This window comes from Azospirillum sp. TSH100 (genome assembly GCF_004923295.1).
In the GTDB taxonomy this organism is placed as follows: domain Bacteria; phylum Pseudomonadota; class Alphaproteobacteria; order Azospirillales; family Azospirillaceae; genus Azospirillum.
Map to the genome: position 1 here is coordinate 1330001 of NZ_CP039634.1, position 56410 is coordinate 1386410.

Here is a 56410-nt window from a genome sequence, read left to right on the forward strand (position 1 = left end):
TACAGCTTTGCAGTGGTGCTAGGGACTTCATGTGTAGGATAGGTGGGAGGCTTGGAAGCCTGGGCGCCAGCCCGGGTGGAGCCAACCTTGAAATACCACCCTTGAAGTCTCTGGCATCTAACCGTGGCCCGTTATCCGGGTCCGGGACCCTGCATGGCGGGTAGTTTGACTGGGGCGGTCGCCTCCCAAAGTGTAACGGAGGCGCGCGATGGTGGGCTCAGAGCGGTCGGAAATCGCTCGTCGAGTGCAATGGCATAAGCCCGCCTGACTGCAAGACTGACAAGTCGAGCAGAGACGAAAGTCGGCCATAGTGATCCGGTGGCTCCACGTGGACGGGCCATCGCTCAACGGATAAAAGGTACGCCGGGGATAACAGGCTGATGACTCCCAAGAGTCCATATCGACGGAGTCGTTTGGCACCTCGATGTCGGCTCATCACATCCTGGGGCTGGAGCAGGTCCCAAGGGTTCGGCTGTTCGCCGATTAAAGTGGTACGTGAGCTGGGTTTAGAACGTCGTGAGACAGTTCGGTCCCTATCTGCCGTGGGTGTCGGAGTTTTGCGAGGATCTGTCCCTAGTACGAGAGGACCGGGATGGACATACCTCTGGTGCACCGGTTGTCACGCCAGTGGCATGGCCGGGTAGCTAAGTATGGACGGGATAACCGCTGAAAGCATCTAAGCGGGAAACCCACCTCTAAACCAGAGCTCCCTTGAGAGCCGTGACAGACCATCACGTCGATAGGAGGCATGTGGACGGACAGCAATGTCTGAAGCTAAGCCTTACTAATCGCTCGATCGGCTTGATCTCGACCCCACAAACCGCGCCATGCGCAGCAGCAAGCCTGCTCACAAAACAGCAGCTTGACAGCACGCGCCGCAGTTCGATACTCCTCACCTCACTTGCACTGAACAAGCTACAAGCTTCGGAAAAACAGCGTCGGTCTTGAGCCTGGGTGACCTGGTGGTCATGGCGAGGTGTCAAACACCCGATCCCATCCCGAACTCGGCCGTGAAAAGCCTCCGCGCCAATGGTACTGCGTCTTAAGACGTGGGAGAGTAGGTCGCCGCCAGGTCACTCAGCCTCAAGAGACGCTCAACACAAAGCTCATGCTCGCATCTTCACAGTCCGTCACCCCACACTCGAACATCCGCGGGTGGAGCAGCCCGGTAGCTCGTCAGGCTCATAACCTGAAGGCCGCAGGTTCAAATCCTGCCCCCGCAACCAGTTCAACAAAAAGCCCGCACTCCAAAGAGAGTGCGGGCTTTTTGCTGTTCTATCTCCTCCCACCCTACCGTCCTCCCTTGCCATCTGCGACATCCGGGCGCCAAACGCGTTGCATGGTTTCATATGAAACGATATGGTTTGCCCAACCGATCAATGACGGCCGTGCGTCCCGTGAGGGTTGGGCGCATCGGCCGCGCCTTTGGAGAAACCGGATGTCCAAGAACTTCGCTTCGCACGCCGACCTCGACGAGAAGACCGTCAGCTTCGACAAGCTGTCGGACAACGCCTATGCCTACACGGCGGAGGGTGATCCCAACACCGGCATCGTGATCGGTGACGACGCGGTGATGGTGATCGACACCCAGGCAACGCCGGTGATGGCGCAGGACGTCATCCGCCGCATTCGCGAGGTCACCGACAAGCCGATCCGCCATGTCGTGCTCTCGCACTATCACGCGGTGCGCGTGCTGGGCGCCTCGGGCTATGCGCCGGAGCAGATCATCGCCAGCGAGGACACCCGTGACCTGATCGTCGAGCGTGGCGAAGCCGACATGGCGAGCGAGATCGGCCGCTTCCCCCGCCTGTTCCGCGCCGTCGAATCGGTTCCCGGCCTGACTTGGCCGACCATCACCTTCCGCGGCCAGATGACGATGTGGTTGGGCTCGCTGGAGGTGCAGTTGCTGCAACTCGGCTGTGGCCACAGCAAGGGCGACACGGTGGTGTGGCTGCCGCAGCAGAAGATCCTCTTCTCCGGCGACCTCGTCGAATATGGCGCCACGCCCTATTGCGGCGACGCCTATTTCACCAACTGGCCGGCGACGCTCGACGCCATCGCCGCGCTGAAGCCCGAGAAGCTGGTGCCCGGCCGCGGCGCCGCCCTGACCACGGCGGACCAGGTGCAGGAGGGGCTGCGCGGCACCCGCGCCTTCACCAGCGAACTGTTCGAGCTGGTCAAGCAGGGGGTCACCGCCGGCAAGGACCTGCGGGCCATCTACAAGGACACCTACGCCGCGCTGAAGCCGAAGTTCAGCCATTGGGTGATCTTCGACCACTGCATGCCCTTCAACGTCACCCGCGCTTATGACGAGGCGACCGGCCACGTCGATCCGCGCATCTGGACCGCCGAGCGCGACATGGAGATGTGGCGCCAGCTGGAGGGCTGACGCCACCGGTTCCGATCAGGCGGTGACGATCAGGCGGACGTGACGCTTGCGGCCGGCCGACAGCACGGCCGATGCGGTGAGCATCGCCGCCTCGTCGGTCACCGGCTGGCCGTCCAGCCGCGCGCCGCCCTCACGGATCAGGCGGCGCGCCGCCCCCTTGGAGACCGACAGGCCGGCCGCCACCAGCGCATCGACCAGCGGCACGCCCCCGGTCCTCTTCTCACGCGGCAGGGTGACTTCCGGCAGACCGTCGCCGCCGGGTGCGAAGGGGCTGCCGGCAGCCGACGTTGCCTTTTCCGCTTCCGCCGCACCGTGGCACAGGCGGGTGGCCTCCGTCGCCAGGACGATCTTCGCCTCGTTGATCTCGGCACCCTCCAGCCGTTCCAGCCGGGCGATCTCGTCGAGCGGCAGTTCGGTGAACAGGCGCAGGAAGCGGCCGACATCGGCATCCTCGGTGTTGCGCCAGAACTGCCAGAAGTCGAAGGGGCTGCGCGCGTCGGCGTTCAGCCACACCGCCCCGCCGGCGGTCTTGCCCATCTTGGTGCCCGACGCGGTGGTCAGCAGCGGCGTGGTCAGGCCGAACAGCTCGCGCCGCTCCACCCGTCGGGCCAGCTCGATGCCGTTGACGATGTTGCCCCACTGGTCCGACCCGCCCATCTGCAACAGGCAGCCGTGGCGCCGCGACAGCTCCAGGAAATCATAGGCCTGGAGGATCATGTAGTTGAACTCCAGGAAGGTCAGCGGCTGTTCGCGCTCCATGCGCTGGCGCACCGACTCGAAGCTCAGCATGCGGTTGATGGTGAAATGGCGGCCGACGTCGCGCAGGAAGGGCACGTAGTCCAGCCCGTCCAGCCAGTCGGCGTTGTCCACCATGACGGCATCCGACGGGCCGTCCCCGAAGCTCATGTATTGGCCGAAGACGCGGCGCAGCCCGGCGGCGTTGGCGGCGATCTGGCTGTCGTCCAGCATCGGCCGCGTGGTGTCGCGGAAGCTGGGGTCGCCGATCTTGGTGGTGCCGCCGCCGATCAGCACGATCGGGCGGTTGCCGGTGCGCTGAAGCCAGCGCAGCGCCATGATCGACAGCAGATGCCCGACATGCAGGCTGGACGCCGTGGCGTCGAAGCCGACATAGGCGGTCAGCACCCCGCCGGGTGCCGCGGCGGCAAGGCCCGACAGATCGTCGGCCGGATCGCTGCATTGATGGAGAAAGCCGCGTTCGCGCAGGATATGCAGGAAATCGGCGGCGTTGGAACGGGTCGGCATGAAGGACGTCTCTACGGTTGGCCGGGCCGTCCGGAGACTGTCTCTGTATGGGGAGAGAACCATGGCCGCCGGACTTGCGACGGCATGGTTTCGGGTATGACCGATCGACGCCGCGCTATGTGAGCGGCGGATAATACATCGGGGCGGCAAGGGCCGTGCGGTTGACGATGCGGTCGATCATGGGGACTTCCCTACACCGGTATGGCGGAAAGATCCAGCCTCACTTCCGTCCCAGCATCTGGCGGCGGGCGAGCGCGCGGTGGAGCTGCATGCGCTGGGACACCGTGCGCAGGCGGGTGCTGCGGGCGCCGGGGGCGAACAGGCCGTCCAGGTTCTGGCCGAACATCTCCCAGCTGCGCAGCGGCCCGGTGTCGATGTGCAGGAAGTGGGAGCGCGGATACCAGCCGACGCCGCCGCGCTTCAGGTCCAGAGCGCTGCGGTGCGCGTCGGGCAGGCGCGCGGGCAGGGTGATGTCCAGCGCGCGGCCGACCAGATGCTGGCTGTGTTCCGCCACGCCCAGGCTGCGTGCGGCGAGCATGGCGTTGGTTTCCGGCGTGCGGAAGGCCGACAGGATGGTCGCCTTGGACTGGCCGACAGCCTCCAGGACGTCGGCCAGGAAGTCGAGCGTGCCGACGTCGACCGGCCCTTCCTTGTTGGCGCGGTGGTCGCGCAGGAACTTGGCGAGGTCGGTCATCGCGTCGGGCAGCGGGCCGTCGGCATCGCGGTAGGGACCGTCGAAGGTCTCGCCGGTGTGCTCGTTCCTCAGGCTGAGGCGGCGCGGCGCGGCGGGGGCGGCCAGCGCGCGGTCGGACATCAGCACCAGGGCGCCACACCCGATCAGCAGGCTGCGGCGCTTCAGGGGGAAGGGCGAGGAGGACATGCGGTCGGTCGTTCTTTCGGCGGGTCACCGTCAGGTCAACAAAATGGCGACCGATTCGCAAATGCAAAGTGGCGGCGCATGGCGCGGCTGCATGGCAAGCGGGGGAAGACCGGCCGGCCAGAGCCGACTCACAGCAGGCGCTGCGCCTTGAAGCTGGTGTGCCGGCCGCCCTTGCCGATCACCAGATGGTCGTGCACGACGAGGCCGACGGCGTTGCCGGCGCGCACGATCTCCCTGGTCATCTCGATGTCTGCGCGGCTGGGGGTGGGGTCGCCGGACGGGTGGTTGTGGACCAGGATCACGGCGGCGGCCGACAGTTCCAGCGCCCGCTTCACCACCTCGCGGGGGTAGACCGGGGTGTGGTCGATGGTGCCGCGCTGCTGCACCTCGTCGGCGATCAGCTTGTTCTTGCGGTCGAGGAACAGCAGGCGGAACTGTTCCGTCGGCTCATGCGCCATGGCGGCGGCGCAATAGTCGATCAGCGCCTGCCAGGAGGCGAGAACCGGCTGGTCGATCACCCGCTGCCGCAAGGCGCGCAGGGCAGCCGCCCCGACGATGCGCACGGTGGCGATGGCGTTGTCGGTGCCGAGCGACACATTCTCCGCCTTCAGGCCGCGCAGCCGTTCCGGCGGGGCGTTGACCACCCCCCACAGGTCGCCGAAGGTCCGGATCAGCAGTTTGGCGAGCGGCTTCACGTCGCGCCGCGGGCTGACGGCGAACAGCACCATCTCCAAGAGTTCGTAATCGTCCAGTGCGTCCGGCCCGCGGTCGAGGAAGCGGCGGCGCAGCCGTTCGCGATGGTCGATGTAATGGGGGTCGCCGTCCTCGGAGGAGTCTTCCGCATCGGTGGGAGTGGTCGGGGCGGAGGGCGGGACGGCGACCGGCTCCTCGGTCGGTCTATCGATCGGCCCATCGTCCACCGGTGAGGACGGCGTGTCCGGAAAGGGCAGAAGGCCGGCGGTCAGGCCGGCATCGTCCATCTGCGCCCCTCTATCCTTGCCCGACTTCCGCCTGCGTCCAGCGCCGGCTTGTCCTGCCGTCCTGCGTCCTGCCATCGTTCGTCGCCATGCGTATGTATGGCGGCAAGTATAGCGTCGGAATGCGCGAGCGCACAGGGGTGGTGCTCGCGCCGATGGCAAAAGAGACCGGCTGGGTCAGTCGGCGAGACCGTGTTGCTCCCCCCGATGCCGGCCGGGCAGCATCCGGACCAGGACGCCGTCGCGGCGGATGAAATGGTGCCACAGCGCCGCCGCCGCGTGCAGGGCGGCAAGGGCGAGGATCAGGTTGGCGCCAAGCTCGTGGATCTCCTTCACCGAGCGGCCGAGCGTGCGGTCGGTCTCGACGGGGGAGGGGATGGTGAACAGGCCGAAGAAGGTCAGCGTATCGCCGCGCAGCCAGGTCAGCACCACGCCCACCAGCGGGATCGCCAGCATCAGGGCGTAGAGACCGAAATGGACGAGGTGGGAGGCGCCGCGTTCGGCCGGGGTCATCTCCGGCGGCAGGGCGGGGGTGCCGCGGGTCAGGCGCAGCACGATCCGCGCCAGCACCAGCGCCAGCAGGCCCAGGCCGAAGGAGATGTGCAGCCACCAGATGGTGGCCCGCATCGGGTGCCCGCGTTCGTAGAAATCCTCGCCGAAGGTCAGCAGATAGACGCCGACGATCAGCAGCGCGATCAGCCAGTGCAGGGCTTTCTGCGTGGCGCTGTAGGTGGTGGTCATTGGAAAACGCGCCTCCGTTCAGGCGGTGACAGTCAGGCGGTGATGTTCAGCGTGCGGCCGCGGTTGGGGTCCGTCGGCAGGCTGGGGGCGGCGCTGCGCTGCTCGGCGGCCTGGGCGGCGGCGCTCTCGCGCGTGTCGTTGTCGCGGTCGCCGTCGCTGTCGAGGCCCTGGGTTGCGGCCGTGGTCTGGCGGCTCTGGAGCGGCGACGGCATCGACGACGGAGAGGTGATGGAGGTGGCGGACAGCATCGGCGGTCATCCTGGCAGGGGAAAGAGTTCCCCACCGGTCTAGCCTGTCCAGCTTACGTGTGGCTTACAGGGCGCCGGTGGCGGCCGGAATCGGCCGTGCTGCGTCGCTTCGCCACGGCATAGGCGGAAAGCGCAGGGTGAAGCTTGCCCCCCCGCCTGGAGTGTCCTCGACGGAAATGGTTCCGCCATGCGCCGCCATTGTGCGTGCAACGATGGACAGGCCCAAGCCGGCCCCACCGGTTCCGTTACCGCTGATTCCGTTATCACTGATTTCGGGGCCGTCGGCTCCGGGAGTGGGGCGGCTGTCGCGGTCGCCCTGCCAGAAACGCTCGAATACGCGGGCGCGCAGCTCAGGCGGGATGCCGGGGCCGTGGTCGATCACCCGCAGCAGCGGCGCTCCGTCGGCGGCCAGCGCCAGTTCGACGCTGACCGTGCTGCCGGCCGGGGCGTGGCAGACGGCGTTCTCCACCAGATTGCGCAGGGCGCGGAACAGCGGGTCATGGGCGCCGCGGACCGGCAGCGGCCGGTCGTCGCCGATCACCTCGATCAGACGGCCCTTGCCCAGCGCCAGCGGGGCGAGATGTGTGGCGGCCTCCACCGCCAGCTGCGACAGGTCGACCGACTCGTCGGGAGCGATGCGCAGGGCGTCCAGCCGCGCCAGATCGAGCAATTGATCGACCAGCCTGGCCATCCCGGCGACGTCGGCGCGGATCGGGGCGCCGGGAGCGCCGATCAGCGCCAGATGGGCGTCCAGCACCGCCAGCGGCGTGCGCAGCTCGTGCGCGGCGTCGGCGATGAAGCTGCGCTGGGCCTCGTAACCGGCCTCCAGCCGGTCGAGCGCCTGGTTGACCGCGCGGACCAGCGGCAGCACCTCGCGCGGCATGCCCTGTTCCGGCAGGCGTTCGGACACGCTGTCCGGCCCGATCGCCGCGGCGCGGGCCGACGCGCGGCGCAGCGGGTGCAGGCCGCGGTGGATGATGACGAGATTGACCAGGATCAGCACCAGGGCGAAGGGCAGCCAGATCCAGCCGAAATGCTCGACGAACTCCTCCAGCAGCCATTCGATGTGCAGTTCCTCCTCGCCGGAGGCCACCTGGATCCAATAGGGTCGGCCGCCGACCTCGATGCGGTGGCTGAGGCCGTAGAGCGGCGGTTCGCCATTCTGGGCCGGCACCCGGAAGACGCTGCGCGCCCGTTCGGTCGCGCCGGGGTCGAGCGGACCCTCCACCCCGGCGGAGCCGAGCAGCAGCCGGCCCTCGCCATCGACCAGCGCGAAGGAGGCGGCATTCACCCGCAGCATCGCCTGGACCGACTCGGGCAGCACGGTGTTCAGCCTGTCGTCGGTCTTCCCGGCATCGGGGGTGCGCACCGCCTTCTCGATCACGCGGGCGACGCCGGACAGGGTGCGCTGGCGCATGCGGTCATGGGTACCCTTGAACTCGACATAGAGCAGCAGGGCGGTGGTGGCGACCGCCAGCAGAGTGACCAGCACCAGCCAGCGCGCGATCGAGGCCAGCAGCGACGGCGGGCTGCCTTTGTCGGTGCCGCCGCTCATTCCCCGCTCTCCGCCTCTGTCTCCGCCGCCTTTTCAAGTGGGCTTTCGGTCAGGATATAGCCGATGCCGCGCAGGGTCTGGACGCCGGCGGTGGCGCCCGCCGCCTGCAGCCGCTTGCGCAGCCGGTGGATCAGAACCTCCACCGCGTTCGACCCGACCTCCTCGCCAAAGCTGTACAGGCCGTTCTCCAGCGCCGCCTTCGACACCACCCGGCCGGCACGGCGCATCAACAGTTCCAGCGCGTCCAACTCGCGGCGGCTGAGGTCCAGCGGTCTGCCGGCGACGCTGGCCAGCCGGGCGGCCGAATCGAAGGCCAGGTTGCCCTGTTGCAGCACCATCCCCAGCGCCGCCCCCGGCCGGCGCAGCAGGGCGCGGATGCGGGCGACCAGCTCCTCCAGCGCGAAGGGCTTCACCAGATAGTCGTCGGCCCCCAGGTTCAGTCCCCTGACCCGGTCATCCACGCAATCGCGGGCGGTCAGGATCAGCACCGGCGTGGCGTCGGCCCGCGCCCGCAGGGCGGACAGCAGCGTCAGCCCATCGGCATCGGGCAATCCCAGATCGAGCAGCACGGCGTCGAACCCGGCGACGGCCAGCGCGGCCGACGCATCCTCGGCGCTGTGGACGAGGTCGACGGCGAAGCCGGCCTTGCCCAGCCCCTCGGCGGTCAGGGCAGCCAGCCGGCGGTTGTCTTCGATCAGCAGCAGCCGCAAGGGAGGGGATTCCGGAACCGGTGGGCGGGAGGCCGCGACTCTCCGCCTTTTGCCCGGCGACTGCAAGCCGGGCACGAAAAGGGCCTTTCCCCGCTTGCCGGCGGAGGAAGGCCCATTATCGTCGCGAAGCGGACGCGGTCAGACGATCGCGGTGTCCGGGATGGTGCCGTTCAGCACGGCGCGGACATTGTCGGCGATCATGTGGCCGGTGCGGATGCGCGCCTCGTCGGTGGTGGCGCCGATGTGCGGGGTCAGGATCAGGTTCGGCACGCCTTGGAACGGGTTGTCGGCGGGCAGCGGCTCCGTCGCATAGACGTCCAGCAGGGCGCCGCCGAGATGGCCGCTCTTCAGTGCTTCGGCCAGCGCCGTTTCGTCGACGATGCCGCCGCGGGCGACGTTGACCAGGATGGTGCCGGGCTTCAGCCGGGCGATCACCTCGGCGCTGACCAGATTGTGGGTGTCCGGCGTGTAGGGCAGGTGGAGCGACAGCGCGTCGGCGCTGTCCCAGATGCGGTCGAACGACACCTTCTCCACCCCCATGCGGGCCCAGACCGGATCGTCGGCCGGCACATGCGGGTCGGCGGCGATCACCGTCATGTCCAGCCCCTGGGCGCGGCGGGCGACATGGCGGCCGATGCGGCCGAAGCCGACGATGCCAAGCGTCTTGCCCGACACCTCACGCCCGATCAGCCGGCCGCGCGGCCATTTGCCGGCGACCACGTCCGGGGTCGCGAAATAGGTGGTGCCGCGCACCAGCATCATCAGGCCGGCGATGGCCAGTTCGGCCACCGACACCTCGTTGGCGCCGGTGGCGGGCAGCACGGCGATGCCGCGCTGTTGGCAGGCCGGAACGTCGATGTTGTCCAGCCCGACGCCCAGCCGTCCGACCGCCTTCAGGTTGGGGAAGGCGTCGAAGAAGGCGCCGCGGATCTCCGTCTCGTTGCGGATGCAGATGGCGCGGGCGGTGCCGCCCATCGCGTACAGCTCGTCCAGGCGCTTATACAGAGTCTCGTCGTAATGGACGTCGAAGTCGCGGCGCAGCTCGTCGACGGCGCTGGGCTGCATGAACTCGGAAATGATGATGTCGGGCATGGCGGGAAGACTTCGCTGGAGGGGCGGTCGGAGGACGGATCAGAGCGTGATGCCGGCGGCGTCGAGATAGGGCTTCAGGTTCAGAAGCTCGATGGTCGTCTCGCCCGCCTCCAGCTTGTGGCGGTAGGCCGCTTCGGCGGCCTCGCGGGCGGCGGCCTTCTCCAGCGTGTCGGCGGCCAGATCCTGGGGCACCACCACCACGCCGTCGTCGTCGGCGACCACGATGTCGCCCGGCGAGACCATCACGCCGCCGACCACGACGGTGGTGTTGACGTCGCCCTTGGCGTCGGTCTTGTTGGTGCCCTTCATGTTGGTGCCGCGGCAGAACACCGGGAAGCCCATGTCGCGGATGGCGGCGGCGTCGCGCACGCAGCCGTCGATCACCAGCCCGCCCAGGCCGCGGGCGATGGCCGACGCGGTCAGGATGTCGCCCCAGGGGCCGGCGTCGGTCATGCCCTTGAAATCCACCACCAGCACGTCGCCCGGCTTGGCCAGCGCCACCGCGATGTGGATCATCAGGTTGTCGGTCGGGCCGCAGGACACGGTCAGGGCCGGACCGCACAGCCGCATGCCGGGGAACAGCGGCTTGATCGGGTGGCCCATGGCGCCCTTCTTGCCCATCGCCTCGTGCAGGGTGGCGGGGGACTGGGTGCGCAGCGCCTCGACCGTGACGGCGTCGGGGCGGGCGAAATCCTTGTGAACGGTCATGCCGGGAACAGCCTTTCGCGAATGAACGGCATCCGGTGCTGTGCGCGCCGGACAATCCTTATGACGTGTGAACGCTGACGGTTGAACAAGTATTAGATTATCTGAACGAAACTGAAAACATCGAAACGAAGGTTGATTGCTGAAAAATCGCCTCTACGATGGGGATTGCCGCAAGAAGGCGCCGGATCGGCGTCTGCTGGTTGATAAAAAGCAATTGAAAGATGCCGCATCCGCCTGCGTGACGGTCCCGGGACGGCTTGCCGGGGCGGTTCCGATTGTAGGGCGGATGCGAACCGAAGGAGGCGATGTATGGTTAGGAACGCGCATTCCGCCGTTCAGGTTGAAGCGACACGGGCGGCCGGGACCAGCCGGATTGGCGCCTTCTCGCGCGGGTTGCGGCGGCTGGCTGCGGTTGTCGGGTGCGTCGCCGCCGGGCTGACGGCGACCATCGCGCTGGCGGTGCCGGGTGCGGCCTGGGCCGCTTATCCGGAGAAGCCGATCAGTCTGATCGTCGGCTATGCCGCCGGCGGCGGGTCCGATTTCATCGTCCGGTCGCTCGCCCCCTTCATCGAGAAGGAACTGGGCGGCAGCGCCCGGGTGATCGTGATGAACCGTCCCGGCGCCGGTGGCGAGATTGGCTTCGCCGCCATCGCCGACGCGGCACCCGACGGCTACACCATCGGCCTTATCAACTCGCCCAACGTCGTGACCATTCCGATCGAGCGGCATGCGCGCTTCTCGCTCGACCGTCTCGACCCGCTCTACAATCTGGTGGACGATCCCGGCTCCTTCGTCGTCCACAAGGACAGCCCCTTCAAGACGCTGGCCGACGTCGCCGCCTTCGCCAAGGCCAACCCGAACAATGTGACGGTCGGCACCACCGGCATCGGCTCCGACGATCATCTGGCGATGCTGATGTTCCAGCGCCTGACCCAGACCCAACTGACCCATGTGCCCTTCCCGGGCAGCGCGGATGCCCACCGGGCGCTGCTGGGCCGGCACATCCAGGTCACCTCGATGAACATCGGCGAATCGGCGCGGGCGCGCGAAGGTGACCCGATCCGCATCCTCGGTGTGATGACGGAGCAGCGGTCGGAGCAGGCCACCGACGTTCCGACCTTCAAGGAGCTGGGCTTCGACGTGAAGATGTCGTCGTTGCGCGGCCTCGCGGCCCCGATGGGCCTGCCGCCGGACATCCGCGCGAAGCTGGTCGACGCCATCGCCAAGGCGGTCCAGCATCCGGAGTTCCAGGAGATCGCCCGAAAGGCCTACCAGCCGCTGCGCCTGCTCCCTCCCGACCAGTATGCGGTGGAGCTGAAGAGCCAGGAGGCCACCTTCCGCGCCATCTGGAAGGAAACGCCCTGGCTGAAGTGATGGGGCCGGCATGAGCGTTGGTCCTGAGGGATATGAAAAGGGCGCCGGCAGATCGCCGGCGCCCCTTCTTTTTGTCCGAACCCTACCCGGCTCTTACTTCAGCCACGGGTTGGTCGCCCACAGCTCGCGCAGTTCCTTGGTCGACTCGGCCAGTTCGGCGGCGTACTGCTCCGGCGGCAGCAGGCGGACCGGCTGGTACAGCTCCTTCGCCTTGGCCTGGAAGCCCGGATCGTTGGCGGCCTTGCCCAGCGCGTCGACCAGCTTGGTCCGCACGTCCGGCGGCAGACCCTTCGGCGCCGCGATGCCGCGCAGCGACGACATCAGCGCGTTGAAGCCCTGCTCCTTGAAGGTGCCGACGCCGGGGGCCTGCTCCACCTTCTTCTCGGCCATCACGCCCAGGACGGTGATCGGGTCCTTCTGCTTGTACTGCATCGCCTCGCCGATGTTCACGGCGCTCAGCATGATCTTCTTGTTGGCCAGCGCCGCCTCGTTGGCGGCGGAGCCCTGGAAGGGCACATGGGTGAAGGTCACGCCGGCCTGACGCTGGAACACAAGCATCGCCAGATGGTCGTCGGAGCCGATGCCGGTGGTGCCGACGGTGACGGTGTTCGGGTTGGCCTTGGCGAAGGTCACCACGTCGGTCAGCGTCTTGAACTGTCCTTCGTTCTGGACCGCGAAGGAACTGGGATCGTCCACCAGATTGTAGAGCGGGTCGAGACGGTCCAGCGAATAGCGGGCCTGGCGCTCGATCGGGATGGCGTTGACGTTCGGCGAGTTGATGGCGCCGATGGTGTAGCCGTCGGGCGCGGCGTCGGCGATGGCGGCGAAGCCGATCTCGCCGCCGGCGCCGGGCTTGTTCACCACCTCGACCCGGCTGCCGTCACCCAGCTGCTTCTCCAGGAAGGGCGCCAGCGCGCGAATCAGCAGATCGGTGCCGCCGCCGGCGCCGAAGGCCACGATCATCGTGATCGGCTTCTCCGGATAGGCCGCCTCGGCGTTCGTGGCCGACATGAACAGCGCGCCGGCCGCGGCTGCCAGAGAGAGAGCTTTCCAGAACTTCATGATCCCCCCATCGATGATGCGTTGCGCGGACGGCCCTGTGCGGCACGTCCTGCGCAGGAGCGGGGCGGAGTCCGGGCCGATCCGGCACGAATCGGCAGCCATCCCGGCAAGGTCGGCTGTAATCATGCGCGGATGCGGCGCGGATGCCGCTGAATATCTGAGGATGTTCCTACATCAGCAAGAACAGCCCTTCAACTCCGCAGCATACGATTTCGTGTCGTCGCGTCAATACACCGCATAATATTGAGAAGGATTGGTGACTGTGCTGGGGTATGATAAGTAAATACTGTGTAATGGCTCGATTGTCTGGTGGGTTTTGTTGGTTTTGGCTGGGCGGTGCCAAGTCGAGAATCGATGGGGGATAGTCGTCTTCCGCTCACAGCCCGTCGGCAGCCTCTAACGCCAAGTTGTATATCTTCCATACCATTTATCAGAATGCCCGGCATATTGCTCTTTATTGGAGAACATACCGGGGTATCGTGTATTGAAAGTATGTGCTTCCGTCCATCCTTCCCGCACCTGTCGTTCCGGCGTCGCGGGTGCGGTGCGGAAAGCGGGCGGCGAAGCTCGCTGTTTCGGGGCGTTCCCGGGCGTTGACAGTCGGTGGGCACCGCACTATGGTGCGCGCCTTCAATCGAGCCGCCGAGCGTTCAGGAACAGCATCATGAAAATCGTCAACTCCCTGAAGTCGATGAAGACGCGCCACAAGGCCTGCCGCGTAATCCGCCGCAAGGGCCGCGTCTACGTCATCAACAAGCAGAACCCCCGTTTCAAGGCCCGCCAGGGCTGATCGATCCGCAAGGATCGATCGACTGCGAGGCCGGGCATCGCGCCCTGCCTCTCCGTCATCGGGTGTTTACGCAAGGGCCGCGCCTTCGGGTGCGGCTCTTGCGTTTTCAGGTGCCTGCATCCCGGCCGCCGCATCGTCTTGTATTGGGATCGCGGCGGATGGTACGTGTGGCGGACGAGTTCGCCGCAACGGGATAAGGACCGCCCGCCATGAAGATGCCGGTGCCGGACAGCGGGGTGATTGCCCGCCGCCGGGAGATCGTCGAGGCGCTGCGCGCCATCGTTCCCGGCGAAGGCGTGATCGTCGACGAGAACGAGCTGCGCGCCTACGAGTGCGACGGGCTGACCGCCTACCGCCAGCTGCCGATGGTAGCCGTGCTCCCCAGTACGGTGGAGCAGGTCTCCCAGGTCCTGAAGACCTGCAAGGCGATGGGGGTGAAGGTGGTGCCGCGCGGCGCCGGCACCTCGCTGTCCGGCGGCGCCCTGCCGCTCGCCGACGGTGTGCTGCTCGGCATGGGCAAGTTCAAGCGCATCCTCGACATCGACTATGCCAACCGCTGCGTCACCGTGCAGCCGGGAGTGACCAACCTCGGCATCTCCAACGCCGTTGCGCATGAAGGCTTCTATTACGCCCCCGACCCGTCCAGCCAGATCGCCTGCACCATCGGCGGCAACATCGCCGAGAATTCCGGCGGCGTGCACTGCCTGAAATACGGGCTGACCACCAACAATGTGCTTGGGCTGGAGATGGTGCTGATGGACGGCACCATCCTGCGGCTGGGCGGCAAGCATCTCGATGCCGGCGGCTACGACCTGATGGGGATCGTCACCGGGTCGGAAGGGCTGCTGGGCGTGGTGACCGAGGTCACCGTGCGCATCCTGAAGAAGCCGGCCACCGCCCGTGCGGTGCTGCTGGGCTTTCCCAGCAGCGAGCAGGGCGGCGACTGCGTGGCGGCCATCATCGCCGCCGGCATCATCCCCGGCGGCATGGAGATGATGGACCGCCCCGCCATCCATGCGGCCGAGGCCTTCGTCCATGCCGGCTACCCGCTGGACGTCGAGGCGCTGCTGATTGTCGAGCTGGACGGCCCGGCGGCGGAGGTCGACCATTTGATCGACCGGGTGGAGGCGATCGCCCGCGACAAGGGCGCCTGCTATGCCCGCGTTTCGACCAGCGAGGAGGAGCGGCTGGCCTTCTGGGCCGGGCGCAAGGCGGCGTTCCCGGCGGTGGGCCGCATCAGCCCCGATTACTACTGCATGGACGGCACCATCCCGCGCAAGGCGCTGCCGCTGGTGCTGCAACGGATGCAGGAGATGTCGGACCGCTGCGGCCTGCGCGTCGCCAATGTCTTCCATGCCGGCGATGGCAACCTGCACCCGCTGATCCTCTATGACGCCAACAAGCCGGGCGAGCTGGAGGCGGCGGAGGAGTTCGGCAACGACATCCTGCGCCTGTGCGTCGAGGTCGGCGGCGTGCTGACCGGCGAGCATGGCGTCGGCGTCGAGAAGCGCGACCTGATGACCGACCAGTTCGACGAGGCCGATTTGCAGCAGCAGCAGCGGCTGAAATGCGCCTTCGACCCCGACGGTCTGCTGAATCCGGGCAAGGTCTTCCCGACTCTGCATCGCTGCGCCGAGCTTGGCCGGCTGCACGTCCACCAGGGGGAGCTGCGCTTCCCCGACATCCCGCGCTTCTGAGGGGCCGCCCTTCGCCATGACCATCACCACCTTGAAGCCGGAAACCGCAGCACAGGTGACAGACGCGGTGCGCTGGGCTCTGTCGGCCGGCGAACCGCTGGAAATCCTGGGCAGCGGCAGCCGCCGCGGGCTGGGGCGTCCGGTACAGGCCGGCCACGCGCTCGACCTGTCCGCCCTGTCCGGTGTCATCGCCTATGAGCCGGAGGAGCTGGTGCTGACGGCGCTGGCCGGCACGCGCATGGACCTGATCCGCTCCATGCTGGCCGAGCGCGGGCAGCATCTGGCCTTCGAGCCTCCCGAAGGCGGGACGCTCGGCGGGCTGGTCGCCAGCGGGCTGGCCGGGCCGCGCCGCATCTCGGCGGGGTCCGCCCGCGACCACACGCTGGGAATCGCCGGGGTCAGCGGCCGGGCCGAGGCCTACAAGGGCGGCGGCAAGGTGGTGAAGAACGTCACCGGCTATGACGTGCCGAAGCTGATGGCGGGCTCCTTCGGCACGCTGACCGCGCTGACCGAGATCACTGTGAAGGTGTTGCCGGCGCCGGAGGACAGCGCAACCCTGCTGTTGTTCGGGCTGGACGACAGGGCGGCGGTGGCGGTGCTCGACCGCGCGCTGCGCAGCCCCTACGAGGTGTCGGGCGCCGCCCATCTGCCGGCGGTCATCGCCGCGCGGTCCGGCGTGTCCGCCGTGGCGGGGGCGGGTGGGGCCGCGACTCTGGTGCGGCTGGAGGGCTTCGGTCCCTCGGTCGCCGCGCGCGTCACCATGCTGCGCGAGGAGCTGCGGGCCGACGCCGTGCTGGGCCGTGACGAGTCGCTGGCGGTCTGGCGCGAGGTTCGGGACGGGGCGGGGTTGGGGGAGGGCACCGACGCCCAGCTCTGGAAACTGTCCGTTCCACCGTCCGCCGGCCCCTCGACCGTCGAGGCCATCCGCCGGACGCTTGATGTCGAGGCCTTCTACGATTGGGGCGGCGGGCTGGTCTGGCTGACCGCGCGCCCCGACTCGGGGACAGCGATCCGTGCGGCGCTCTCCGCCGGCGGCCATGCCACGCTGGTGCGGGCGCCCGAACCGGTGCGCGCGGCGACGGACGTGTTCCAGCCCTTGCCCGAGCCGCTGATGGCGCTCAGCCGCCGGGTCAAGGAAAGCTTCGACCCCAAGGGCATCCTCAACCCCGGCCGCATGTATGCGGGGCTGTAACGGGAAGACCGACCTCGATGCAAACCAACTTCTCGCTCGCCCAGCTGGCCGATGCCGCGATCCGCGACTCGGAGCAGATCCTGCGCAAATGCGTGCATTGCGGCTTCTGCACGGCGACCTGCCCGACCTACACCATCCTGGGTGACGAGCTGGACAGCCCGCGCGGCCGCATCTATCAGATCAAGGACATGCTGGAGAAGGGCGGGCCGCCGCCCGACAGCACGGTCAAGCACATCGACCGCTGCCTGTCCTGCCTGTCCTGCATGACGACCTGCCCGTCGGGCGTCCATTACATGCATCTGGTCGATCACGCCCGCGCCCACATCGAGGCGACCCACAGCCGTCCGACGGCCGACCGGGCGGTGCGCGATCTGATCGCGCGGGTGCTGCCCAACCCGCGGCTGTTCCGGCTTGCCCTGCTTGGGGCGTCGCTTGGCCGACCGTTCCGCGCGATGCTGCCCAAGCGGCTGTCGGCAATGCTGGCGCTGACCCCGGCCAGCGTGCCGGCGCCGAGCTACAGCGACCGGCCCGGCGTGCATCCGGCGGAGGGGCCGCGCCGGAAGCGGGTCGCCCTGCTGATCGGCTGCGCCCAGCAGGTGCTGGCCCCGCAGATCAACGAGGCGACCATCCGCCTGCTGACCCGCCATGGGGTCGAGGTGGTGGTGTCGAAGGGCGCCGACTGCTGCGGCGCCCTGACGCACCATATGGGCAAGGAGGATCTCGCCCACGCCGCCGCGAAGAAGACCATCGACGCCTGGACCAGGGAGATCGAGGGGGAGGGGCTGGACGCCATCGTCATCAACGCGTCCGGTTGCGGCACCAGCGTCAAGGATTACGGCCACCTGTTCCGCGAGGATGCCGCCTATGCCGCCAAGGCGGCGCGGGTGGCTGCACTCGCGAAGGATGTCACCGAACTGATGGACGGGATCGGGCTGGCCCGGCCGGTGGTGGAGACCGGGCAGGCGGTCGCCTACCACTCCGCCTGCTCGATGCAGCACGGCCAGCGCATCAAGGAGCCGCCGCGCGCCCTGCTGCGCGCCGCCGGGTTCAAAGTGAAGGAGATCCCCGACGCGCATCTCTGCTGTGGGTCGGCCGGCACCTACAACATGCTGCAGCCGGAGCTGGCTGGCGAACTGCGCAACCGCAAGGTCGCCGCCATCGAAAGCACCCAGGCCCAGGCGGTGGCGGCCGGCAATCTCGGCTGCATCACCCAGATCGCGTCGGGCACCGGGCTGCCGGTGGTCCATACGGTGGAACTGCTGGACTGGGCGACCGGCGGCCCGATGCCCGAGGCGCTGGCCGGCCGCCCGGCCTTCCGGCAGGGCGGGGTGCGGGCGGCCTGACGGACGGGGCAGGGAAGGCGGCGCACCTCAGCGTGGGCGGAACCGGGGGTTTCGTACCCCCACAATTCTGTGTTTATCTGCGTCCATCTGTGTCAGAAAATCCGCCCGCCCCACCGCCTATCGTTCCAGCCCCGCCCCGTCCAGGTCAAAGCCTTGTCCTCGCCACCCACGGAAAACATCGGCATGAGCGCCGCCTACGGAATCACCCATCGGCTGTCGGCCTGGGGCGTTCACATCTTCACGGCCAGCGGCGCCGTGCTGGGGCTGCTCGGCCTTCTCGCGGCGGCGGCGGGCGACGCCAAGCTGTGCCTGATGTGGCTGGGCGTGGCGCTGGTCGTCGACGGCGTCGACGGCACGCTGGCCCGCCGGGTCTCGGTCAAGCAGGTGCTGCCGGGCATCGACGGTTCGGCGCTGGACCTCGTCATCGACTACCTGACCTATGTCGTGGTGCCGGCGGTGTTCATGCACCGCTTCGGCCTGCTGCCGGAGGGGCTGGTCAGCGTCGGCCTTGCCGCCTGGATCCTGCTGACGGCGCTCTATTGCTTCGCCAATGTCGGGATGAAGAGCGGCGACAACTACTTCGTCGGCTTCCCGGCGATCTGGAACGTGGTGGCCCTTTATCTCTGGCTGCTCGACCTCAATCCCTGGTTCAATGCCGCGGTGGTGGTGGCGCTGGGGCTGCTGACCTTCACCACCGTCAAGTTCCTGCATCCCTTCCGCGTCAAGGCGCTGATGCCGCTGAACATCGGCGTGACCACGGTGTGGCTGCTCTGCTGCATCGCGCTGGTGGTGCTGGAGCCGGCGCGGCCCGGCTGGCTGTTCGGCCTGTGGCTGGCGACCTCGGTCTATTACGCCGCGGTCTGCGCCTGGCGCACCCTGCGCGGGCCTTGATGGCTTAAGACATAGGGAACCGCTGTGGCGGATGGACGTTGCTCATGCGCAGTCCGTACGCTCCAGTGAAGGGTTCCCGTTTTGGCCGAAGGCTCCACCAAGGTCGTGCTCGCCGCGCTCGGCGGCAACCTGATGATCGCGCTGACCAAATTCGTCGCCAGCGCGATGACCGGCAGCGCAGCCATGTTCAGCGAGGCGATCCATTCCGTCGTCGACAGCGGCAACCAGCTTCTGCTGCTCTATGGCATCCGCCGCGCCCGCCGTCCGCCGACGCCGCAACACCCCTTCGGCCATGGGCGCGAGGTGTATTTCTGGTCCTTCGTCGTCGCCGTGCTGCTGTTCGGCATCGGTGCCGGCCTGTCCATCTATGACGGCTGGCACGCGCTGTCCCATCCCGAGCCGGTCGAAAGCCCCTGGGTCAATTTCGCCGTGCTGGGCTTCGCCGTGTTGTTCGAGGGCTTTTCCTGGATCGTCGCGCTGCGCGAGTTCCGCCGCGGCCAGAGCGGCGTCGGCATCCTGTCCGCCGTCCACCGCTCGAAGAATCCGTCGGTCTTCGTCGTGCTGCTGGAGGACACCGCGGCGCTGATCGGCCTGCTGCTGGCCGGCATCGGCCTCACGCTGGGCGAGGTGACCGGCAACCCGGTCTTCGACGCCTACGCCTCCATCGCCATCGGCGTGGTGCTGGCGGTCGTCGCGGCGCTGCTGGCCTACGAGTCGAAGGGATTGCTGATCGGCGAATCGGCCGACCGCCGCGTCGTCGAGGGCATCCGCCGCATCGTCGGCGAGGAGGCGCGGGTGAAGCGCCCGCTCGACGTGCTGACCATGCATATGGGCCCGGACGATGTGCTGCTGAACCTGTCGGTCGAGTTCCAGGACAGCCTGAACGCCCGCGAGGTGGAGGACGCCGTCTGCACGCTGGAAAGCCGCATCCGCAGCCAATACCCGATCATCCGCCGCATCTTCGTCGAGGCCGAGTCGCTGCGCGCCCGGCGTGGCCGGCACGGTGATGACGGAACCATCCCCGTTTCGGGACTTCCGGCCGAGTGATGGCGGAACCCACGGTGCACCCGATCCGGATCGGCACCGCCGGCTGGAGCATCCCCAAGCTCTCGGCCCCCGCCTTTCCGGTCGATGGCACCCATCTGGAACGCACCGCCCGCGTCATGCCGATGACCGAGGTGAACAGCAGCTTCTACCGTCCGCACAGGCCGGAGACCTGGGCGCGCTGGGCCGCCTCCACCCCCTTGGGCTTCCGTTTCGCGGTGAAGCTGCCCAAGGCGATCAGCCACGAGGCCAAGCTGGTCGGCATCGAGACGGCGCTGGACCGTTTCCTGGCGGAAGCCGGGATGCTCGGCGACCGCTTCGGCCCGCTGCTGGTGCAACTGCCGCCCAGCCTGCGTTTCGACCCTGCGGTGGCGGAGGACTTCTTCGCCCTGCTGCGCGCCAAGTTCGACGGCGCCCAATTTGGCGGCGACGTGGTGTGCGAGCCGCGCCATGCCTCATGGTTCACCGACATGGCCGAGTCTCTGCTGGCCGCCCACCGCGTCGCCCGCGTCGCCACCGATCCGGCCCCGGTGCCGGGGGCGGGGGAGCCGGGGGGCTGGGACGGTCTGCGCTACTGGCGGCTGCACGGCTCGCCGGTGATGTACCACTCGGCCTACGAACCGGCGGTGCTGGACGCGCTGGCCGAACGGTTCCTGGCGGAGGCGGCGCTGCGGCCGGTCTGGTGCGTCTTCGACAACACCGCCGACTTCCACGCCGTCGATGACGCGTTGGCGACCATGACGCGGCTGGCGGGGATATCCCCCTGAAGTGGTCTCGATCATCGACCGAATCCACCAATGGATGAGCCTCAAGCACGACCGAGACAGCGCATTGTTGCAAGATTATGCTGCTGCGAAAGGGCCCCGGTCAGGGGCAGCGGCCTGCAGGCGGTGCGGTCATGGAGTTCGTCGTCCTACTGCTGATTTTCGGCTTCATCACCCGCCGGCTCGACCGGCGGCTGAAGATCCAGGAAGCGGAAATCGCCCTTCTGCGCGGCCGGTTGGACAAGGCGCTTGCCGGCGCCCTGCCATCGCAAGCGGTGGCGGAAGCCGCGCCCACCGAGGCTGAAGTCGCGGAGGCCGAGGCGCTGCCGGAGGAGGTCGGCGAACCGGTCTTCCTGGCGGAGGCGGAGGAGCCGGCACCACCACCGCCTCCGCCGACGACCGTGCAACCCGCCACCCCGGCACCGGCGCGGCCGGGCTGGCGCGAACTGGAGGACTCGCTGGCCTCGCGCTGGCTGATCTGGCTCGGCGGCGGCACCATGGCGCTGGCTGCTGCCTTCTTCATCAAGCTGTCGGTCGATCACGGCTGGCTCGGACCGTCGGTCCGCGTCGCACTGGGGCTGCTCTCCGGCCTCGGGCTGATGGTGGGGGGCGAGTGGCTGCGCCGCCGGCCGATGCAGCGCGCCGTTGCCGCCTTGCGGCCGGATTACGTGCCGCCGGCTCTGACCGCCGCCGGCCTGTTCACCGCCTTCATCAGCGTCTATGGCGGCTATGCCCTGTTCGGCCTGTTCGCCCCGCTGATCGCCTTCGCGCTGCTGGCCGGCCTGTCGCTGGCCGCCATCGGCCTGTCGCTTCTGCAAGGGCCGTTCATCGCCGCGCTGGGGCTGCTGGCCGGCTACGTTTCGCCTCTTCTGGTCTCCACCGGCAACCCGGATGCCTGGAACCTGTTCGCCTATCTGCTGGCGCTGAACGGTTCCGGGATGGCGGTGGTGCTGTATCGCGGCTGGCGCTGGCTCGGCTGGGGCGCGCTGGCCGGTGCGGCGCTATGGCCGCTCCTGTGGATGATCGATCCCTGGCGCAGCGGCGACGCGCTGCCGACCGGCCTCTATCTGCTGCTGACGTCGGCGCTGTTCCTGGTGCCGGCGGTGCGCGGCGTGCTGGACCAGACCCTGCCGGAACCGGTCCCCGCCACCGGCTGGCGCACGGCTCTGCCCGACTGGGTCCGGCGCAAGCGGCGCCACCCGGCCGACCGGCTGGCGATGACGGCGACGATGGTGTTCGGTGTGCTGGTCGCCGCAATGACATGGCGCGATTCGCATGGTTCGGTGTCGCAGATCGTCCTTGGGCTGTTCGCTCTGCTGGCGCTGGTCGGCGGGCGGCGGACCGAGCGGATCGCCGGCGTCGCCTGGATCGCGGCGCTGACCGTGCTGCTGTCGCTGGCACCCTGGAACCTGCCCTATGTGCCCGCCAGCCCGCCGCCGCTGAATGCCGATGGCCAGCCGCTGATCGTCGCCGATCCGGCCGGCTATCCGGCGGCGGTCGGACGCTTCCTGTGGGTGGCGGGCGGATTCGCCGCCCTGTTCGGGATCGGCGGCTTCATCGCCCTGTGGGACGCGCGGCGGGCGGCGCTGTGGGCCTCGCTCTCGGCGCTGGTGCCGCTGGCCCTGCTGACGCTGGCCTATGCCCTGGTGGAGCCGCCGGAGACCGCCATCGGCTGGCCGGCGGCGGCGCTGGGGCTGGCGGCGCTGCTGGTCGGCGCCACCACGCCGCTGGGCCGCCACCGCCACCGGCCCGGCGCCTCGCTGGGGCTGGCCGCCTTCGCCGCCGGGGCCACCGGCGCCATCGCGCTCGGCGCCACCATGGTCTTGCAGGAGGCGTGGCTGACGGTGGCGCTGGCGATGCAGGTGCCGGTGCTGGCGTGGCTGGAGCGGCAGTTGAACCTGCGTGAGTTGCGCGGCGTCGCCCTGCTGGTGGCGGCGGCCGTGCTGGTGCGGCTGGCGGTCAATCCGTCTGTGCTGGATTACGAGGGCTATGGCTGGATCGCCTACGGCTATGGCCTGCCGGCGCTGGGCTTCCTCATGGCGGCGCGCTGGATGCGGTCGGCGCCGGACGGCAGAGGCGACGATCTGGTGGTGATGGTGCTGGAGGCCGGCGCCCTGATCTTCACCACCCTGATGCTGTCGCTGGGCGTCCACCGCTGGATGGCCGGCAGCCTGGAGGCGGCGCCGTCCAGTCTGGCGGAGGTGGCGCTGCACATTTTGTCCTGGCTCGGCCTTGCCCTGCTGCTGGCGGTCGACCGGCGGTGGAACGCGCGGCCCGTCGCGGTGTGGGGACGGCGTTTCCTGGTGCTGATGGCCGCCGCGACCGCCCTGGTCCTGCATCTGGTGGTGTTGAACCCGCTGTGGACTTTCGAATGGGTCGGGACCTGGCCGGTGGTCAACCGTCTGCTGCTGGCCTATGGCGCGCCGGCCCTGCTGGGGCTGCTCTATCTGTGGTACGACCCGCCACGGTCGCGTGTCCTGCGCAGCGCCGCCCCGGTGCTGCCGCTGCTGCTGATCGCCGCCAATCTGGCGCTGGAGATCCGCCGGACCTTCCAGGGGCCGGTCCTGTCCGGTTACAGGATGTCGGACGCCGAATGGTACAGCTATTCCGCCGGTTTCCTGCTGTTCGCGGTGGCGATGCTGGTGGTGGGCATCCGCTTCGGCTGGGGCTGGATGCGCCATGCCGGGCTTGTTCTCGTGCTGGCGGTGGTCGCCAAGGTGTTCCTCAGCGACATGTCGGACCTGGAGGGGATGTACCGCGTCGCCTCCTTCCTCGGCCTTGGCCTCAGTCTGGTCGGCACCGGTTGGCTCTACCAGCGGCTTCTGCGCCCGCCGGCCGGCGGCACTCCGCCGGAGCCGAAGCCGGAACCGCCGCATTCGCCCGCGGATGATCTGCCCACGGATGATCTGTTGAACCAACGGACTCATTGACAGGCCGGGCGGGGAACGCTCCCATACGGTGAAGGATGGGCCGGGACTGAACCCGGCCCCCGCCACCGGAGGAGCAGCGCCAGATGGACCGCGAGACGCACGGCAACGCCTATCCCATCCTTCCCGACGGCGAGGAGGGCTTCACCGTCGAGGCGGCGCGGATGAAGTTCGGCCCCGGTATGCTGGCCGAGTTGGGCGGCGACGCGCTGTCGCTGGGCATGACGCGGGTGGCGCTGTTCACCGACCCGCGGGTTGCCGCAACCGCGCCCTTCGCCATGGCGCTCGACTCGCTGAAGCGGGCCGGCATGGATCCGGTGGTCTATGACCGCTGCCGGGTGGAGCCGACCAGCGCGTCCTTCCTCGACGCCGCCGCTTTCGCGCGGGACGGCGGTTTCGACGGCTATGTCTCGATCGGCGGCGGCTCGGTGATCGACACCGCCAAGGCGGCGAATCTCTACGCCACTTATCCGGCCGACTTCCTCGCCTATGTCAACAAGCCGCTGGGCGAGGGCATCCCGGTGCCCGGCCCGGTCAAGCCGCACATCGCCTGCCCGACCACCTGCGGCACCGGCAGCGAGACCACCGGCGTCGCCATCTTCGACCATGTGGAAAAGCAGGTGAAGACCGGCATCTCGTCGCGCTTCCTGCGGCCGAGCCTCGCCGTGGTCGATCCGCGCACCATCGACAGCCTGCCGCCCGGCGCCATCGCCGCCACCGGCTTCGACGTGCTGACCCACGCCATCGAGAGCCACACCGCGCGCCCCTTCCGCTCCCGCCCGCGGCCCGAGCAGCCGACGGCCCGCCCGCCCTACCAGGGCGCCAACCCGTGGTCGGACATCGGCAGCCTCCAGGCGATCCGGCTGGGCGGGCAATGGCTGGAACGGGCGGTCAACGACCCCGACTGTGCGGAAGCGCGTGACGCCCTGATGTTCGCGGCGACGCTGGCCGGTCTGGCCTTCGGCAATGCCGGGGTGCACATCCCGCACGCCATGTCCTATTCGGTGGCGGGGATGAACCACAGCTTCACCGCGACGGGCTACGAGACTGTGGAGCCGATGGTGCCGCACGGCATCTCGGTGGTGCTGAACGCCCCCGCCGCCTTCCGCTTCACCGGCCCGGCCGCCCCCGAGGCCCATCTGCGTGCCGCCGAGGCGCTGGGAGCGGATGTGCGGGGAGCCGCGCCGGAGGATGGCGGCGAGCTGCTGGCGACGCGGCTGATCGGCATGATGCGCGCGACCGGCCTGCCGAACGGGCTGTCGGCGCTGGGTTACGGCGAGGCCGACATTCCGGGACTGGTCAAGGGAGCCGCCGCCCAGCAACGCCTGCTGACCATCGCCCCGCGCCCGGTGTCGGAGGACGATTTGCGCGGGCTGTATGCGGATGCGATGCATTATTGGTGAGGGGACCTGAGATGCCCTCTCCCGCCGCGGGGAGGGTGAGGGGGTGTATCAGTACGATTTTGGCACGAGAAGAATGAGTCCAGCTATGATTGCGCCTATCCCAGCATAGAAAGCCAAGCTTGCAAATTGGTTTGATGAGTGCATACCCACAAACCAAAGTTGAGCGCAGTCTCCTGTCCCAGCTTTTAAAAGACAAGTTAGCCCAATGTCTTTTGCATTGCGTCCGATGAAGCCTTCAAGCTCGCTCATCCACCACAAATACGTGGCGTAAGACGCGGTAGTGCCGACTATTATTAATGCAATAGGCATCTGACCATCCTTAAATACAGGAGACGAACCAGAAGTTGGAATCATGTATCGCGTTATGTTGATTGAGCACCCGCTGACGGTCAAGTTTAGGAGGCTAAATAGAAGAAAATCACTTGGGAGTACTGAAGAACTTGGGGTTAAATGGAGTCTCTTGGGTCACCCCTCACCCTTCCCACCGCGTTGCGGCGGGTCCCTTCCCTCTCCCGGGGTGGGAGAGGGCATCAGGCGGTTTTCCCACTGACCGTTGCCCCAGACACGTGCCTGATATAGGAAATATACCCTATATCCGCGCGGAGTCTCCATGCCCCCCGTTGCTCGGTTTCCCGCCCCATTCACCGCTCCACTCCACCATCACACGGGCGGCGTGGAACACCTGAACAGGGCCCGGAAAACCGTTTCACGGTGTTTCAAACGTTCCATCCACCCCCGCGAAACAGGGGTGCAAACCTTAGAACTGGTCCTCGCCCAGCGCCATCACCGTGTTGCGGGCGCTGGCGATGGTCGGCAGCAGGGCCGGGGCGGTCGCCAGAACCTGCTCGGCGTAGAAGCGCGCGACGATCAGCTTGGTTTCCAGGAAGGAGGCGTTAGCGCCCGGCTGGCGCAGTCCCGCCATCGCCTTCATCGCCGAGCGTGCCAGCATCCAGCCACCGGCCACCGTTCCCCACAGCTTCAGATACGCCACCGCACCGGCGGCGGCGCCTTGCAGGTCGCCCTCCGCCTGGGTCGCGACCATCCAGTCGATGGCGCGGTCCAGCGCGTCCAGCCCAGCCGACAGCTCGGTGCGGATCACCGCGAGGTCGTCGCCGGGGGCGGCATCCAACTCCTCCACCGTCGCCCGCATGTCGGCGACGAAGGCACGGGCCGCCGCCCCCTTGTCGCGGCCGGTCTTGCGGAAGGTCAGGTCGTTGCCGTGGATGCCGTTGGTGCCCTCATAGATCGGGGTGATGCGGGCGTCGCGGTAATGCTGGGCGGCCCCCGTCTCCTCGATGAAGCCCATGCCGCCATGGATCTGCACGCCGGTGGACGCCACCTCGCAGCCGATGTCGGTCGACCACGCCTTGACGATGGGGGTCAGCACATCGACCCGCGCCGTGGCCGCGGCGCGCACCGCCGGATCCTCGTGATGGCGGGAGATGTCCAGCTGGGTGCCGGCATAGAGCGCCAGCGCGCGGGCGGCTTCCGTCTTGGCGCGCATGTCCAGCAGCATGCGGCGGACGTCCGGATGCTTGATGATGGCGACGCCGGAGCCCTTGGGATCGGCCAGATCCTTGCTCTGCACGCGGCTCTTCGCGTAGTCGCGGGCCTGCTGGTAGGCGCGTTCGGCGATCGCGACGCCCTGGATGCCGACGCCGAGCCGGGCGTTGTTCATCATCGTGAACATGTATTCGATGCCGCGGTTCTCCTCGCCGACGAGGTAGCCGATGGCGCCCTCGTCGTCGCCATAGGCCATGACGGCGGTCGGGCTGGCCATGATGCCCAGCTTGTGCTCCAGGCTGGCGCAACGCAGGTCGTTGCGCTGGCCCGGCGTGCCGTCGGGGTTGGGCAGGTACTTCGGCACGATGAACAGGCTGATGCCCTTGATGCCGGCCGGGGCGTCGGGCAGGCGGGCCAGCACCAGATGGACGATGTTCTCCGTCAGGTCATGCTCGCCATAGGTGATGAAGATCTTCTGGCCGGTGATGCGATAGCTGCCGTCGCCGGCCCGCACCGCCCTGGTCCGCACCGCGGCGAGGTCGCTGCCCGCCTGCGGCTCGGTCAGGTTCATCGTCCCGGTCCATTCGCCGGAGATCATCTTCGACAGATAGACCGCCTTCTGCTCGTCGCTCGCATGCTCGGTCAGCAGGTCGACGGCACCCTGGGTCAGCAGCGGGCACAGGCCGAAGGACAGGTTGGCGGCCTGCCACATCTCGTTGACCGCGAAGGCGACCGTCCAGGGCAGGCCCTGCCCGCCATAGTCCGGCTCGAAGGGCAGGCTGTTCCAGCCGGCTTGCGCGAACTGGCCGTAGGCGTCCTTCCAGCCGGTGGCGGTGCGGACGACGCCGTTCTCCAGCTTCGCCCCTTCCTTGTCGCCGACCCGGTTCAGCGGGGCGAGCACGCCGGAGGCGAATTTGCCGGCCTCCTCCAGGATGGCATCGACCAGATCGGGGGCGGCGCTGTCGCAATGGGGCAGGGCGGCGATGGCGTCGAGGCCGACCACCTCGTTCAGGACGAAGCGCAGATCGTCGACCGGAGCGGTGTAGGTCATGGCGGAACGGACCTCCCAGGGTCTTGGTTTTGATTTACCTATACGTCAACATACAGCATCGGATGGCACTTGGCGAGAGGGCGGGTTGCCGCGTCCATCCCCGTTCCTCAAGGCTAGGCCGGCTGCGGGGGCTCATCAACCGTCCTGCCGACTGGCACGGCGTCTGCATAGGAGAGGCTGCCTCCCATCGGGGCCTTCACACGGGGATCGACCCATGACCTACGCTTCCGCCCTCGGCAATCCCAGCAACGCCGCCACCCAGGCCGCCAATGCGTCGCGTGGCCCGGCCACCGTGGAGGCCGCCGTGCGCAATGCCAGCGCGAAGACGGGGGTCGATTTTTCCTACCTCATGGAAAAAGCTGCCGTGGAGAGCGGATACCGCACGGACGTAAAGTCCTCCTCCTCCTCGGCGACGGGGCTCTACCAGTTCATCGACAGCACATGGTTGCAGACGATGAAGGACCATGGCGCCGACCATGGCTATGGCAAATACGCCAACGCCATCCAGACCCGCAGCGACGGCCGGCCCTATGTCTCCGACCCGGAGATGAAGAAGGAGATCCTGGATCTGCGCAAGGATCCGACCGCGTCGGCCCTGATGGCCGCGGAATACACCCGCGACAACAAGGAGTATCTGGAGGAGACGGTCGACGGCAAGATCGGCTCGACCGAGCTGTACATGGCCCATTTCCTGGGCGCCGGCGGTGCCTCGAAATTCCTGAACGCGATGCAGGAGAATCCCAACCGCACCGCCCGCGACGTCTTCCCCGACGCCGCCGCCGCCAACAAGAACGTCTTCTACGACAAGTCCACCGGCAAGGCGAAGTCGCTGAAGGAGATCTACGACCGCTTCGCCTCGAAGTTTTCGGAGAACCCGATGGCAAACTTCGCCCCGGCCCAGGTGGCGAACGACGCGGTGCGCAAGCAGGACATGCCTGACGGCTTCACCACCCAGGTGCCGATGGCCCCGGCCAAGGCGCTGAACGGCACGCCGCTGTCGATCTACCAGGTGCTGGCATTGAACGCTCTGGAGACGCCGGACGAGGTCGACAGCGTCAGCGGCCGTCCGGCCCGCCTGCGCGACAAGGAACATCGCCGCATGCGCGACGAGCCGGTGCGCACCGACCAGTCGTCTGGTACCGGCGTCGCGGTGGGCTTCGGGCTGGGGCTGGGCCGGATCGTCGGTTCCGAGTCGGCGACGCCGGTCGCCTCGGCCACCGCGGGTGCTGCCGGAACGCAGGCGGTCTCCAAGGCGGCGTGAGGCCAACGGGAGAAGAGTCGGCCTGGCGGGTAAGGGGCAAAATGCCCTACGCTGGCGCTTTGACTTGAGGACCGGATGGGTGCAAGGTCGCGCCGTTTTTGGCGCTCACCCCTCAGGACCGATCATGAGCAACCAGCAGCCCGCCGTCACCTTCGAGGAAATCCGCGCGCTCGTGCGCAACCTGCCCGGCCCCGACCTGGAGGCCGGCACCGCGGCCCTCCAGCGCGAACGGCAGCTGACCAAGCCGGCCGGTTCGCTCGGCCGGCTGGAGGAGATCGCGCAGTGGATGGCGACCTGGCAGGGCCAGCACCCGGCCGAGGCGCGCCGCCCGCGCGTCGCCGTCTTCGCCGGCAACCATGGCGTCGCCGCCCGCGGCGTCTCGGCCTATCCGGCCGAGGTGACGGTGCAGATGGTCGCCAACTTCCAGAATGGCGGGGCGGCGGTCAACCAGCTCTGCGAGGTCGCCGACGCCGACCTGCGCGTCTATGAGCTGGACCTGGAGAACCCGACCGCCGATTTCACCCAGGGCCCGGCCATGGGCGAAGAGGAATGCTGCCGCACCATGGCCTACGGCATGATGGCGGTGGAGATGGGCGTCCAGCTGCTGGCACTCGGCGAGATGGGCATCGCCAACTCGACCTCGGCGGCGGCGCTCTGCCTCGCGCTGTTCGGCGGCGAGGCGGCCGACTGGACCGGCCGCGGCACCGGCATCGACGACGAGGGTCTCGCCCGCAAGATCGCCGCGGTGGAGGCTGGCGTCGCCGCCAACCCGCAGGCCAAGGACGACCCGTTCGAGGCGCTGCGCTGCCTGGGCGGCTACGAGTTCGCCGCGATCGCCGGCGCCATCCTGGCCGCCCGCGTCGCCCGCGTTCCGATCCTGCTCGACGGCTTCGCCTGCACCGCCGCCGCCGCCGTGCTCTACAAGGCCGACCGCCGCGCGCTCGACCACTGCATGGTCGCCCACCGCTCGGTCGAGCCGGGTCACACCCGCCTGATGCAGGCCATCGGCAAGGAGCCGCTGCTCGATCTCGGCATGCGGTTGGGGGAAGGGTCAGGTGCTGCGCTGGCGATCAACATCGTCAAATCGGCCGTCGCCTGCCACGCCGGCATGGCGACCTTCGCCGAGGCGGGCGTCAGCACGCAGGGGTGATGGGGCGCGGGGTGTCGTGAGGGCTTTCCTGGCCCTCACAGCATCCCGTCCGCCAGATCGCTGATCGCCGCCGACAGGAACAGGTCCAGCATCACCAGTGCCGCGGCGGCCAGACCCGACAGCGACAGGGCGGTGCGCAGGACGAACCACTGGTAGGTCAGCATCGCCATCATCACGCCGAAGACCAGCGCTTCGGACACGCCGGACGGCAGCAGGCCGGTGGCGGACAGCAGGATGGCCGGCAGATAGATCGCCATCTGCACCACCGCCGACCAGTTGTAGGCGGTCAAGGCACCGGGATAGAGCTGCTCCTTGCCCAGAAGCGAAGCGACGCGGAACAGGGCGAGCGGGAAGGCGGTCCAGCTGACGACATAGGCGATGCCCTCGACCGTCACCAGTTGCAGGACCGGGGTGCCGTCCAGTTGATCCCACAGCCGGATCGCCAGCAGCAGCGCATAGGCCGGCAGAACCACCAGCGCGGCGTAGAAGGAGTTCAGCGCGCCATCCGGTGTGCGGTCGAAGAACTCCATCCCCGTCCGGTCGAAGCGGGCCAGCCGCCAGGCGCCGGTCAGGGCGGACAGGATGGCGGGGGTGGTCAGCGGCATATTGGCGTCCCGGTCAGGCTCGTCACCCGGCAAGGCGCGTGAAGACGCCCTTCAGGATCGACTCGTAGATGGCGGTCAGCTGACGCAGATCCTCCACCGGGCAATATTCGTCCACCTTGTGCATGGTCTGGCCGACCAGCCCGAACTCAACCACCGGGCAGACATTCTTGATGAAGCGGGCGTCCGAGGTGCCGCCGGTGGTCGAATAGTCCGGTCGGCGCCCGGTCACCCCCTCCACCGCCTCTGCCACCAGCTCGGTCAGCGGACCGGGCGGGGTGACGAAGCTGTCGCCGGAGCAGTAGACCTCCAGCTCATAGGCGCCGCCGATGGCGTCGAAGCTGCGGCGCAGCCACGCCTCGATGCTTTCCGGGGTGTGGGCGTCGTTGAAGCGGATGTTGAAGGTCGCCTTGCCCTGGGCCGGGATGACGTTGGTCGCCGTGTTGTCGACGTCGATGGTGGTCAGCGCCAGGGTGGAGGGCTGGAAATGCGCCGTGCCCCCGTCCATCGGGTGTTCGGTGATGGCGGCCAGCATGCGGACCAGCCGCGGCAGCGGGTTGTCGGCCAGATGGGGATAGGCGACATGGCCTTGCGCGCCGAAAACGGTCAGGAAGCCGGTCAGGCTGCCGCGCCGGCCGATCTTGATCATGTCGCCCAGCGCCTTGGGGTTGGTCGGCTCGCCGACCACGCAGGCGTCGATGCGCTCGCCGCGCTCGGCCAGCCAGTCCAGAACCTTGCGGGTGCCGTTGATCGCCACCCCTTCCTCGTCGCCGGTGATCAGCAGGCTGATCGAGCCGGCGGGCGGCCCGTCCTGCAACCGGCGCGACACGGCGGCGACGAAGGCGGCGATGGCGCCCTTCATGTCGACCGCACCGCGGCCGAACAGGCGCCCGCCCATCACCTCGCCGGCGAAGGGATCGACCGTCCAGCCGCGGTCGCCCGGCGGCACCACGTCGGTATGGCCGGCGAAGCAGAAGTTCGGCCCCTCGGTGCCGAGCCGGGCATAGAGGTTCTCCACCGGCTCGGTCCCCTCCTGCTGGAAGCGCAGGCGGTGGCAGGTGAAGCCCATCGGCGTCAGCGCCGCCTCCAGCACGCCCAGCGCGCCGTCGTCGCGCGGCGTGACGCTGGGGCAGCGGATCAGATCCTGGGCGAGGGCGACGGGGTCGATGGTCATGGGAGGTCCGGGTTCGCAAGTCATGGTCCCGCTCCACCGTCCACCCGAAACCGGTTTCGAGCGGACGGTGGAGTGGGCTTAGAAGCGGATCAATCCCGCAGCAGGTCGTTGATCGCGGTCTTGGACCGGGTCTTCTCGTCGACGCGCTTGATGATGACGCAGCAGTACAGGCTCGGGCCTGGGGTGCCGTCGGGCAGCGGCTTGCCGGGCAGCGAGCCGGGCACGACGACCGAATAGGCCGGGACGCGGCCCATGAAGACCTCGCCGGTGTGGCGGTCGATGATCTTGGTCGAGGCGCCGATATAGCAGCCCATGGAGATGACAGCACCTTCCTCGACGATCACGCCTTCGACGATCTCCGACCGGGCGCCGATGAAGCAGTTGTCCTCAATGATGACCGGATCGGCCTGCAAGGGCTCCAGCACGCCGCCGATGCCGACGCCGCCCGACAGATGGACGTTCTTGCCGATCTGGGCGCAGGAGCCGACGGTGACCCAGGTGTCGACCATGGTCCCGCTGTCGACGTAGGCGCCGACATTGACGAAGCTCGGCATCAGGATGACGCCGGGGGCCACGTAGGACGACTTGCGGGCGATGGCGCCGGGCAGGGCGCGGAAACCGGCGTTCTGGAACTGGCCTTCGCTCCAGCCCTCGAACTTCGGCGGAACCTTGTCGTACCAGGAGGAGCCGCCGGGGCCGCCGGGGATCATCTCGTTGGCGTTCAGGCGGAAGGACAGCAGAACCGCCTTCTTCAGCCACTGGTTGACCTTCCAGCCGTCCGCCGTCTTCTCGGCGACGCGCAGGTCACCGGCGTCAAGCGCGTCCAGCGCCGCGTTCACGGCGTCGCGGACGGGGCCGGTGGTGGCGGTGGTGAGATCGGCGCGGTTTTCCCAGGCGGCGTCGATGGTGGCTTGCAGGCTGGCGTGGCTCATGGCGCGGTCGTTCTGCTGTCGATTGTCAAGGGACGGCACCATGAAGCCGCATCGCGCCCGCTGTCAACCGTACCCGCGGCCGGCAACGGCCGGTTTGCGACAGAACCCTACAGGCCGGCGACCGCGGCCAGCCAGGAGGGCAGGTCGTCGACGGTGTGGTCGATGTGGACCCCGGCGCCGACGCCGGCCTTCTCGTACTCCTTCTCGCCACGGACCCAGACGGTGGTCATGCCCAGCGCATGGGCGGGGGCGAGGTTGCGGGCGATGTCCTCCACCATGCAGGCGTCGGTCGGGTCGACCCCGTGGCGCTCCACCAGCGTGGCATAGGGGCGGGGATCGGGCTTCGGCACGAAGCCGCCGGCGGCGATGTCGAACACAGCGTCGAACCGGTCGAGGATGCCGAGCCGGCCGGCGACATTCTCGGCATGACGGACCGAGCCGTTGGTGTAGATGATCTTGCGGCCGGGGAGGCGTTCCAGCGCATTGGCCAGCAGGGCGGAGGGCTGGACGCCGGTCACGTCGATGTCGTGGACATAGTCCATGTAGGCGACCGGATCGACGTCATGCTCCGTCATCAGGCCGCGCAACGTGGTGCCGTATTCGCGGAAGAACTGCTTCTGCCGCACCCGCGCCTCGTCCATGCCGATGTTGAAATGGGCGGCGATGAACTCGTTGATCCGGCGGTCGACCTGGGAGAACAGGTCACAGGACGCCGGATAGAGCGTGTTGTCGAGGTCGAAGATCCACACGGCGCGGTCGCGCAGGGCGGAGAGGGGATCGGGGCCGGATGCCGGTGCGGCGGGGGAGGTCGGGACAGTCATTCCCCAAGAATGGGGCCGCCGCGGGCCGGCCGCAAGACGCTTCACAAGGTCGCAGCCGCCATGCCGCCCTTCGGCCGGGCCATCGCCATGAGGAGTCTCCCGCCTCGTTGGTTGATTGAAGATTAACCCCTAAAGGGGTAGCATGGCCGGACCTTGCTATGGTTTGCAGCTTAAGGTTTTTTCCTCCGCCCGCCTTGATGATTGCCCCACTGGGATCGCCGTGGACCTTCTTCTGACCACCGGTACCTCCGCCTCCGCATCCGCCCTCACCGGCGGCCAGACCGGCCCTGTGACGCTGGTCGCGCTGTATCCCGGTCCTGCCCTGCGGCTTGATTCGGCGCTGGCCGTCGCCGAGGCGAATGCCGAAGCGGAAGACATGATGGACAGCGACCCGCGCTGGCTGCCGGAGCTGCGCAACTGGCTGTCTGCCTCCAGCGTGGCGCCGGGACTGCGGTCGGTGCCGGTGGAATCCCTGCGCGGGATCATGATCGTCGAATGGGCCGGCGTGCCGCTGCCCGACGGCGGGTTCCTGCTGCTGGGCCGTGACGACACGCTGGAACGGCAGCTGCGCCACACGCTGACCGAATCGCGGCGTCGCTACAAGGATCTGGTCGAGGTCTCCTCCGACTTCGCCTGGGAGACGGGGCCGGACGGAAGCTTCGTCTTCGTCAGCCACAAGGGCGCGCTCGGTTATCCGGCGGACGCGCTGATCGGCCGTGACCCGCGCAGCTTGGCGTTGGAGGACGCGGAAGACCTGCCGATGCCCTTCGACTGCCGCCGTGCCGTCGACCAGACCGAGCTTTGGCTGAAGAGCGCCGACGGCACGCCGGCCTGCGTCGTCGCCTCCGCCCTGCCGCTGTTCGGGCCGCAGGGCGACTGGATTGGCGCCCGTGGTGTCTGCCGCGACGTGACCGAACAGGTGCTGCGCTCCAACGAGCTGGCGCGCATCCGGAACCGCGAACGGCTGCTGGGCCACATCGTCCACACCCTGCGCGACCGCCTCGACGCCGCGGAGGCGCTGGCCGTCGCCGCCGCCGAGACGGCGCGGGCGCTCAGCGCGGACGGCTGCCGCATCTACCGGGCGGAGGAGGGGGGCGGTGCCGGCGGCAATGGGGGCGGGCGTGTCTCGCTGTCGCTGGTTGCGGAATTCGGCGCGGAACTGCCGGAGGTCGGGGCCGCTCTGCTCGACCGCATCGCCAGGGGCGAAGGGTTGATCGCCGACCGGCTGGGCGACGTCCAACTGATCGGCGAGCGGACGGAGTACCGGCAGGCGGCGAACGGTGCGCTGCTGGTCTGGCGCACCGGCGATTCTGAGCCCTGGGACGACGACGACCGCCATCTGATGTCGGGTGTGGCCGACCATATCGGTATCGCGCACGCCCATCTCGCCTATCAGGAGCGGCTGCGCCGCCTGTCGGAGCGCGACGGGCTGACCGGGCTGTTCAATCGCCGCACCTTCTTCGAGCGGCTGGAGGAGTCGATCTCCCGGCCGGACAGCGGTCCGTCGGCCCTGCTCTATGTCGACCTCGACAATTTCAAGGCGGTCAACGACCTGCACGGCCACCAGCAGGGCGACGCGGTGCTGAAGGCGATCGGCACGCTGCTGACCACCGGGGTGCGGCCGGGCGACCTGCCGGGCCGGCTGGGCGGCGACGAGTTCGTGCTGTGGCTGGGCCGTACCGACGAGTCGAAGGCCCGCATCGTCGCCGAACGGCTGCTGAACGGCATGCGCGATCTGGCGCATTTGTCGGCCAGCCCCGAGAAGCCGCTGGGCCTGTCGATCGGCATCGCCGTTCACATTCCCGGGCGCGGCGAATCGGTTCGGGAGTTGACCGACCGCGCCGATGCCGCCATGTACGACGCCAAGAAGAGCGGCAAGGGCCATTACGCCCTCGCCCCCGCCCATCAGGCGGCATCCCGGATGTCTTCACCCGACGTTTCCGCCGCGGAGCCCACCCCTTGACCCCGCCTGCCAATCCGCGCCCCGAGGCCCTCGACCCTGCCGACTACGAATCCGCCAAACGGATGGTGCAGAGCGAGGATCCGGCGGTCCGCCGGAAGGTTGCCGAACATCCCAAGACCCGCCCGGAGCTGCTGTATTTCCTTGCCGCCGACGCCGCGGCCGAGGTGCGGCGCGCCATCGCCACCAATGCGGGAACTCCGCGGCAGGCCGATCTGCTGCTGGCCAAGGACCGCGAGGTCATGGTGCGGCACGCGGTTGCCCAGAAAATCGCCCGCCTGTTGCCGGAACTGTCGGCCGACCAGGCGACGCAGATCGAGCGGCTGACGGTGGAATGCCTGGAAACGCTGGCGCGCGATCAGGCGACCGAGGTGCGCGGCATCCTGGCCGAGGCGCTGAAGGATCTGCCCAACGCTCCGCACGGCGTCATCAACCGGCTGGCCCGCGACGTCGAGCTGTCGGTCTGCGCCCCCGTGCTGCAGCATTCGCCGATCCTCACCGAGGAGGATCTGACCGACATCATCATGAAGGGGCCGGTGCGCGGCGCGATGACCGCCATCGCCAGCCGGCAGAACGTCACGGCGTCGGTCGCCGACGCCATCGCGCGCTCGGACGACGAGGCGGCGGTGACGGCCCTGCTCGGCAACCCGTCGGCCCAGATTCGCGAAGAGACCCTCGATCGCATTCTCGATCAGGCGCCGCAGCACGAGCCCTGGCATTCGCCGTTGGTCCGCCGTCCGCGGTTGCCGGCGCGCGCGGTGGCGCGGCTGGCCAGCTTCGTCGCCGACAACCTGCTGAAGGTTTTGCAGGACCGCGACGACCTCGACCCTGTGGCCGCGCGCGGTCTGGTCGAGGCGGTGCGCCAGCGGGTGGGACAGGCGGCGGCCGGTCCGGTCGATTTCGGCGAGGAGGCGGTCGGCAGCGCCGCCGCCGGTCCGGAAAAGCCGGTGGAGCGTCCCGGCGACAAGGCGGCGCGCCTGAACAAGGAAGGCAAGCTGACCGAGAAGCTGATCGAGGGATCGATGGTGGAGGGCGACCGGGCCTTTGTCATGGCGGCGCTGGCGGAGCTGTCGCAAATCCCGCTGCCGGTGGTGGACCGCATCGTCGCCACCCATGCACCGCGTGCCGTGACCGCGCTGGTCTGGCGTGCCGGCCTGACCATGCGCTTCGCCCGGCAGGTCCAGTTGCGGCTCGCCCAGATTCCGCCAAAAACGGCGCTTAATGCTCGCGATGGCACGCACTATCCGATGACCGACGAAGAGATGCGCTGGCAGCTCGAATTCTTCGGCGTCGAGGCGAAGGCGTGACGTTTCCAACCGTTTCCAGGTTCTCCCAGGCATGCGTGTCGCCTTCCTCGCCTTCTTCGTCGTCCTGATCGCCGCCGCCACCAGCTTCGCCGCCCCGCCGCGCGAAACGCCGGAGGAGCGCGAGGTCGCCGCGACCTTCGACGCCGCCCGCAGCGCGCTGGCCGAAAAGCGTGGATCGGCGGTGATCCCGCTGCTGACCCGCAATTCGGTCAAGACGCTGGAGGCGGTGCGCGATGCCGCCCGTCAGCCGGGCGATGCGCCGGTCCAGCGGCTGGAGCCGGCGGAGCGCTTCGCCGCCATGGGGCTGCGCCGCTATCTCGGCCCGGCGGAGCTGCGCCGCATGTCGGTCGGCGACATCGCCAACCACGCGTTGAAGGCCGGCTGGCTCGGCCCCAACGTCATTTCCCGCAGCTCGCTGGGTCCGGTGCGGGTGAAGGGCGACCGGGCGTCGGGCCTGCTGATGGTCGACAACCGGCCGGCGCTGGTGCCGGCGGACTTCGTGCGCGAGGGCGGGGCGTGGCGCATCGACCTCGCCAGCGTCTTTACCTTCGGCAGCCAGATGCTGAAGGGTTTCGCCGCCATGTCCGGCAAGGACGAGACCGCCTACATCGGCGAACTGCTCGACCGGCTGCCGGCCAAGCCCGGAGCGCTGAAGGCGCAGTGAGGCGGAAGCGGACAGGCCGTCCGCCCTTCGTCCTGTCGCCCGCGCCCATCCGCGTGATTGCGGCGACTCCATCGATTGCGTAGACTCCCGCCCGCTTCCACCAAGTGTTGGCGCAGACGATGACCGCAGTGGGGATGACCGCACCGGAAGGGATCCGTCCCTCGCCGCCAGCCGGCCGCACCGTGCCCTGTGGCGCCCGGTTCCGGGCTGCCGTGCTGGCGCTTGCCGCCGCGCGTGGCATCGGGGTGCCGATGCTCGTGGCGGCCGCCCTGCTGCTGGTGCCGGAGGGGGCCGCCGATCCGGGGGGGCGCGACTCCGACGGGGACGCGCTGCTGGAGGTCGGGGAAACCGACGCCGGCGACGACAGGATCCGCGGGGCACTGGCCGCCGCCCTGGCGCTGGCCGATCCCGGCGCCCGCATCCTGCCGGGCGAGGATGTCCGCAAGCTGGAGGCCGCGGTGGAGACGCTGGGCTATCGCAACAAGACGCTGGCCCATGCGCTGCAACGGCTGTCCTTCCAGCCGCTCGACGGCCGCATCACACAGGTGCGCGATGCCGCCCAGCTGTTCGGCTTCGTCAATGAATGGTGCTTCGACGAGGATCAGGTGCGGCGGCGCTTTCGTGAACTGGCGCCGGTCTATCACCCCGACACCGGCATCGTCGCCTGCCGGGAGCGCATGGGCCAGCTGATCGACGCCCGCAATCTGCTGGTCCACCATGTCCGCAGTGTCTACGGTTCCGGCGACTGGATGGCGCGGCGCGGCGGGCCTTCCGCTTAGCTCGGCAATTCAACCGGCCATCTCAGACGGCCAGCCCGATCGCCTCCTCGACGATCGCCTGATCCATCGTGGCGCCGTCCAGCAGCGCTCCGGTCAGATCGGCGCCGGTCAGGTCGGCCTCGCTGAGGTCGGCGCCGGTCAGGTCTGCACCGGCCAGATTGGCGCCGGAAAGGTTGGCCTTGCGCAGATCCGCCTTGCACAGCAGTGCCATGCCCAGCCGGGCCCGCTGAAGGTTGGCGCGCCAGACATGGCCGCTCATGGTCTGGATATGGACGGGACCGAGCTGGGCGCCCGTCAGGTTGGCGCCGGTCAGGGTGGCGCGTTCGAAATTGACGCCACGCAGATCGGCCTTAGACAGGTCGGCCTTGCGCAGGTCCGCCAGCGACATGTCGGCGATCGCCATGGCGGCACCTGACAGGTTGGCGCCGCGCAACGCGATGCATTGCAGGATCGCCGCCGACAGGTTGATGCCGTCCAGCTTGCGTCCCGACAGGTCCAGCGCCGACAGGTCGGCGCGCTTGCCGGTCTTGCCGCCGCTGTCGATCCAGGTCAGATGCTCCATCAGCATCTCGCGCAGGTCGTCCTCCGGATTCTCCAGCGTCTTGGCCAGCACCGCCGCCTGGAGGTTGGGAGAGCGCATCTGTGCCGCGTCCAGGATGGCGCCGATCAGGGTGGCGCCGCTGAAATTGGTGCGGTTGATGGCGCAGCCGGTCATGACCGCCCCGGACAGGCGGGCGCCGGACAGGTTCGCCTCCGTCAGGTCGGCGTCGGTCAGATCGCAGCCGGTCAGGTTGGACCCGGTCAGGTTGGCCCGCATGAACTTGGTGCCGCGCAGGATGGCGTCGGTCAGGTCGGTCTGCATGACGAAGGCGTTGGCGACCTTGGCCCGCGACAGGTCGGCACCACGGATCGTCGCCGCCGTCAACTCCGACGTCAGGACCGAGTCCTCGTAATCATGGGCGTACATCTCGCCGCTGGAATCGTAATGCAGCAGCGTGCCGTCGCGCAGATCGACCTCCACCAGCGTCGCCTCGCTCAGCACCGCGCCGCGCAGGCAGGCGCCGCGCAGGTCGGCCCGGCGCAGGTCGGCCTTCTCCAGATTGGCAAGGCGCAGGTCAGCGGCATAGAGGTTGGCGTTGGCGAGGTTGGCGCCGGTCAGCCGGGCGCTGAACAGCTTGGCCCCCGACAGGTCGGCGTCGGACAGGTCGATGCCGGAGAGGTCGAGATGCGACAGGTCGCGCATCTTCAGGTTGGCGCGCACGCCGCCGGGCTGACTCTTTCGGAACGCCTGGTGCCGCAACAGGATCGCATTCAGCTGGCTCTGGGTCAGCTTGGTGCGCGGACTGTTGGAGCCAAAGCCCTGGGCGGACGACATCGCCGGCATACCTTCTCTATTTGGAAACCCATAATCCGAAAGAGTCGCCAAAAATTGGTTAAGCAGTGACGGTTTGTGACAAGGTTGCGACCGATAACCGTGGACGGACAAGGCAGACCTTCGGCCGGTCGGAAAATGCCGCTTGCGATGGTTGACTCATCCTGCCGGCTTCTCTATGGTCCGCCGACCTGTCTTCCGCAAAGCCGATAGACCGGGTACCCCGGCCCGACGCCGGGTATCTCCGCCAGTCCGCGATATTCGCGCACTGGCGCTTTCGTGCTTGTGCGGGTGGCGGCCCTGACGCTGGACCCGGAACTGGGGAACGAGTATCGCATGTTCGAAGGCCTGACCGGACGCCTGGGCGACATCTTCGACAAGCTGCGCCGTCGTGGTGCGCTGAGCGAGGAGGATGTCTCCGCTGCACTGCGCGAAGTTCGCGTGGCGTTGCTGGAGGCTGACGTCGCCCTGCCCGTCGTCAAGCAGTTCGTCACCCAGGTGAAGGAACGGGCCGTCGGGCAGGAGGTGCTGAAGTCGGTCACCCCCGGCCAGCAGGTCATCAAGATCGTCCACGACAACCTCGTGGAGATGCTGGGCGAAGGCTCCGAGATCAACCTGAACGCCGCCGCCCCGGTGCCGATCCTGATGGTCGGCCTGCAGGGCTCGGGCAAGACCACCAGCACCGCCAAGATCGCGCTGCGCCTGAAGACGAAGGACCGCAAGAAGGTCCTGATGGCCTCGCTGGACGTCCGCCGTCCGGCCGCCCAGGAGCAGCTGAAGGTTCTCGGCGAGCAGACCGGCGTCGCCACCCTGCCGATCGTGCCGGGCCAGGACCCGGTCGCCATCGCCAGGCGCGCCATCGAGACCGGCCGTCTCGAAGGCTACGACGTCGTCATGCTCGACACCGCCGGCCGCCTCGCCATCGACGAGGAGCTGATGGCGGAGGTCGCGGCGGTCCGCGACGCGACCAGGCCGGTGGAAACGCTGCTGGTCGCCGACGCGATGACTGGCCAGGACGCTGTCACCGTCGCCACCAACTTCAACGACAAGGTCGGTATCACCGGCATCGTGCTGACCCGCATCGACGGCGACGCGCGCGGCGGTGCCGCCCTGTCGATGCGCCAGATCACCGGCAAGCCGATCAAGCTGCTGGGCGTCGGCGAGAAGATCGACGCGCTGGAGCCCTTCCACCCCGACCGCATCGCCGGCCGTATCCTCGGCATGGGCGACGTGGTGTCGCTGGTGGAGAAGGCCGTCGAGACCATCGACAAGGACGAGGCCGAAAAGCTCGCCCGCAAGATGGAGAAGGGCCAGGGCTTCGACCTCGACGATATGGCGATGCAGCTGAAGCAGCTCCGCAAGATGGGCGGCATGTCCGGCCTGATGGGGATGCTGCCGGGCATCGGCAAGATCAAGGACCAGCTGAAGGACGCCAACGTCGACGACGGGATGATCAAGCGCCAGGAGGCGATCATCTCCTCGATGACCAAGGCGGAACGCAAGAACCCCGACATCATCAAGGCTTCGCGCCGCAAGCGCATCGCCGCCGGTTCCGGCACTTCGGTGCAGGAGGTCAACAAGCTGCTGAAGCAGTTCGAGACCATGCGCGGAATGATGAAGCAGGTGCAGAAGCTTGGGAAGAAGGGGATGCTGCGCGGCGGCCTCGGAAACCTGCTGCCGAAGGGACTCGGCGGCTTTGGCGGTAAGGGGCCTTTCGGCTGACCTGACCGCCTCTCGAAATCACCTGATACCTGTTTGACTTGAGAAGAGAAAGTTTCGACCAATGGCTCTGAAGATTCGTCTGGCTCGCGGTGGTGCGAAGAAGCGTCCGTTCTACTCGATCGTCATCGCGGACGCCCGCAGCCCGCGTGACGGCCGCTTCATCGAGAAGATCGGCACCTACAACCCGATGCTGCCGCGCGAGCATGAGCAGCGCATCATCCTGAACGCCGAGCGCGCCAAGCATTGGCTGTCGGTCGGCGCCCAGCCGACGGACCGCGTGGTCCTCTTCCTGGCCAATGCCGGCCTGGTCGAGAAGCCCGCTGTCCGCGAGACCCCGAAGAAGTCGGCTCCGAAGGCCAAGGCGCAGGAGCGTCTGAAGGCCGAGGCCGCCGCTGCCGCTGCCGCCGCTGAAGCCTAAGGTCCGGGTTGAGGTCGTGACGACGTGCCGGGTGCTCCTTCGATGACCGCCAAAATCTGTGTCGGCCAGTTCGCGGGATCGCACGGCGTGCGGGGGCTGGTGAAGCTGCGCAGCTTCACCGCCGAACCCGCCGACATCATGACCTATGGCCCGCTGTCGGACGAAGCCGGCGCCCGCCGGTTCACGGTGACGCTCCAGGGCATGGTCAAGGACAACTTCCTGGCCAAGGTCGATGGAGTGACCAGCCGCGAACAGGCGCAGGCCCTGGCAGGTGTGCGGCTGTATGTCGACCGCGGCGCCCTGCCGGCGACGGAGGACGAGGACGAGTTCTACCATGCCGACCTGATCGGCCTGCGTGCGGAACTCGCCGACGGAACCGTCTACGGCACGGTGAAGGCGATATACGACTTCGGGGCCGGAGACGTGCTGGAGGTCAGGACCGCCGGTGGGCCGCTGGAGATGCTTCCCTTCTCCAAGGCCTGCGTGCCGGTTGTCGATGTCAAGGGCGGCCGCATCGTCGTCGATCTTCCGTCCGTGATCGAAGCCCGCGAGGGCTCCGGTGACGAGGACGGGGACGAGAGGGAAGAGGGCGGGGACCGACGCGGGGAGGAGGGGCCGTGAATCACGGCGCCGACGGTCCGCGGGTCTGGACGGCCAAGGTTCTGACGCTGTTCCCGGAAATGTTTCCGGGGCCGCTCGGCCACTCGCTGGCCGGCAAGGCGTTGGAAAATGGAGTCTGGGCGCTGGAATCGGTGGACATTCGCTCGTTCGCGCGCGATAAACACCGCTCCGTCGACGACACCCCCTTCGGCGGAGGGGCCGGCATGGTCATGCGGCCCGATGTGCTGGACGCGGCTTTGACCGCGACGGCGGGACCTGTGGGGGCACCGGGACGCGGCCGGGCGATCTATCTGTCGCCTCGCGGACGGGTGCTGGACCAGGAACTGGTCAAGGAGTTGGCCGCCACCCCGGTGGTGACGCTGCTCTGCGGCCGGTACGAAGGGGTGGACCAGCGGGTCCTCGATGCGCACGGCCTCGAAGAGGTCAGCCTCGGGGATTTCGTGCTGTCCGGCGGGGAACTCGCCGCGCTCAGCCTGATGGATGCCGTGGTGCGCTTGCTCCCCGGTGTCATGGGCAACGTGGAGACGGCGGGCGAAGAGAGTTTCGAACGGGGGTTGCTCGAATACCCCCACTACACCCGGCCGGCGGTCTGGGCCGATGGGCAGGGTGTGGAGCGCGCGGTGCCGGAGGTTCTGCTCTCCGGTCACCATGGAAAGGTCAAGGCCTGGCGGCTGGCCGAGGCGGAGAAGATCACGGAGGCCCGACGGCCGGACCTGTGGTCGCTCTACCAGGCAAGCCGTCCGGCAGAAACTGTTACGAACAAGGGTCGACGGCAGGCTCGCCGGCGCGACCCGAAACCGGAGTGACGGTCCGCCGCGAGGCGCGCCGATAGAAAAGGGGTAGTGCTATGAACCTGTTGCAGCAGCTCGAGCAGGAGCAGATCGAGAAGGCCCTCGGTGGCAAGACGATCCCGGAGTTCTCCTCGGGCGATACCGTCCGCGTGAACGTGAAGGTCGTCGAAGGCACGCGCGAGCGCGTCCAGGCCTATGAGGGCGTCGTGATCGCCCGCAAGAACGCCGGGCTGAACAGCTCCTTCACCGTTCGCAAGATCAGCTACGGCGAGGGCGTGGAGCGCGTGTTCCCGCTGTACTCCCCGCGCATCGACTCGATCGAGCTGGTCCGCAAGGGCGCCGTCCGTCGCGCCAAGCTGTACTATCTGCGCGATCTGCGCGGCAAGGCCGCCCGCATCGCCGAGCGCACCACCGGCCGCGGCATGGTCAACGGCCGCCGGGCTGCCGAGTAAGGCACCTACCGGTTCGGTCCAGGTTCATAGGTTCGGCGCCCGGCCACCCGGCCGGGCGTCTTCTTCCCGTCACCATCAGCAAAGCTTAAGGAGTAGGCGCCATGAAGCGCACGTTCCAGCCGTCCAAAATCGTGCGTAAGCGTCGTCATGGCTTCCGCGCCCGTATGGCCACCGTCGGCGGCCGCAAGGTGATCGCCCGCCGCCGCTCCCGCGGCCGCAAGGTTCTGAGCGCCTGATCCCCGCGATGGCGGCGCCGGGCCACGAGGTCGGGCGCCTGATGCGGCGGCCGGAATTTCTGGCCGTGGCCGGGACACGGCGCAAGCATGTGGCTCCCGGCCTGATCCTCCAGGTGCGCCGGCACGACGACAGGCAGCGGCCCGCCGAAGGCGGTCCGCCCATCCGTCTGGGTTTGACGGCGAGCCGCAAGGTCGGCAACGCGGTGGTGCGCAATCGCGCCCGCCGCCGTTTGCGTGAGGCTGCGCGGCAGATTCTGACCGTTCATGCGGCGCCCGGCCACGATTTCGTGCTGGTCGCCCGCGGCGACACGGCCGAGCGGCCGTGGACCGACCTGCTCGGCGACCTGACCGCCGGGCTGAAGCGCCTCGGCCTGTGGCGCGAGGCGGAAGGGTAGGAGGTCCGCGACGTCATGTTTCGCATCGCCGGCCTCAGCCCGCTCGCGCACCTGCTCCGCGCCCTCGTCTATCTCTATCGCTGGACCTTGTCGCCCTTCGTGGGCTGGCAGTGCCGTTTCCAGCCGACCTGCTCCTGCTACGCCATCGAATCACTGGAAAAGCATGGGGCCATCCGGGGGGGATGGCTGACCGTGCGCCGGCTCGGGCGTTGCCATCCCTGGGGTGGGTCCGGCTGGGATCCCGTGCCCGATCCCGGACCGCGGCAGGCGCGCAAGGCGCCGCATCGCTGCGGTCTGCCGGAAAATGGGCATGCGGCGGTTGCCCAGCCCGGCGAAAACCCGTAACAAGGCCGCGCACACGCCGCCCTTCTTCCAAAGGCCCCACGGCAACCGGGACGCCATGACCGACCAACGCAACCTCATCATCGCGATTGCCCTGTCGATCGCCATCCTTCTGGGCTTCCAGTACTTTTACGAGAAGCCGCGGGTGGAGCAGCAGAAGCAACTCGCCGCCCAGCAGGCCGCGCAGACGGAGCAGTCGGTGCCGGTGCCGGCCCCCGGCGTGCCCGCCCAGCAGCCCCCCGCCACGGCTGAGGTCGCGAAGGAGCGCCCCGTCCTGCTCGCCGAGCAGCTGGCGGCCGGCACCCGCGTGAAGATCGACACGCCGGCCCTGCACGGCTCGGTCAACCTCGTCGGCGGCCGAATCGACGACCTGACGCTTGCCCAGTACCACGAGACCCCGGACCCCAAGAGCCCGGAGATCGTGCTGCTGGCTCCGGCCGGTACGCCCGCCGCCTATTACGCCGAGTTCGGCTGGGTTCCGCAGGGTGCCGGCATCGCCGCCCCGACCGCGACCACCCGCTGGACCGCCGATGGCGCCGCCCTGACCCCGGAAAAGCCGCTGACCCTGAGCTGGGACAACGGCCAGGGACTGGTGTTTGAGCGCAAGATCGCGGTCGATCCGGACTTCATGTTCACGGTGACGCAGACCGTGCGCAACACCGGCGCCGTCCCGGTCACCTTGCTGCCCTACAGCCTGGTGTCGCGCAGCGGCACGCCGCACACCTCGGGCTACTACATCCTTCATGAAGGCCCGCTCGGCGTCTTCAACGGCTCGCTGACCGAAGAGAAGTACGACGACGTCCGCAAGGCCGGCTCGATCGCCAAGGAGACCACCGGCGGCTGGGTCGGCATCACCGACAAGTACTGGCTGGTGTCGCTGGTGCCCGACCCGAACGAGAAGGTCACCGCGCGCTTCCTCTACAACCAGGTCGCCAACACCGACCGCTACCAGACCGATACCATGGGTGCGCCGGTCACGGTGGCGCCGGGCGCCTCGGCCGAGAACACCGGCCGCCTGTTTGCCGGTGCCAAGCAGGTGAAGCTGCTGGACAGCTACTCCGAGAAGCTGAACATCAAGAACTTCGACCTCGCGATCGATTTCGGCTGGTTCTACTTCCTGACCAAGCCCTTCTTCTACGCGCTGGATTTCCTGGGCCGCATCATCGGCAACTTCGGCATCGCCATCCTGGTGCTGACCGTCTGCGTCAAGGCCGTCTTCTTCCCGCTCGCCAACAAGTCCTATCAGGCAATGAGCAAGATGAAGGCCCTGCAGCCCAAGATGCAGGAGCTGCGCGAGAAGTTCAGCGACGATCAGGCGCGCATGAACCAGGAGCTGATGGCGCTGTACAAGCGCGAGAAGGTCTCGCCGGTGTCGGGCTGCCTGCCGATCCTGATCCAGATCCCGGTGTTCTTCTCGCTCTACAAGGTGCTGTTCGTGACCATCGAGATGCGGCATGCGCCGTTCTTCGGCTGGATCCACGATCTGTCCTCGCCCGATCCGACGACCATCTTCAACCTGTTCGGCCTGATCCCCTGGGACCCGCCCGCCATGCTGCATCTCGGCCTGTGGCCGCTGATCATGGGCGTGACGATGTGGTTCCAGCAGAAGATGAACCCGGCACCGCCCGACCCGGTCCAGGCGAAGGTGTTCCAGTTCCTGCCCATCGTCTTCACCTTCATGCTCGCCGGCTTCCCGGCCGGTCTGGTGATCTACTGGGCCTGGAACAACACGCTGTCGGTCCTCCAGCAGTGGACCATCATGAAGCGCATGGGCGTGAAGGCCTGATCCGTCAGGTCCGGAACCCTCTGCCCAATGTCCGAGACATACCGCCGGCAAAGACCCTTGACGGGCCTCTGCCGGCGGTATGTTTTTTATAGCGTCATCCGTTTGTTGAAACGGATGACGCTATAAGCCTTTGTTTGACGATCGGATTCACGCTTCAAATCGTGTCCGATTTTTCGCGATCCGATCTAGCCGACCCAAACGAGAGCGTCCGCCATGACCACCTCCGACACGCCGACCCCCAACACCCCCAGCATCGTTTCCGGCTTCGACGAGGCCGCGCTGGAGGCCGGGCGGCTGCTGTTCGCCAAGGAGTGCGACTTTGTCTGGGGCGCCAACGCGCTGAACCAGCTGCCGGAGGCCGACCTGCCGGAGGTCGCCTTCGCCGGCCGGTCGAATGTCGGCAAGTCGAGCCTCGTCAACGCGCTGACCGGCCGCAAGACGCTGGCCCGCACCTCCAACACGCCGGGGCGCACACAGCAGCTCAACTTCTTCAACCTCGGCGACCGGCTGAAGCTGGTGGACATGCCCGGCTACGGCTATGCCAAGGAATCGAAGGAGAAGGTGGAGGCGTGGAACGACATGGTCCGCCGCTTCCTGCGCGGCCGCGTCACCCTGCGCCGGGCGCTGGTGCTGATCGATTCGCGCCACGGGATGAAGCCGCACGACCATGAGATCATGGAGATGCTCGACCGCACGGCGGTGCCCTACGTCGTCGTGCTGACCAAGGCGGACAAGGTCAAGGCGGCGGATCTCGACAAAGTTCGCCGTGACACCCAGGCAGGGCTGAAGAAGCATCCGGCCGCCTTCCCGGACATCCACGTCACCAGTTCAGAGAAGGGGACCGGCATCGCGGAACTGCGCGCCAGCCTCGCCGCCCTGGCACTCGGCGCGGAATAGGGGTAGCGCGGCGATGGGTGGGCTTTCTCCCGCGCTGCTGTTCCTGATGCAGGCCCTGCTGCTGATCGCCGGGCCGTTTCTGCTGTGGCGGCTCGGCGGCGGCCGTCACATCGCCCCGATGGTGGTGGTCCAGATCCTGTTCGGGGTGACGCTGGGGCCGTCGCTGCTCGGCCGGCTGGTTCCCGATCTGTGGGGCGTGCTGTTCGCGCCGGCCGCGCTCGCCCCGCTGTCCGGGCTTGCCCTGATGGCGGTGGTGTTCTTCGCCTTTCTGACCGGCCTGCATCTCGACCCTGCGGAGTTTCGCGGGCGGGGCGGCGCCTTCGCCGCCGTGGCGCTGTCCAGCATGCTGGTGCCGACCCTGCTGGGTGGAGCCCTGGGCTGGTGGCTGGCCGGCGCCTTTCCTGCCATGACCGGCAAGCACGCCACTCCGGGGCTGTTCGCCGCCGGATTCGGCATCTGCGTCGGCGTCACCGCCCTGCCGGTGCTGGGCGCCATCCTGCGCGAGATGGATCTGCTGGGCGACCGGGTGGGGCGGCTGGCGCTGGGTTATGCCGCTGTGAACGATGCACTGCTTTGGCTGCTGATCACCGCAGTGCTGGCCTGGGCGACGGCGGATGGCGCAGGTGATGCTTTGGCTGTTGCCCGGGTGGGACTGCTGGGCTTCGCCTATGTCGGGGCGACGGTCCTGGTGGTGCGTCCGCTGCTCGACCGCCTGCTGGAGCGGGTGGCGCCGGACGGGCGGATGGGCGACACGGCGGTGGTCGTGACCTGTGCGGCGTTGCTGGCCTCGGCGGCGGTGACCGAGTTGATCGGGCTGCATTATATCCTGGGCGCCTTCATCGCCGGCAGTGCGATGCCGCGCCGCTATGCGGCGGCGATTCTCGACCGGCTGGAGCATTTCGCCACGCTGATCCTGCTGCCCTTCTTCTTTACGCTGACCGGGCTGAAGGTGACTTTGACGTTGGACGACCCGGCGCAATGGACGGTGTTTGCGCTCGCCAGCCTCGCCACGCTCACCGGCAAGATGGCCGGCACCACGTTGCCCGCCCGCTGGAGCGGGGAGTCCTGGCCCGACGCGCTCCGGCTTGGTACGCTGATGCCGTGCAAGGGGCTGATGGAGGTCATCGTCCTGACCGTTCTGCTGGAGGCGGGAGTGCTGTCCGGCCCCTGTTTTTCGGCGATGGTGCTGATGGCGGTGGCGGTCACGGCGCTGACGCAGCCGATGACGCGGCTGGCGGGATTGTGGCGTCCGGCTGGTGGCACCGCGGCAGCGACCGCGGGTGGCCGGCGCGGGGGTGTGTGACCGATAAATTGCCCTCTAGGCAACCGGCCGGCCTTTCCGTTAAAGAAACCCGACATTCCATCCCGACAAAGGGCATCCTCCCGTGCAGACTCCCACCCGTGACGAGTGGCTCGCCAAGGCCCGCACCCTGTCCGAAGCGCTGCCCTACATGCGCCGTTATGCCGGGAGCACCTTCGTCATCAAGTACGGCGGCCATGCCATGGGCGACGCCGGCCTGGCGGAGCTGTTCGCGCGCGACATCGTCCTGCTGAAGCAGGTCGGCATCAACCCGGTGGTCGTCCATGGCGGCGGGCCGCAGATCGGGCAGATGCTGGAGCGGCTGAAGATCAAGTCCAGCTTCATCGACGGCCTGCGCGTCACCGACAAGGAGACGGTCGAGGTGGTCGAAATGGTGCTGGCCGGCTCCATCAACAAGCAGATCGTCGCCGCCATCAACAGCGCCGGCGGCCGGGCAGTCGGCCTGTCGGGCAAGGACAGCAACCTGATCACCGCCCGCCGTCTGGAGCGCGTGCAGCGCGACCCCGACAGCAACATCGAGCGGGTGCTGGATCTCGGCTTCGTCGGCGAGCCCTACAAGGTGAACCCGCAGATCCTGCATGCGCTCGCCCAGTCGGACATCATCCCGGTGATCGCTCCGGTCGGCTTCGACGTCAACGGCGATACCTACAACATCAACGCCGACACGGCGGCCGGCGCGGTGGCGGCGGCGGTGAAGGCGGCCCGCTTCTTCCTGCTGACCGACGTCGCCGGCGTGCTCGACAAGGAAAAGAAGCTGATCGAAAAGATGTCGCTGGAGGATGCTCACAAGGCCATCGCCGACGGCACCGCTTCGGGCGGCATGATCCCGAAGATCGAGACCTGCATCGGCGCGGTGGAGCAGGGCGTCGATGCCGCCGTCATCCTGGATGGCCGCGTGCCGCATGCGCTGCTGCTGGAGATCTTCACCGAAGGCGGCGCCGGCACCTTGATCGGCAAGGCCTGACGCAAGCTGAGGGGGCCCGATGAGCGACCTGCGCAAGGACCTGCTCCGCCAGATGAAGGCCATCCGCGAGAAGATGGACCCGAAGCTGGTGGAGCGCGTCAAATTGGCGGCGTTGGGCAAGGTCCCCTACGACAGCGATGCGGCGAAGGAGGCGGTCGGCCATTTCCTTGACGCCAAGCGGGATGGCGGCGCCTTCCGTCGCAAGCTGGAACAGGCGCTGAAGGCCGAGGGTGGGACGCTGGACCTCGACGGGGAGAAGGCGCCGCCGCCCGTCAAGCCGCGGCGCGGTGGTCGGGTGACGTAAGTTGCCTCTCCCGGGGCGGGAGAGGGACAGGGTACCCACGCAAGGAGCACAGCCTTGCTGCATGTCTTCGTCAATGACGGCGGTCTGCTGCGCTGGGACAAGGGAGCCGCGGACGAGGCGGCACCGCTGCCCGAGGCCTCTGTGTGGCTGGACCTGATCAACCCGACGCCGAACGAGTTGGCGCGGGCGGAAGCGTTGATCGGCACCGGCCTGCCGACCCGCGAGCAGATGGCGGAGATCGAGGAGTCGAGCCGCCTGCGCGTGGCTGGTGGCGCCCTGACCATGACCGTCACGGCGCTGGTCTGGGCTGATACCGATGAGCCGCGCATCGCCACCGTCAGCTTCGTGCTGGCCGGGCGGCGGCTGGTGACCATCCACGACATCGATCCGCAGGCCCTGCTGGCCTTTCGCCGCCGCGCCACCCACGGGCAGGTCTCAGCCGCCCGCGGCGAGCTGGTGCTGGCGGCGCTGGTGGATGGGATGATCGACCGCACCTCCGTCGTGCTGCGGCGGACCGGGGTGGAGTTGGACGCGCTGAACCGCCGCTTCTTCCGCGGGCGCAAGCTGCGGTCGCGTGGCGAGACGCTGGACGACGCCCAGACGCTGAAGCGCATCGGCCATGCCGGTCACCTGATCGGCAAGGCGCGGATCAGCCTCGCCAGTCTGTCGCGCATGACCGATTTCCTGGCGCGCGGCGATGGTTGGAATGCCGGCAAGGCGACGCGGCGCTGGGCCAAGACCACGCTGCAGGACCTGCGCGGGCTCGACCAGTATGCCCGCTTCCTGGCCGGCAAGGTCGCTCTGGCGCTCGACACTGCGCTGGGCCAGATCAATGTCGAGCAGAACGAGATCGTCAAGATCGTCTCGGTCCTGACCGTCCTGCTCTACCCGCCGATCCTGGTCACCAGCATCGGCGGCATGAACTTCACCGACATGCCGGGACACGGCTCGCCCTTCGGTTATCCCAGCGCGTTGGGGCTGATGCTGCTGTCGGCGTTGCTGCCGGTGATTTATGTGCGGCTGAAGCGCTGGATGTGATCGGTTTCCACAATGGGGAAGACGGATCGTTCGCCGCGCTTTCCTTTTGACACGACCGCTGGCCGGCGGCAGGATGGGCCCATTCCAGGGGGGTCCCGACAGGGGGCTGAGATACCAACGGCCGGACGGCGCAACGCGCAAGACGGCAGCGTGGTGACCCTTCGAACCTGATCCGGGTCATACCGGCGAAGGGAGGGACCTCGTGACGGGCCGGTTTTCCGCCCCCGTCCGGCCGTATCGGCCCCCGCACTGCCGGGGAAACATGCCGGGACACGGCCCGCACGAAGATACCGCACCTCCGTCCGCAGTCCCGGGTTTGTCCGCCCAACTCCGACGGAGAAACCCAATGCCCAAGGACTTCAACGAGAACGCCATCCGCATTTCGACCGGCCCGCTGCCGTCGTCGCGGAAAATCCATGTGCCGGGCACGCGCTTTCCCGACTTGCGCGTTGCCATGCGCGAGATCGCGCTGTCGGGCGGCGAGCCGCCGCTGACCGTCTATGATGCCTCCGGACCCTACACCGACGAAACGGTTGCCATCGATGTGCGCGCCGGCTTGGCCAAGCACCGCCGCGACTGGATCCTGGCGCGCGGCGATGTCGAGACCACCGACGGCGGCGTGCTGCGCGCCAAGGGCGGCGGGGCGGTGACCCAGATGGCCTATGCCCGCGCCGGCATCGTCACCGCGGAGATGGAATACATCGCCGTCCGCGAAAATCTCGGCCGCGCCGCGGCGCTGGAAGCCGCCCGCGACGGCGAGGATTTCGGCGCCGAAATTCCCGACTTCATCACCCCGGAATTCGTCCGCGACGAGGTGGCGCGCGGGCGGGCGATCATCCCGTCCAACGTCAACCACCCCGAGTCGGAGCCGATGATCATCGGCCGCAATTTCCTGACCAAGATCAACGCCAACATCGGCAACTCGGCCGTGACCTCCTCGATCGAGGAGGAGGTGGAGAAGATGGTCTGGTCGATCCGCTGGGGGGCCGACACCGTGATGGACCTGTCCACCGGTGCCGATATCCACCAGACCCGCGAATGGATCCTGCGCAACTCCCCGGTTCCCATCGGCACCGTGCCGATCTATCAGGCGCTGGAGAAGGTGAAGGGCAAGGCCGAGGATCTGACCTGGGAGCTGTTCCGCGACACGCTGATCGAACAGGCGGAGCAGGGCGTCGATTACTTCACCATCCATGCCGGCCTGCGGCTGGCCCACATCCCGCTGACGGCGAAGCGGGTGACCGGCATCGTCTCGCGCGGCGGCTCGATCATCGCCAAATGGTGCCTGGCGCATCACCGCGAAAATTTCCTCTATGATCATTTCGCCGACATCGTCGAGATCTGCCGGACCTACGACGTAGCGCTGTCGATGGGCGACGGGTTGCGGCCGGGCAGCCAGGCCGACGCCAACGACGCCGCCCAGTTCGCCGAGCTGGAAACCCTGGGCGAGCTGACCAAGATCGCCTGGGCGCGCGATGTCCAGGTGATGATCGAGGGGCCGGGCCATGTGCCGATGCACAAGATCAAGCACAATGTCGAGAAGCAGCTGGCACTGTGCGGCGAGGCGCCCTTCTACACGCTGGGGCCTTTGGTGACCGACATCGCGCCGGGCTATGACCACATCACCAGCGCCATCGGCGCGGCGATGATCGGCTGGTTCGGCACGGCGATGCTGTGCTACGTCACGCCGAAGGAGCATCTGGGGCTGCCCGACCGCGACGACGTGAAGGCCGGCGTCATCGCCTACAAGATCGCGGCCCATGCCGCCGACCTCGCCAAGGGCCACCCGGCGGCCCGGCTGCGCGACGACGCCATGTCGCGTGCCCGCTTCTCCTTCCGCTGGCGCGACCAGTTCGCCCTGTCGCTCGACCCCGACACGGCGATGGCCTATCACGACGAGACCTTGCCGGCGGAAGGCGCCAAGACCGCGCATTTCTGTTCGATGTGCGGGCCGAAATTCTGTTCGATGAAGATCACGCAGGAAATCCGCGACGCCGCGGAATCCGGCATGGCCGAGATGTCGGAGAAGTTCCGCCAGTCGGGCGGGGAGATTTACCAGCCGGCGGCGGAGTGAGTTCGGCGAAGGGGGCGGGTTACCGCCCCTTCCGTCAATCGGCGTACCGGATTTCCAGCACCTCGACCTGTTCCATGCCGGCCGGTGTGCGCACGTCCACCAGATCGCCCTCGCGGGCCTTCAGCAGGGCGCGGGCCATGGGCGAGATCCAGCTGACATGGCCGCGGTCGGGATCGACCTCGTCGGCCCCGACAATGGTGATGGTGTTCTCGGAGCCGTCCTCGCGGGCATAGGTGACGGTGGCACCGAAGAAGACCTGTTCGCGGTTCTTCTGGTCCTGCGGATTGACCACCACCGCCGATTCCAGCCGCTTGTTCAGGAAGCGGATGCGGCGGTCGATCTCGCGCAGCCGCTTCTTGCCGTAGAGATAGTCGCCATTCTCCGAGCGGTCGCCGTTGCCGGCGGCCCAGGACACCACCTCCACCACCTTCGGCCGCTCCACCCGCAGCAGGTGGCGCAGCTCCTCCTGCATACGCTGGAAGCCGGGCGGGGTCATGTAGTTCTTGAAGCCCTGCGGCAGCGGTGCCGGATCGTCGAGATCGTCGTCGTCAGGCGTGTCGTTCTCGCGGGTGAAGGCCTTGCTCATGGTCCGACCTGTCCTGTGGCAGGGATGATAACGTCCGGGAAAAGGAAAAGGCGCCTTGCGGCGCCTTTTCCCGTTCCAGATGTCCCGGTTGGGCCGTTCGGCTTACCGCTTCCACCAGCCGCGGCGCGGCTTGGCATCCGATGCCTCGTCGCCACCGGCAGAAGCAGGCGCGGCGGCCGGCTCGGGAGCCGGGGCCGGAGCAGCCTCGGCAGCGGTTTCCACCGGGGCTTCGGCGGCAGCCTTGCGCTTGCGGGACGCCTTCTTAGCCGGCGCGGCTTCGGCGGCGGTTTCCACCGGCGCCTCGGTCGCAGCGGCGGCCTTACGCTTGCGACCCTTGGCCGGGGCTTCGACAACCACCGGAGCGGGGGCTGGCGCGGCCTCGGCAGCGGTTTCCACCGGGGCCTCGGCGGCGGCCTTGCGCTTGCGGGACGCCTTTTTGGCCGGCGCGGCTTCGGTGGCGGTTTCCACCGGCGCCTCGACCGCAGCGGCGGTCTTGCGCTTGCGGCTCTTGGCCGGGGCTTCGACAACCACCGGAGCGGGGGCCGGGGCGGCCTCGGCGGCGGCTTCCGCCGGGGCTTCGGCGGCGGCCTTGCGCTTGCGGGACGCCTTCTTGGTCGGCGTCTTCGCGGCGGCGGCTTCCACCGGTGCACTCACCGGCGGCTCGGCGGCGGGCACCGGAGCCAGGGCTTCCTCGACCGCAGGAGCCGTGTCGCCGGCCAGGATCCAGTCGAGGTCACTCGCCTCCCCCGAAACCGGGACGGAAACCGGAGCCGGAGCGGCGGCGGGCTGCTGGCCAGCGGCGTCCTCGCCGCCCTCCAGGCCTTCCGCACCCTCGCGGCGGGACCGGCGACGGCCACCGCGCTTGCCGCGGCGACGCTTCTTGCGACCTTCGCCGTTCCGCTCGCCGGCATCGGCGCCGGTCTCGTCCTCGCCCTCATCCTCGTCCGAATCGTCGCCTTCCGCCTCGGCGGAGTCGAACGCGGGCTCGGAGACAGCGGCCGCAGGGATCGCCTCGGCGGCAACCGGCAGAGCGGCCTCGTCGGTGTCCTGACCCGCCTCGTCCTCGGTCTCGCCCTCGGCGCTTTCACCTTCGACGCGGCCTTCCTCGCGGTCACGGCCACGGCCGCGGCGGCGGCGGCGGCGGCGGCGACGGTCCTCGCCGTTGCCGTCGCCATTGGTCTCGGCACGCTCGGCCGATTCCTCTGCCTGGGCGGCCTCGGTCTCGACCTCCGGCTCTTCCACCGCCTCGACCGGCTCGGCGGCAAGCGCGCGGTCGGTCTCGGCCATCACGCGGTCGGCGCTGACCAGCGGGCCGTCCTCGTCGGGCAGGCGGGCCTTGTTGCGCTCCAGACGGTGGTCCGGGGCGATCAGCGTATCGTCGGCCTGGACCATGACGCTGAATGCGTGACGCTCTTCGATCTTGGCCAGCTCACCGCGCTTCTGGTTGAGAATGTAGAGCGCGATGGAGGTCGGGACGTAGATGGTGATCTCGGCCGACCGCTTGCGGATGCCCTCTTCCTCGATGGCGCGCAGGACGTGCAGCGAGGCGGATTCGACCGAACGGACGACGCCGGTGCCCGAGCAGTGCGGGCAGCGCTCGAAGTTGGTCTCCAGCAGCGACGGGCGCAGACGCTGACGCGACAGCTCCAGCAGGCCGAAGGCGGAGATGCGGCCGAGCTGGATGCGCGCCCGGTCGTTCTTCATCGCTTCCTTCATGCGGCGCTCGACGGCGGCGTTGTTCCGCGGCTCCTCCATGTCGATGAAGTCGATGACGATCAGGCCGGCCAGATCGCGCAGACGCAGCTGGCGCGCCACCTCGTCGGCGGCCTCCAGGTTGGTCTTGTAGGCGGTTTCCTCGATGTTGCGCTCGCGGGTCGATTTGCCGGAGTTGACGTCGATGGAGACAAGCGCCTCGGTCGGGTTGATGACGATGTAGCCGCCGGAGCGCAGCTGCACCACCGGGCTGTGGATGGCGTCGATCTGCGTTTCCACCTGATAGCGGTGGAACAGCGGGATCTGGCTGTCCCGGTACAGCTGGACACGCTGGGAATGGCCCGGCATCAGCATGTCCATGAACTCGCGCGCCGTGCGGAAGCCGGCCTCGCCCTCGACCCAGATCTCGTCGATGTCGTTGGCGTAGAGATCGCGGATCGACCGCTTGATCAGGTTGGCCTCTTCATAGATCAGGCAGGGCGCCGACGACTTCAGCGTCTGTTCGCGGATGTCGTCCCACAGACGCAGGAGATATTCCAGGTCGCGCTTGATCTCGGGCTTGGAACGCTCCAGCCCGGCGGTGCGCAGGATGACCGCCATGCCATCGGGAATGTCCAGGTCGGACAGGATTTCCTTCAGGCGCTTGCGGTCGGCCGGGTTGGTGATCTTGCGGGAAATCCCGCCGCCACGGCCGGTGTTGGGCATCAGGACGCAGTAGCGGCCGGGCAGTGACAGATAGGTGGTCAGTGCCGCACCCTTGTTGCCGCGCTCCTCCTTCGTCACCTGCACCAGCATGACCTGGCGGCGCTTCACCACTTCCTGAATTTTGTAGGAGCGCAGCGGGCGCGAACGGCGGCGCTGGGTTTCCGCCTCCTCGTCCTCGTCGCCGCCGAGCGTGTCGGGGGCGTCGGCTTCCTGGGCGGCGGACTGGGCGGCGCCCTCGGTCTGGGCGGCCTGCTCCTCGCCGGCCTCGGCGTCTTCGCCGTTGTCGTCCTCGCCATCCTCATCCGACGCCTCGGGCGCGATGGGGGAGGGCATCGGCGACCATTCCTCGACCACCTGCTCGGGGCGGATCGGCTCGGCCATCACGGCGCCGTCGGCGGCGGCCTCGGCCCGGGCTTCCG

The 56410-nt window shown here is 68.2% G+C and carries 50 protein-coding genes, 1 tRNA gene, 2 rRNA genes and 1 riboswitch (2 of these 54 cut by a window edge); of the genes, 35 read left to right on the forward strand and 18 right to left on the reverse strand.

What is annotated here, in order from left to right; translation table 11 throughout:
- The 4 genes from E6C72_RS06345 to E6C72_RS06360 all read left to right on the forward strand — a co-directional run.
- A 23S ribosomal RNA gene (locus tag E6C72_RS06345) occupies positions 1-809 on the forward strand (it extends 1937 nt beyond the left edge of the window).
- 149 nt (positions 810-958) lie between these two features.
- A 5S ribosomal RNA gene (rrf, locus tag E6C72_RS06350) occupies positions 959-1074 on the forward strand.
- Positions 1075-1150: 76 nt separating this feature from the next.
- A tRNA-Met gene (locus E6C72_RS06355) sits at positions 1151-1226 on the forward strand.
- Positions 1227-1438: 212 nt separating this feature from the next.
- Positions 1439-2389: an MBL fold metallo-hydrolase gene (locus E6C72_RS06360; RefSeq protein WP_109443726.1), complete on the forward strand. Its 951-nt coding sequence runs from the start codon at positions 1439-1441 to the stop codon at positions 2387-2389.
- Positions 2390-2404: 15 nt separating this feature from the next.
- Here the strand turns inward: E6C72_RS06360 and tyrS are convergent, their stop codons facing one another.
- From tyrS to E6C72_RS06405, 9 genes are all read right to left on the reverse strand, one after another.
- On the reverse strand, positions 2405-3652 hold the full coding sequence (gene tyrS / locus E6C72_RS06365; RefSeq protein ID WP_109443727.1) for a tyrosine--tRNA ligase: 1248 nt from the start codon (positions 3650-3652) through the stop codon (positions 2405-2407).
- 220 nt (positions 3653-3872) lie between these two features.
- Positions 3873-4532, reverse strand: coding sequence for a DUF882 domain-containing protein (locus E6C72_RS06370; protein ID WP_109443728.1), 660 nt, complete (start codon positions 4530-4532; stop codon positions 3873-3875).
- 128 nt (positions 4533-4660) lie between these two features.
- The gene (gene radC / locus E6C72_RS06375) at positions 4661-5512 is read right to left on the reverse strand and encodes a DNA repair protein RadC (RefSeq protein ID WP_247876023.1); all 852 of its coding nucleotides are present in this window, start codon (positions 5510-5512) and stop codon (positions 4661-4663) included.
- Between the two features lie 174 nt (positions 5513-5686).
- Positions 5687-6250 (reverse strand): cytochrome b, encoded by a 564-nt coding sequence (locus E6C72_RS06380; protein ID WP_109443730.1) that lies wholly within the window; start codon positions 6248-6250, stop codon positions 5687-5689.
- Between the two features lie 32 nt (positions 6251-6282).
- Entirely contained in the window at positions 6283-6498 is a 216-nt protein-coding gene (locus E6C72_RS06385) for a hypothetical protein (RefSeq protein ID WP_109443731.1), read from the reverse strand.
- Positions 6499-6562: 64 nt separating this feature from the next.
- Positions 6563-8053, reverse strand: a complete 1491-nt coding sequence (locus E6C72_RS06390; RefSeq protein WP_109443732.1) for a HAMP domain-containing sensor histidine kinase — start codon at positions 8051-8053, stop codon at positions 6563-6565.
- Positions 8050-8763, reverse strand: coding sequence for a response regulator transcription factor (locus tag E6C72_RS06395; protein WP_109443733.1), 714 nt, complete (start codon positions 8761-8763; stop codon positions 8050-8052). Before E6C72_RS06395 ends, E6C72_RS06390 begins: the two co-directional genes overlap by 4 nt.
- Before the next feature lie 138 nt (positions 8764-8901).
- Positions 8902-9855: a hydroxyacid dehydrogenase gene (locus tag E6C72_RS06400; RefSeq protein ID WP_109443734.1), complete on the reverse strand. Its 954-nt coding sequence runs from the start codon at positions 9853-9855 to the stop codon at positions 8902-8904.
- A 39-nt stretch (positions 9856-9894) separates the two neighbouring features.
- A complete protein-coding gene (locus E6C72_RS06405; protein WP_109443735.1) occupies positions 9895-10563 on the reverse strand; it encodes a 4-carboxy-4-hydroxy-2-oxoadipate aldolase/oxaloacetate decarboxylase in 669 nt (222 codons plus the stop codon).
- A gap of 309 nt (positions 10564-10872) precedes the next feature.
- On the opposite strand from E6C72_RS06405, the gene E6C72_RS06410 reads away from it, so the two are divergent.
- Positions 10873-11937: a tripartite tricarboxylate transporter substrate binding protein gene (locus E6C72_RS06410; RefSeq protein ID WP_109443736.1), complete on the forward strand. Its 1065-nt coding sequence runs from the start codon at positions 10873-10875 to the stop codon at positions 11935-11937.
- Positions 11938-12030: 93 nt separating this feature from the next.
- Here E6C72_RS06410 and E6C72_RS06415 read toward each other — a convergent pair whose 3' ends face one another.
- Positions 12031-12999 carry a tripartite tricarboxylate transporter substrate binding protein gene (locus tag E6C72_RS06415; protein WP_109443737.1) on the reverse strand — a complete coding sequence of 323 codons (969 nt, stop codon included), beginning with the start codon at positions 12997-12999 and terminating at the stop codon, positions 12031-12033.
- A 664-nt stretch (positions 13000-13663) separates the two neighbouring features.
- Between E6C72_RS06415 and ykgO the strand changes: the two genes are divergently transcribed.
- The 9 genes from ykgO to E6C72_RS06460 all read left to right on the forward strand — a co-directional run bounded on the left by ykgO (position 13664) and on the right by E6C72_RS06460 (position 25050).
- Positions 13664-13789, forward strand: coding sequence for a type B 50S ribosomal protein L36 (gene ykgO / locus E6C72_RS06420; protein ID WP_012973122.1), 126 nt, complete (start codon positions 13664-13666; stop codon positions 13787-13789).
- Positions 13790-13998: 209 nt separating this feature from the next.
- Complete coding sequence (locus E6C72_RS06425; protein ID WP_109443738.1) at positions 13999-15486, forward strand: FAD-linked oxidase C-terminal domain-containing protein; 1488 nt, start codon at positions 13999-14001, stop codon at positions 15484-15486.
- Positions 15487-15502: 16 nt separating this feature from the next.
- Positions 15503-16678 (forward strand): glycolate oxidase subunit GlcE, encoded by a 1176-nt coding sequence (gene glcE / locus E6C72_RS06430; protein WP_109443739.1) that lies wholly within the window; start codon positions 15503-15505, stop codon positions 16676-16678.
- Positions 16679-16695: 17 nt separating this feature from the next.
- Positions 16696-18021 (forward strand): glycolate oxidase subunit GlcF, encoded by a 1326-nt coding sequence (gene glcF / locus E6C72_RS06435; protein WP_109443740.1) that lies wholly within the window; start codon positions 16696-16698, stop codon positions 18019-18021.
- Between the two features lie 183 nt (positions 18022-18204).
- On the forward strand, positions 18205-18912 hold the full coding sequence (gene pcsA / locus E6C72_RS06440; protein WP_109443741.1) for a phosphatidylcholine synthase: 708 nt from the start codon (positions 18205-18207) through the stop codon (positions 18910-18912).
- A gap of 81 nt (positions 18913-18993) precedes the next feature.
- Entirely contained in the window at positions 18994-19959 is a 966-nt protein-coding gene (locus E6C72_RS06445) for a cation diffusion facilitator family transporter (protein WP_109443742.1), read from the forward strand.
- Positions 19959-20723, forward strand: coding sequence for a DUF72 domain-containing protein (locus E6C72_RS06450; RefSeq protein WP_109443743.1), 765 nt, complete (start codon positions 19959-19961; stop codon positions 20721-20723). Before E6C72_RS06445 ends, E6C72_RS06450 begins: the two co-directional genes overlap by 1 nt.
- 131 nt (positions 20724-20854) lie before the next feature.
- Positions 20855-23650, forward strand: coding sequence for a DUF2339 domain-containing protein (locus tag E6C72_RS06455; RefSeq protein WP_109443744.1), 2796 nt, complete (start codon positions 20855-20857; stop codon positions 23648-23650).
- A gap of 83 nt (positions 23651-23733) precedes the next feature.
- Complete coding sequence (locus E6C72_RS06460) at positions 23734-25050, forward strand: hydroxyacid-oxoacid transhydrogenase (protein ID WP_109443745.1); 1317 nt, start codon at positions 23734-23736, stop codon at positions 25048-25050.
- 757 nt (positions 25051-25807) lie between these two features.
- Here the strand turns inward: E6C72_RS06460 and E6C72_RS06465 are convergent.
- Positions 25808-27604, reverse strand: a complete 1797-nt coding sequence (locus E6C72_RS06465; RefSeq protein ID WP_109443746.1) for an acyl-CoA dehydrogenase — start codon at positions 27602-27604, stop codon at positions 25808-25810.
- Between the two features lie 214 nt (positions 27605-27818).
- Here E6C72_RS06465 and E6C72_RS06470 point away from each other — a divergent pair, with 214 nt between their 5' ends.
- Both E6C72_RS06470 and cobT read left to right on the forward strand, forming a co-directional pair.
- Positions 27819-28865 carry a transglycosylase SLT domain-containing protein gene (locus E6C72_RS06470; RefSeq protein ID WP_109443747.1) on the forward strand — a complete coding sequence of 349 codons (1047 nt, stop codon included), beginning with the start codon at positions 27819-27821 and terminating at the stop codon, positions 28863-28865.
- A 124-nt stretch (positions 28866-28989) separates the two neighbouring features.
- Complete coding sequence (cobT, locus tag E6C72_RS06475; RefSeq protein ID WP_109443748.1) at positions 28990-30015, forward strand: nicotinate-nucleotide--dimethylbenzimidazole phosphoribosyltransferase; 1026 nt, start codon at positions 28990-28992, stop codon at positions 30013-30015.
- Between the two features lie 35 nt (positions 30016-30050).
- Here the strand turns inward: cobT and E6C72_RS06480 are convergent, their stop codons facing one another.
- From E6C72_RS06480 to E6C72_RS06495, 4 genes are all read right to left on the reverse strand, one after another.
- Positions 30051-30620, reverse strand: coding sequence for a hypothetical protein (locus E6C72_RS06480; protein ID WP_109443749.1), 570 nt, complete (start codon positions 30618-30620; stop codon positions 30051-30053).
- Between the two features lie 22 nt (positions 30621-30642).
- Positions 30643-31791: a succinyl-diaminopimelate desuccinylase gene (gene dapE / locus E6C72_RS06485; RefSeq protein ID WP_109443750.1), complete on the reverse strand. Its 1149-nt coding sequence runs from the start codon at positions 31789-31791 to the stop codon at positions 30643-30645.
- Positions 31792-31880: 89 nt separating this feature from the next.
- Positions 31881-32723 carry a 2,3,4,5-tetrahydropyridine-2,6-dicarboxylate N-succinyltransferase gene (gene dapD, locus E6C72_RS06490; RefSeq protein WP_109443751.1) on the reverse strand — a complete coding sequence of 281 codons (843 nt, stop codon included), beginning with the start codon at positions 32721-32723 and terminating at the stop codon, positions 31881-31883.
- Between the two features lie 107 nt (positions 32724-32830).
- Positions 32831-33544, reverse strand: coding sequence for a pyrimidine 5'-nucleotidase (locus E6C72_RS06495; RefSeq protein ID WP_109443752.1), 714 nt, complete (start codon positions 33542-33544; stop codon positions 32831-32833).
- Between the two features lie 220 nt (positions 33545-33764).
- Here E6C72_RS06495 and E6C72_RS06500 point away from each other — a divergent pair, with 220 nt between their 5' ends.
- The 4 genes from E6C72_RS06500 to E6C72_RS06515 all read left to right on the forward strand — a co-directional run bounded on the left by E6C72_RS06500 (position 33765) and on the right by E6C72_RS06515 (position 38254).
- Complete coding sequence (locus E6C72_RS06500; RefSeq protein WP_109443753.1) at positions 33765-35507, forward strand: sensor domain-containing diguanylate cyclase; 1743 nt, start codon at positions 33765-33767, stop codon at positions 35505-35507.
- Positions 35504-36811, forward strand: coding sequence for a DUF2336 domain-containing protein (locus E6C72_RS06505; RefSeq protein WP_109443754.1), 1308 nt, complete (start codon positions 35504-35506; stop codon positions 36809-36811). Before E6C72_RS06500 ends, E6C72_RS06505 begins: the two co-directional genes overlap by 4 nt.
- Positions 36812-36842: 31 nt before the next feature.
- The gene (locus E6C72_RS06510; protein WP_109443755.1) at positions 36843-37475 is read left to right on the forward strand and encodes a hypothetical protein; all 633 of its coding nucleotides are present in this window, start codon (positions 36843-36845) and stop codon (positions 37473-37475) included.
- Between the two features lie 134 nt (positions 37476-37609).
- A complete protein-coding gene (locus E6C72_RS06515) occupies positions 37610-38254 on the forward strand; it encodes a hypothetical protein (RefSeq protein ID WP_109443756.1) in 645 nt (214 codons plus the stop codon).
- Positions 38255-38276: 22 nt separating this feature from the next.
- On the opposite strand, the gene E6C72_RS32535 is transcribed toward E6C72_RS06515, so the two are convergent.
- A complete protein-coding gene (locus E6C72_RS32535) occupies positions 38277-39629 on the reverse strand; it encodes a pentapeptide repeat-containing protein (RefSeq protein WP_109443797.1) in 1353 nt (450 codons plus the stop codon).
- Between the two features lie 333 nt (positions 39630-39962).
- Between E6C72_RS32535 and ffh the strand changes: the two genes are divergently transcribed.
- The 15 genes from ffh to thiC all read left to right on the forward strand — a co-directional run bounded on the left by ffh (position 39963) and on the right by thiC (position 52987).
- The gene (gene ffh / locus E6C72_RS06525) at positions 39963-41348 is read left to right on the forward strand and encodes a signal recognition particle protein (RefSeq protein WP_109443757.1); all 1386 of its coding nucleotides are present in this window, start codon (positions 39963-39965) and stop codon (positions 41346-41348) included.
- A 61-nt stretch (positions 41349-41409) separates the two neighbouring features.
- A complete protein-coding gene (rpsP, locus tag E6C72_RS06530; protein WP_014246823.1) occupies positions 41410-41766 on the forward strand; it encodes a 30S ribosomal protein S16 in 357 nt (118 codons plus the stop codon).
- A 42-nt stretch (positions 41767-41808) separates the two neighbouring features.
- On the forward strand, positions 41809-42387 hold the full coding sequence (rimM, locus tag E6C72_RS06535) for a ribosome maturation factor RimM (protein ID WP_109443758.1): 579 nt from the start codon (positions 41809-41811) through the stop codon (positions 42385-42387).
- Between the two features lie 59 nt (positions 42388-42446).
- The gene (trmD, locus tag E6C72_RS06540) at positions 42447-43193 is read left to right on the forward strand and encodes a tRNA (guanosine(37)-N1)-methyltransferase TrmD (protein ID WP_247876030.1); all 747 of its coding nucleotides are present in this window, start codon (positions 42447-42449) and stop codon (positions 43191-43193) included.
- Positions 43194-43234: 41 nt separating this feature from the next.
- Complete coding sequence (gene rplS / locus E6C72_RS06545; RefSeq protein WP_012973145.1) at positions 43235-43630, forward strand: 50S ribosomal protein L19; 396 nt, start codon at positions 43235-43237, stop codon at positions 43628-43630.
- A 101-nt stretch (positions 43631-43731) separates the two neighbouring features.
- Complete coding sequence (gene rpmH, locus E6C72_RS06550) at positions 43732-43866, forward strand: 50S ribosomal protein L34 (RefSeq protein ID WP_109443760.1); 135 nt, start codon at positions 43732-43734, stop codon at positions 43864-43866.
- A gap of 8 nt (positions 43867-43874) precedes the next feature.
- Positions 43875-44261, forward strand: coding sequence for a ribonuclease P protein component (gene rnpA / locus E6C72_RS06555; protein ID WP_109443761.1), 387 nt, complete (start codon positions 43875-43877; stop codon positions 44259-44261).
- 15 nt (positions 44262-44276) lie between these two features.
- Positions 44277-44606, forward strand: coding sequence for a membrane protein insertion efficiency factor YidD (gene yidD / locus E6C72_RS06560; RefSeq protein WP_109443762.1), 330 nt, complete (start codon positions 44277-44279; stop codon positions 44604-44606).
- A gap of 55 nt (positions 44607-44661) precedes the next feature.
- Complete coding sequence (yidC, locus tag E6C72_RS06565) at positions 44662-46389, forward strand: membrane protein insertase YidC (protein ID WP_109443798.1); 1728 nt, start codon at positions 44662-44664, stop codon at positions 46387-46389.
- Between the two features lie 213 nt (positions 46390-46602).
- Positions 46603-47286, forward strand: coding sequence for a ribosome biogenesis GTP-binding protein YihA/YsxC (yihA, locus tag E6C72_RS06570; RefSeq protein ID WP_109443763.1), 684 nt, complete (start codon positions 46603-46605; stop codon positions 47284-47286).
- Between the two features lie 13 nt (positions 47287-47299).
- A complete protein-coding gene (locus E6C72_RS06575; RefSeq protein WP_109443764.1) occupies positions 47300-48589 on the forward strand; it encodes a cation:proton antiporter in 1290 nt (429 codons plus the stop codon).
- A gap of 82 nt (positions 48590-48671) precedes the next feature.
- On the forward strand, positions 48672-49571 hold the full coding sequence (argB, locus tag E6C72_RS06580) for an acetylglutamate kinase (protein WP_109443765.1): 900 nt from the start codon (positions 48672-48674) through the stop codon (positions 49569-49571).
- Positions 49572-49590: 19 nt separating this feature from the next.
- The gene (locus tag E6C72_RS06585) at positions 49591-49875 is read left to right on the forward strand and encodes a hypothetical protein (RefSeq protein ID WP_109443766.1); all 285 of its coding nucleotides are present in this window, start codon (positions 49591-49593) and stop codon (positions 49873-49875) included.
- A gap of 54 nt (positions 49876-49929) precedes the next feature.
- Positions 49930-50913, forward strand: a complete 984-nt coding sequence (locus E6C72_RS06590; protein ID WP_109443767.1) for a CorA family divalent cation transporter — start codon at positions 49930-49932, stop codon at positions 50911-50913.
- Between the two features lie 76 nt (positions 50914-50989).
- Positions 50990-51124, forward strand: a riboswitch (TPP riboswitch).
- A gap of 135 nt (positions 51125-51259) precedes the next feature.
- Positions 51260-52987 carry a phosphomethylpyrimidine synthase ThiC gene (gene thiC / locus E6C72_RS06595; protein WP_109443768.1) on the forward strand — a complete coding sequence of 576 codons (1728 nt, stop codon included), beginning with the start codon at positions 51260-51262 and terminating at the stop codon, positions 52985-52987.
- A gap of 34 nt (positions 52988-53021) precedes the next feature.
- On the opposite strand, the gene greB is transcribed toward thiC, so the two are convergent.
- Both greB and E6C72_RS06605 read right to left on the reverse strand, forming a co-directional pair.
- Positions 53022-53573, reverse strand: a complete 552-nt coding sequence (gene greB / locus E6C72_RS06600; RefSeq protein ID WP_109443769.1) for a transcription elongation factor GreB — start codon at positions 53571-53573, stop codon at positions 53022-53024.
- 102 nt (positions 53574-53675) lie between these two features.
- Positions 53676-56410, reverse strand: partial view of a ribonuclease E/G gene (locus E6C72_RS06605; protein WP_109443770.1) — the 3' portion only. The gene runs 298 nt beyond the window's last position; only the last 2735 of its 3033 coding nucleotides appear in the window; its start codon lies off the right edge, out of view; the stop codon is at positions 53676-53678.

Coding starts and splice junctions, on each gene's coding strand:
- rnpA (WP_109443761.1), top strand. CDS start 43,875: ATGGCGGCGCCGGGCCACGAGGTCGGGCGCCTGATGCGGCGGCCGGAA.
- E6C72_RS06380 (WP_109443730.1), bottom strand. CDS start 6,250: ATGACCACCACCTACAGCGCCACGCAGAAAGCCCTGCACTGGCTGATC.
- E6C72_RS06510 (WP_109443755.1), top strand. CDS start 36,843: ATGCGTGTCGCCTTCCTCGCCTTCTTCGTCGTCCTGATCGCCGCCGCC.
- E6C72_RS06460 (WP_109443745.1), top strand. CDS start 23,734: ATGGACCGCGAGACGCACGGCAACGCCTATCCCATCCTTCCCGACGGC.
- glcF (WP_109443740.1), top strand. CDS start 16,696: ATGCAAACCAACTTCTCGCTCGCCCAGCTGGCCGATGCCGCGATCCGC.
- E6C72_RS06405 (WP_109443735.1), bottom strand. CDS start 10,563: ATGACCGTTCACAAGGATTTCGCCCGCCCCGACGCCGTCACGGTCGAG.
- greB (WP_109443769.1), bottom strand. CDS start 53,573: ATGAGCAAGGCCTTCACCCGCGAGAACGACACGCCTGACGACGACGAT.
- E6C72_RS06410 (WP_109443736.1), top strand. CDS start 10,873: ATGGTTAGGAACGCGCATTCCGCCGTTCAGGTTGAAGCGACACGGGCG.
- yidD (WP_109443762.1), top strand. CDS start 44,277: ATGTTTCGCATCGCCGGCCTCAGCCCGCTCGCGCACCTGCTCCGCGCC.
- E6C72_RS06575 (WP_109443764.1), top strand. CDS start 47,300: ATGGGTGGGCTTTCTCCCGCGCTGCTGTTCCTGATGCAGGCCCTGCTG.
- E6C72_RS32535 (WP_109443797.1), bottom strand. CDS start 39,629: ATGTCGTCCGCCCAGGGCTTTGGCTCCAACAGTCCGCGCACCAAGCTG.
- E6C72_RS06455 (WP_109443744.1), top strand. CDS start 20,855: ATGGAGTTCGTCGTCCTACTGCTGATTTTCGGCTTCATCACCCGCCGG.
- rpsP (WP_014246823.1), top strand. CDS start 41,410: ATGGCTCTGAAGATTCGTCTGGCTCGCGGTGGTGCGAAGAAGCGTCCG.
- tyrS (WP_109443727.1), bottom strand. CDS start 3,652: ATGCCGACCCGTTCCAACGCCGCCGATTTCCTGCATATCCTGCGCGAA.
- thiC (WP_109443768.1), top strand. CDS start 51,260: ATGCCCAAGGACTTCAACGAGAACGCCATCCGCATTTCGACCGGCCCG.
- E6C72_RS06400 (WP_109443734.1), bottom strand. CDS start 9,855: ATGCCCGACATCATCATTTCCGAGTTCATGCAGCCCAGCGCCGTCGAC.
- E6C72_RS06450 (WP_109443743.1), top strand. CDS start 19,959: ATGGCGGAACCCACGGTGCACCCGATCCGGATCGGCACCGCCGGCTGG.
- dapD (WP_109443751.1), bottom strand. CDS start 32,723: ATGAGCCACGCCAGCCTGCAAGCCACCATCGACGCCGCCTGGGAAAAC.
- E6C72_RS06390 (WP_109443732.1), bottom strand. CDS start 8,053: ATGAGCGGCGGCACCGACAAAGGCAGCCCGCCGTCGCTGCTGGCCTCG.
- rplS (WP_012973145.1), top strand. CDS start 43,235: ATGAACCTGTTGCAGCAGCTCGAGCAGGAGCAGATCGAGAAGGCCCTC.
- E6C72_RS06415 (WP_109443737.1), bottom strand. CDS start 12,999: ATGAAGTTCTGGAAAGCTCTCTCTCTGGCAGCCGCGGCCGGCGCGCTG.
- E6C72_RS06515 (WP_109443756.1), top strand. CDS start 37,610: ATGACCGCACCGGAAGGGATCCGTCCCTCGCCGCCAGCCGGCCGCACC.
- radC (WP_247876023.1), bottom strand. CDS start 5,512: ATGGACGATGCCGGCCTGACCGCCGGCCTTCTGCCCTTTCCGGACACG.
- rimM (WP_109443758.1), top strand. CDS start 41,809: ATGACCGCCAAAATCTGTGTCGGCCAGTTCGCGGGATCGCACGGCGTG.
- dapE (WP_109443750.1), bottom strand. CDS start 31,791: ATGACCATCGACCCCGTCGCCCTCGCCCAGGATCTGATCCGCTGCCCC.
- E6C72_RS06470 (WP_109443747.1), top strand. CDS start 27,819: ATGACCTACGCTTCCGCCCTCGGCAATCCCAGCAACGCCGCCACCCAG.
- cobT (WP_109443748.1), top strand. CDS start 28,990: ATGAGCAACCAGCAGCCCGCCGTCACCTTCGAGGAAATCCGCGCGCTC.
- E6C72_RS06465 (WP_109443746.1), bottom strand. CDS start 27,604: ATGACCTACACCGCTCCGGTCGACGATCTGCGCTTCGTCCTGAACGAG.
- E6C72_RS06480 (WP_109443749.1), bottom strand. CDS start 30,620: ATGCCGCTGACCACCCCCGCCATCCTGTCCGCCCTGACCGGCGCCTGG.
- E6C72_RS06585 (WP_109443766.1), top strand. CDS start 49,591: ATGAGCGACCTGCGCAAGGACCTGCTCCGCCAGATGAAGGCCATCCGC.
- ykgO (WP_012973122.1), top strand. CDS start 13,664: ATGAAAATCGTCAACTCCCTGAAGTCGATGAAGACGCGCCACAAGGCC.
- yidC (WP_109443798.1), top strand. CDS start 44,662: ATGACCGACCAACGCAACCTCATCATCGCGATTGCCCTGTCGATCGCC.
- E6C72_RS06370 (WP_109443728.1), bottom strand. CDS start 4,532: ATGTCCTCCTCGCCCTTCCCCCTGAAGCGCCGCAGCCTGCTGATCGGG.
- E6C72_RS06385 (WP_109443731.1), bottom strand. CDS start 6,498: ATGCTGTCCGCCACCTCCATCACCTCTCCGTCGTCGATGCCGTCGCCG.
- pcsA (WP_109443741.1), top strand. CDS start 18,205: ATGAGCGCCGCCTACGGAATCACCCATCGGCTGTCGGCCTGGGGCGTT.
- ffh (WP_109443757.1), top strand. CDS start 39,963: ATGTTCGAAGGCCTGACCGGACGCCTGGGCGACATCTTCGACAAGCTG.
- yihA (WP_109443763.1), top strand. CDS start 46,603: ATGACCACCTCCGACACGCCGACCCCCAACACCCCCAGCATCGTTTCC.
- glcE (WP_109443739.1), top strand. CDS start 15,503: ATGACCATCACCACCTTGAAGCCGGAAACCGCAGCACAGGTGACAGAC.
- E6C72_RS06360 (WP_109443726.1), top strand. CDS start 1,439: ATGTCCAAGAACTTCGCTTCGCACGCCGACCTCGACGAGAAGACCGTC.
- trmD (WP_247876030.1), top strand. CDS start 42,447: ATGTTTCCGGGGCCGCTCGGCCACTCGCTGGCCGGCAAGGCGTTGGAA.
- rpmH (WP_109443760.1), top strand. CDS start 43,732: ATGAAGCGCACGTTCCAGCCGTCCAAAATCGTGCGTAAGCGTCGTCAT.
- E6C72_RS06425 (WP_109443738.1), top strand. CDS start 13,999: ATGAAGATGCCGGTGCCGGACAGCGGGGTGATTGCCCGCCGCCGGGAG.
- E6C72_RS06495 (WP_109443752.1), bottom strand. CDS start 33,544: ATGACTGTCCCGACCTCCCCCGCCGCACCGGCATCCGGCCCCGATCCC.